The following is a 54648-nucleotide window of genomic DNA, read 5'->3' as shown; positions in this document are numbered from 1 at the left end:
GGGAGCAAAGCTTGCTCGCGATGCGGCCTTACAGCCGGCCTATTTCTCCGACCGTGCCCCGATCCAACTGTGGGAGCGAGCTTGCTCGCGATGAATGCGGCGCCGGTTCAAAGCCCGGCAATCAAGTCCCGATAATCCCCCAACGCGTCAAACTCCCCCGTGTCCTTCGGTCCTTTGCGGCTATCCGGCTCGCTCACGGCCAGCAAGTGCGCCACGCCGAAGTCCCGGGCACTGCGCAGCACGGGCAGGGTGTCGTCGATGAACAGGCTGCGGGCCGGGTCGAAATTCAAGTCGGCTTGCAGCGCGTCCCAGAATTGCGGGTTTTCCTTGGGGAAGCCGTAGTCATGGGAACTGATCAAGCGGTCGAAGTAAGGGGCCAGTTCGATGCGTTCCAGCTTCAGGGACAATGAATCGCGGTGGGCGTTGGTGATCATCACCACGCGCTTGCCGGCCCGCTGGATCGCCGCGAGGAAGGTATCGGCGTCCGGGCGCAAGGCGATCAGGTGCGCGGTTTCCAACTTCAGTTCGCGTACCGGCAGTTTCAGCTCGGTGCTCCAGAAATCCAGGCAATACCATTGCAACTGGCCGGCGTTGCGCTCGAACAGCGGCTGCAGCTCCATCTCGGCCATCGCCCGGCTCACGCCATGCAGTTCGGCGTAGCGCTGGGGCAGGTGTTCGAGCCAGAAATGGTTGTCGTAATGCAGGTCCAGCAGGGTGCCGTCCATGTCCAGCAGAACCGTATCGATCTCATGCCAGGGCAGCAAAGCCATAAAACTTCTCCATCGGTAATCGGATATCCGACACAAACAATCAGAATAGGCCGGGTATAGTAGCCCGCTATCGCCCAGGGAGCCGTTTATGCGCCAGAAACCCACCATACTCGATCGCCGGATCGTCGCTACCAGCCGCCTGTTTTGCGTGGAAGAACTGAAATTGCGGTTTTCCAACGGTGTTGAGCGCACCTATGAACGTCTGGCGAGCAAGGGGGCGGGCTACGGCGCGGTGATGATCGTGGCGATGCTCGATGCCGATCACGCGGTGTTGGTGGAAGAGTATTGCGGTGGCACCGACGCCTACGAACTGTCCCTGCCCAAGGGCTTGATCGAGCCAGGCGAAGACGTGCTGGCGGCGGCCGAACGGGAGCTCAAGGAAGAGGCCGGTTTCGGTGCGCGCCAGTTGGAACACCTGACCGAACTGTCGTTGTCCCCCGGCTACATGAGCCAGAAGATCCAGGTGGTGCTGGCGACCGATCTGTATGAAGAACGGCTGGAGGGTGACGAGCCCGAGCCGATGCGTGTGGACAAGGTCAACCTGCGTGAGCTGTCGGCCCTGGCACAGAACCCGCAGTTCACCGAGGGCCGGGCCTTGGCGGCGCTGTACCTGGCCCGTGACCTGCTGGCCCAGCGTGGAGCATTCCTGTCATGACATTTCCTCATTCGCTGATGGCCCCGGTGGTCGAGCTGGCGCTCCAGGCCGGCGAGGCAATCCTGCCGTTCTGGCGCGCCAACGTGCAGGTCAACCACAAGGCCGACGAGTCGCCGGTGACGGCCGCAGACATGGCCGCTCATGATGTGATCGTGGCCGGGCTGACGGCACTGGCCCCGGATATTCCGATCCTCTCCGAAGAAGACGCCGATATTGCCCAAAGCGTGCGCGCCGGCTGGCATCGCTGGTGGTTGGTGGACCCGTTGGATGGCACCAAGGAATTCATTTCCGGCAGCGAGGAGTTCACCGTCAACATCGCGTTGGTGGAGCAGGGCCGTGTGGTGTTCGGCGTGGTATCGATGCCCACCAATGGGCGCTTTTACGTCGGCGGCGCAGGGCTGGGTGCCTGGCGTGGCGACAAGGGCGGCGTGCCTTTGCCTATCGCGGTTCGTGACGTCCTGGCCCCGGGTGAAGCTTTTACCGTGGTCGCCAGCCGTCGGCACACCAGCCCGGAGCAGGAGCGCCTGCTGAATGGCCTGAGCGGGAGCCTGGGTGAGCTGCAACTGACCAGTATTGGCAGTTCGTTGAAGTTTTGCCTGGTGGCCGAAGGCGCGGCGGATTGCTATCCACGACTGGCGCCGACCTCCCAATGGGACACCGCCGCCGCCCAGGGTGTATTGGAAGGTGCGGGTGGCGAGGTGTTGGACTTGAGCGGCGAACCGTTCTGCTATCCACCGCGTGAGTCGCTGTTGAATACGTCGTTTCTGGCGTTGCCGGCGAAAGCGGCTTGGCGTGGAAAACTGCTGGAACTTGCTCGCTCTTAAGCCTGGTTCGATCCTTTGTGGCGAGGGGATTGTGGGAGCAAAGCTTGCTCGCGATACAGGCGCCTCGATCTCTGAAAGACCCCAGCGCATCCATCGCGGGCAAGCCTTGCTCCCACACAGCGATACCTCGCCACAGGGGCCGGCAGTGTTTCAGCGATGCAACACGTACTGCCCCTCGAACTGCACCGCCACGTCCTCGCTGCCGGTATTCATCACCCGCGTCTGCAACGCCAGCCGGGCCCGTCCGTAACGCCTGTAGGTGGCCAGGAAGCGCTTCCAGACCTTTTCCTCGGGCGCTTCGCACACGACCGTCGCATCGCGGGTCACCGGCAGTGGATAGCTGATCTGTCCTTCCTGAATCACGATATGCCCGTCTTCGATGCCTTCCTCGCGCAGGGCCAGGTGCAACCAGCCCCAGCCACCGAGCACCGCGCCGCAATACAGGCTGCCACCGAACATGGTGCTCTTGTGATTGACGTTGGCCGCAAGCGGCAAAGACAGACGCAGTTGCCGGGCCTGCCAATCGAGCACCTTGAGGCCCATGTCCCGGGTCAAGGGGATGTCGTGGTGCAGGATCGATTCCAGGTAACGACTGTCGCGGTTCATTGCGGGGCCTTTTGCTTGAACGGGAAATGACGATAACTCAATCGGACTCATCGGCCGAACCGTGGCTGCTGTCGCCGAAGTTCAGCCCATGTTTGCGTAACTTGTCGTGCAAGGTCTTGCGTGGAATGCCCAAGGCTTCGGCCAGGCTGCGCACCGAGCTGTGGGGGCGGGCCAGTTCAGCGGCGATCAGGGTTTTCTCGAAGTTTTCCACCTGCTCGCTCAAGCCGCCACTGACCACTTCCACCGGTGCGCCGGGGCTGCCGTCTGGCGCGGCGTTGTCCAGGGCCAGTTCCAGGCCCAGGGCAAAACGTTCGGCGGCGTTCTGCAACTCTCGCACATTGCCCGGCCAACTGTGGCGCAGCAGCAACGCCCGTTGCGCCGGTTGCAATTGATGGGGCGGCAGGCCGTGGCGAGCGCTGGCTTCGTCGGCGAAGTGCTGGAACAGCATCAGCGCATCCTCTCCCCGTTCGCGCAATGGCGGTATGCGCAGCGGGGCGACGTTCAGGCGGTAATACAGGTCGGCGCGAAAACGCCCCTGGTCGGCGGCCTGGCGCAGGTCTTCCTTGGTTGCGGCGATTACGCGGATATCCAGCGGGATCTGTTGATTGCCCCCCAGCCGCTCCACCATGCGCTCTTGCAGCAGACGCAGCAGTTTGACCTGGACATCCAGGCTCATGCTTTCGATTTCATCCAGAAACAGTGTGCCGCCATTGGCAAACTCGAACTTGCCGATGCGGCGTTTCTGCGCGCCGGTAAACGCGCCGGGTTCGTGGCCGAACAGCTCGCTTTCCACCACCGACTCGGCCAGGGCTCCGGCGTTGATCGCCACGAAGGGGCCGTTGCGCCGGCCCGAAAGATCGTGCAATGCACGGGCGACCACTTCCTTGCCGGCGCCGGTTTCACCAAGGATCAACACATCGGCGCGGGTGGCGGCCAGTGCACCGATCTGCTCGCGCAGGCGCAACATCGGTGTCGATTGGCCGACCAGGCGGGCGCTGAGTTCATGGCGATCGCTCAGGGCCAGGCGCAGGCTGCGGTTGTCCAGCACCAATCGACGCAAGGCCAGGGCCCGGCGTACGCTGTCGAGCAGGTGATCACTGGCGAAAGGCTTTTCCAAAAAGTCATAGGCCCCGGCGCGCATCGCCTGCACCGCCAGCGGCACGTCACCGTGGCCGGTGATCAACAGCACCGGCAGTTCTGAGTCCTGGGCGTGGAGTTCGCCCAGCAGTTCGAGGCCGTCCATGCCCGGCATGCGAATATCGCTGACCACCACGCCCGGCCAGTCACGGGGCAGTTGCGCGGCCACGCCCTTGGCTTCGGCCAGGGGCAGGATTTTCAGGCCGGCCAGGTCGAGGGTCTGGCTCAAGGCCTGACGCAAATGGGGATCGTCGTCGATCAGCACCACCTCAATCCGGTTGTCGATGGTCATACACTTCGGTCCTCGGACGGTTGCAGGCTCACCCCGGGGGCGCCAGCGCGCAGTTTCAGGGTAATCAGGGCGCCGCCTTCCTTGTGGTTGGCGAACGACAGTTCGCCGCCAAAGGCGCGCATCAGGGTGTCGCAGATCGCCAGCCCCAGGCCAAGGCCCTGGGTGCGCGTCTTGGTGGTGTAGAAGGGCTCGCCGGCGCGGCCCAGGGCTTCCATGCAAAACCCCGGGCCGTTATCGCGGATGTACAGGTTGACGCCGGTTTCGGTGGCCTGGGCACTGAGCCAGAGTTTGCGCGGCGGGCCTTTCTCGGTGAGCGCATCGAGGGCGTTGGCCAGCAGGTTGCCGAGCACCTGGCGCAAGCGGGTTTCGCCGGCCTCGACCCACAGCGTGGCGGCCGGCAAGTCGCGAATCAGTTCCACTTCCATGCTGCGCCGGCGTTTGGCGAGCAGGGCCAAGGCATCGTCCAGTGCCGGCTGCAGGGCGACGCTTTCCGGGGCATGGCGGTCGCGGCGGGCGAAGGCGCGCAGGTGGGCGATGATCGACGCCATGCGCCCCGTCAGTTCGCTGATCAGCTTGAGGTTGCCCCGGGCGTCGTCGGTGCGTTGGTGATCGAGCAGAATCTCGGCGTTTTCCGCGTAGCTGCGAATCGCGGCCAGCGGCTGGTTGAGTTCGTGGCTGATGCTCGCCGACATGGTGCCCAGGGCCGACAGCTTGCCGGCCTGCACCAGGTCATCCTGGGCGCGGACCAACTCCTGCTGGGCCTGTTCGCGCTCCAGCACTTCCTGTTTCAACCGTCGGTTCAGCCCTTCCAGGTCACTGGTGCGCTCGGCCACCCGGCCCTCCAGCTGTTGGCGGGCCTTGGCTTCGAAGGCGATCCGATCCAGGTAATGGCGCCGGCGTTGCATCATCAACCCGAGCAACAGCATCAACACCAGCAACGCCGCGCCACCGATGGCGACCACGGTGCGCACCGGACGATCAATCAGCGTGCGCGGGGCGAGAATGCTCACGCTCCAGCCGGTTTCCTCGATGGACTGGGTCTGGGTCAGCCAGGCGTTGGCGTCCAGGTTCAGCGGCTTGGGATCACGGGTCGGATACGGTTGTACCGCGCTGATGGCCTTGCGCTCATCGTCATTCAAGGGCCGGGTCGCGCGAAATCGCCATTCCTGTCGCGACGTAAGGATGACCACGCCGTTGTGGTCGGTCACCAGCAATTGTTCGGGGGTCTTGCCCCACAGGCTTTCGGTGTGGTCGAGGTCGACCTTGACCACCAGCACGCCGATGACTTTTTCGCGGTCGTGCACGGCGGCGGCAAAGAAGTAACCGCGCTTGGCCGACGTCGTGCCCAAGCCGAAGAAGCGGCCCAGGCGTCCGGCCATGGCTTCGATGAAGTAGGGCCGGAAGGCGAAATTGCGTCCGACGAAACTGTCGTGTTTGTCCCAGTTCGACGCGGCCAGGGTCTTGCCGGAAGGGTCCATCAGGTACATGACTTCGGCGCCGGTCTGGGCGCTGATGTTTTTCAACAGCCGGTTGGCGTTGCCTTGGGTCACGCCATCGTCCGGCGCCGATAAGGCGGCGCGCAAAGCCGGCAGCTCGCCGAGAATCTGTGGCAGCACCTCATAGCGGTGCAGCGTGCCCAACAGGTTGGCGACGTAGAGGTCCAGGGTCTGGCGGTTCTGCCCGGCCAGCTCGCTGCGGTAATAACGTTCGGCCAGGTGTTCCAACGGCCACAGCAAGGGCGCCAGGCACAGCGCGAGCAAGGCCAGGCTGCGCCAACGGGGTCTGCGGGGAAGGGTGGAATTCATGAGCCTCGGACGCCTGTGGTGACAGGCGTATTATGCCTAGTTGCCTTGCAAATACTATTTGTAAGGCAGTACTAGGTTTGTCCGGCGAGGCACTGCTGCAGCGCGCTTCGCCAGTCCGGTTGGCTCACCCCCCACTCCTTGAGCAGGCGCGTGCAATCCAGGCGCGAATTAAGTGGCCGCGGGGCTGGAGTCGGATAGGCGCTGGATTCAATGGGCTCCAGCAGCGCACACGCTTTGTGCCGATCGAGCAGGTTTTCGCCGATGGCCTGGGCGAAACCGAACCAGGACGTCTCACCCTGGGCCGTCAGGTGATAGGTGCCCCAGGCGCCGGGGTGGCCGGCCTGCCAGCGCTCGATCAGTTGCGCCGTACTGTCGGCAATGGTGCCGGCCCAGGTCGGTGCGCCGACCTGGTCGGCGACCACCCGCAACTGCGGTTTTTCCTGCAACAGGCGCTGCATGGTCAACAGGAAGTTGCGGCCCTCGGTGGAGTACACCCAACTGGTGCGCAGAATCAGGTGCTGGCCACCAGCCTGGCGGATGGCATTCTCGCCGGCCAGCTTGCTGCGTCCGTAGACACTCAGCGGGTTGGGCGTGTCGTCCTCGGTGTAGGGGGCGGGTTTGAGGCCATCGAAGACGTAGTCGGTGGAGTAGTGAATCAGCGGGACGCCCAGTGCAACCGCTGCCTGGGCCAGGATGCCCGGTGCCGTGGCATTGATGGCGAACGTCCGCTCCGGTTCACTTTCGGCCTGGTCGACGGCCGTGTGGGCGGCAGCGTTGATGATCAGGCCGGGCCTCAGCGCCTCGATGGGCGCTCGCAGGGCGTCCGGTTGCGCCAGGTCGAGCTGGTCGCTGCCGCGCACGATCAACTCGCCCAGGCCGCTCAGGCGCGACTGGAGCGCCCGGGAAACCTGGCCATTCTGGCCGATGATCAGGATACGCAAGGGGGCACTCATGGGAACAGGTCGGCCTCGTGCAGGGCCTTGCCGTTCTGGTCCTTGGCCGAGAGGATCGGCGCGCCTTCGAGCTCCCAGTCGATGGCCAGCTGCGGGTCGTCCCAGCGAATGCAGCGCTCGGCCGATGGCGCGTAGTAGTCGGTGGTCTTGTAGAGGAAGTCCGCTGATTCGCTCAGTACGACGAAACCGTGGGCAAACCCAGGCGGGACCCACATCTGCCGGTGGTTCTGCGCCGACAGGCGTACGCTGGCCCATTGGCCGAAGGTCGGCGAGCTGTGGCGGATGTCCACCGCGATATCCAGCACCTCCCCGGCAGTGACGCGCACGAGTTTTCCCTGGGCCTGTTCGATCTGATAGTGCAGGCCCCGCAGCACGCCCCTGGTGGAGCGTGAATGGTTGTCCTGGACGAACGGCAGGGTGCAGCCAGTCGCTTCGGCAAACGCCCGGGCATTGAAGCTTTCGTAGAAAAAACCTCGGTCGTCGCCAAAGACTTTCGGTTCGATGACCAGGACGTCTGGCAAGCGAGTGGCGATGACATTCATCGTGTTTCTCCGGCGATCTTGAACAAGTACTGGCCGTAGCCGGTCTTGCCAAAATACTGGGCGCGCTCAAGGACGTGCTCGCGGCTGACCCAACCTTGCTGGTAGGCAATTTCTTCCAGGCACGCCACTTTCAGGCCTTGGCGATGTTCGATGGTCTGCACGTATTGCGAGGCTTCCAGCAGGCTATCGTGGGTGCCGGTGTCCAGCCAGGCGAAACCACGGCCGAAGCGCTCGACGTGCAGGTCGCCGCGTTGCAGGTAGGCATTGTTGACGTCGGTGATTTCCAGTTCGCCGCGCTTGGACGGCTTGATGGCCTTGGCGATCTCGATCACGTCGTTATCGTAGAAATACAGGCCGGTTACCGCGTAGCTGGATTTGGGCGCGGTGGGTTTTTCTTCGATGGACATCGCCCGTCCTTCTGGATCGAAATCGATCACGCCAAAACGTTCAGGGTCCTTGACCCAGTAGCCGAACACTGTCGCGCCACTCTGCCGGTTGACGGCGGTCTGCAATTGTTCGCCAAAATGCTGGCCGTGGAAAATGTTGTCGCCCAGGATCAGGCACACCGAGTCGCTGCCAATGAACTGCTCGCCGATCAGGAACGCCTGGGCCAGGCCATCGGGCGTCGGCTGCTCGGCGTAGCTGAACTGCACACCAAACTGATGACCGTCGCCCAAGAGGGCGCGGTATTGCGGCAGATCCTGGGGGGTGGAAATCACCAGGATGTCTTTGATGCCGGCGAGCATCAGCACCGAGATCGGGTAATAAATCATCGGTTTGTCATAAACCGGCAAGAGTTGCTTGGAAACCCCAAGGGTGATCGGGTGCAAACGTGTGCCGGAACCGCCGGCCAGAACAATGCCCTTCATCATGCCATTGCATCCTTGTTGTCGAGCGAGCCCAGGCGCTCGCCCTGATAGCTGCCGTCCTGGACACGTTGGCACCACAGCAGGTTTTCGAGGTACCACTGCACGGTCTTGCGCAGCCCGGTCTCGAAGGTTTCCCGTGGTGTCCAGCCCAGTTCCCGTTCGATCTTGCTGGCGTCGATGGCGTAGCGCAGGTCGTGGCCGGGGCGATCCTGGACGAAGCTGATCAGGTCGGCATAATGCTCGACCCCTTCGGGCTTGCGTGGCGCCAGTTCTTCGAGCAGCGCGCAGATGCTACGCACCACGTCGATGTTTTTCTGCTCGTTGTGCCCGCCAATGTTGTAAGTCTCGCCGACCGCGCCTTCGGTGACGACCTTGAGCAGTGCACGGGCATGATCTTCGACAAACAGCCAGTCGCGCACTTGCTGGCCGTTGCCGTAGACCGGTAATGGCTTACCGGCCAGCGCGTTGAGAATCACCAGTGGAATCAGCTTCTCGGGGAAGTGAAACGGCCCGTAGTTGTTCGAGCAGTTGGTCAACAGCACGGGCAAGCCATAGGTGCGTTGCCAGGCACGGACCAGGTGGTCGGACGCCGCCTTGCTCGCCGAATACGGTGAGCTTGGGGCATAGGCGGTGGTCTCGGTGAACAGGTCATCCACACCGTGCAGGTCGCCATACACTTCGTCGGTGGAAATGTGGTGGAAGCGAAACGCGCGTTTCTGCGGCTCGGGCAGGGCCTGCCAATAGGCTCGAGTGGCTTCCAGCAGGCTGTAGGTGCCCACGATATTGGTCTGGATGAAGTCCGCCGGGCCATCAATGGAGCGGTCTACATGGGACTCGGCCGCCAGATGCATGATGGCGTCAGGCTTGAATCGCGCTAGCACCGCACTGACGGTTGGTTGATCGACGATATCGGCCTGGACGAATTCGTAGCGGCTGTCGTGATCGATGCTGCTCAGTGATTCGAGATTGCCGGCATAGGTCAGCTTATCGAGGTTCAGGACCTGGTGTCCGGTATCAAGAATCAAGTGCCGTATGAGAGCCGAGCCGATGAAACCGGCACCGCCAGTGATGAGAATGCGCATCCGGGTAAGCCTTTTTCCGTGAGACGACAGAGCCTTAGGAGCATAGCTTGTAGGCATGGCGGGGGCGGTGCAAGCGAATATCCTATGGACACCCCCTCCCCATATAGCCTCTCAGGAGAGCTGTGCATATTTTTGAACAGGGGGGGTTGCTTATCCCCCGACTCAGTGGCGTGATAGGCATCCGATCAAAACCACCTCAGGGGTCGTTGTATGCCGCTCACTACGTTGGTTCACCGTGCCAGTTTGCCAAGCCCACAGATCAGCGCCGAGCAGGCGTTGGTGCTGTTGCGCTTGAATTACGGACTCAGCGGCGACCTGCGACCCCTTGGCAGCAACCAGGACCTGAACTACCGCGTCGACAGCGAGCGCGGGCGCTTTGTGTTGAAAATTTGCCACGGCGACTACGCCGTCCAGGAGCTCCAGGCCCAACACGCTGCTCTCAAGCAGTTGGCCGGGCACGGCGCGGTGAAGGTGCCGCGGGTGATTACCGCCAGCAACGACCAGGACCTGCTGACATTGGACGTCGACGGGCAAGCGGTCCATATGCGACTGCTGGAGTACATCGACGGCCAGTCCCTCACGCAGCTCAAACACCTGCCGCCTGAGTTGGTGACCGGCCTGGGTCGCCTGTGCGCGGAAATGGACCTGGCCCTGGCGACATTCGACCACCCAGGCCTGGAGCGCACCCTGCAATGGGACGCGCGCCACGCCCCCGCCCTGATCGATCACTTGTTGCCTGTCATCGACGACGATCAGCGGCGGCAACTGATCGCCGAGGTCGCGCAACAGGCCGAGCGGCGCTTGCAGCCGCTCAAGGCCAGCCTGCCGGTGCAGGCGATCCACATGGACATCACCGATGACAACGTGGTCTGGCAGCGCGATGCCCAGCGCCAATGGCAATTGCAGGGCGTCATCGATTTCGGCGACCTGATCCGCACTTGGCGCATCACCGACTTGTCGGTGACCTGCGCCGCCCTGCTGCACCACGCCGACGGCGATCCGTTCTTTATCTTGCCGGCGATCAAGGCCTATCACGCGGTCAATCCCTTGCAACGTGAAGAACTGCTGGCGCTATGGCCACTGGTCGTGGCACGCGCCGCGGTACTGGTGCTCAGCGGTGAGCAGCAGGTTTCCATCGACCCGGACAACCAATACAGCCGCGACAACCTGGCCCATGAGTGGGAGATTTTCCGGGTCGCGCACTCGGTGCCCCTCGAACTGATGGAAGCGGCGATTCTCACCGCCGTCGGCCATAGCCTGCCGGCCATTGCCAGCGAAGGCTTTGCGCCGCTGTTGCCGACCCTGGTGGGGCGTGAATTTGCCTTGATTGACCTGGGTGTACTGAGCCCGCATTTCGAGGCCGGCAATTGGGAGCAACCGGGGATCGACCAGCGCCTGTTGAGCGAGGCCGCTGGCGTTCACGGCCTGGCGGCCAGCCGCTACGGGCAGTACCGGTTATCCCGCACCCGACCGGACAGCGCCGTCGAGCCCGATACTTATCCACTGCACGTGGAGTTGAGCGTTCCTCAGGGGACGCCGCTCGAATCCCCGTTCGCTGGGGTCGTGCACAAGACGGCCGACGGCCTGTTGCAGCTGGACAGCGCGCAGTTGAGCGTGCGGCTGTGGGGCGTGACGTCGCCGCTGCATTCCGGCGCGGCACTGGTCAAGGGGCAGGTGCTGGGCGAAGTGACGGGGCCGTTGCGGGTCCAGTTGTGTCGGGGCGCCCAGGTGGATCCACCACTGTTCTGCACACCTTCCAGGGCATTGGCCTGGCAGGCGCTTTGCCCTTCGCCGGCGGTGCTGCTGGGGCTGGCTTGTGATGCCGAGCCGGAGATCGATCCCGGCGCGCTGCTGGCCCGTCGCGATGCGAGCTTTGCCCGTTCGCAAAAGCACTACTACGTCGACCCGCCGCGTATCGAGCGCGGCTGGCGCAACCACCTGATCGACATGCAGGGCCGCTCGTACCTGGACATGCTCAATAATGTCGCGGTACTGGGCCACGGCCATCCACGCATGGCGGCGGTGGCCGCCCGGCAATGGTCGCTGCTCAATACCAACTCGCGTTTTCACTACGCGGCGATTGCCGAATTTTCCGAGCGCCTGCTGGCGCTGTCGCCCTCCAACATGGATCGGGTGTTCCTGGTCAACAGCGGCACCGAGGCCAACGACCTGGCGATCCGCCTGGCCTGGGCCTACAGCGGCGGGCGGGACATGCTCAGCGTATTGGAGGCCTATCACGGCTGGTCGGTGGCGGCCGATGCGGTCTCGACCTCCATCGCTGACAATCCCCAGGCCCTGAGCAGCCGCCCGGACTGGGTGCATCCGGTGACCGCACCGAACACCTATCGCGGCGAATTCCGTGGCCCCGACACTGCGCCGGATTACGTGCGCAGCGTCGAACACAACCTGGCGAAAATCGCCGAGAGTAAACGCCAGCTCGCCGGTTTCATCTGCGAACCGGTGTACGGCAACGCCGGTGGGATCGCGCTGCCGCCCGGTTACCTCAAACATGTCTACGCGATGGTGCGCGAGCGCGGTGGGGTCTGCATCGCCGACGAAGTACAGGTCGGTTACGGGCGCATGGGCGAGTTTTTCTGGGGTTTCGAAGAGCAAGGCGTAGTGCCGGACATCATCACCATGGCCAAGGGCATGGGCAACGGCCAGCCGCTGGGCGCGGTCATCACCCGCCGGGAAATCGCCGAGGCGCTGGAAGCCGAGGGGTATTTCTTCTCGTCGGCCGGTGGCAGCCCGGTCAGTTGCCAGATCGGCATGGCGGTGCTGGATGTCATGGAAGAAGACAATCTCTGGGAAAACGCCCGGGTAGTGGGCGGGCATTTCAAGGCGCGGCTGGAGGCCTTGATCGACCGCTATCCATTGGTCGGCGCGGTGCATGGCTCCGGGTTCTACCTGGGCGTGGAGCTGATCCGCGACCGCGACACCCTGGAGCCGGCCACTGAAGAAACCACGGCGTTGTGCAACCGCCTGCGAGCGTTGGGGATCTTCATGCAACCGACCGGCGATTACCTGAACATCCTCAAGATCAAACCGCCGATGGTCACCACGCGCCAGAGCGTGGATTTCTTCGTCGATATGCTGGTGAAGGTCTTGGACGAGGGGCTGTAATCGATCGGGAACGCCAGGCTGTAAAGCTGTGTTCCCCTGTGGGAGCGGGCTTGCTCGCGAAAGCGGTGTGTCAGTCACCGCATAGGTCGCTGACCCGACGCCTTCGCGAGCAAGCCCGCTCCCACAGATATCTCGTTATAAAATCGATTTTTGTCGGTGTTTTCAGCTATTTTTTGATTGTGTTTAGTCTTTCTGACTTTATTAGTCGATATTTATCGTTTATAAAGTTGCCACTGCCCCATCGCCCAGGAGATGACCCCATGACAACGTTGCACAGCACTCCCCGCGCGGATGGTTTCCACATGCCTGCCGAGTGGGCGACCCAGACCCAGGTCTGGATGATCTGGCCCGAGCGCCCGGACAACTGGCGCCTGGGTGGCAAGCCCGCGCAGGCCGCCCACGTAGCGGTCGCCAAGGCCATCGCCCGTTTTGAGCCGGTGACTGTGGCGGTGTCTGCGGCCCAATACGAAAATGCCCGGGCGCGTCTCGACGTGCCGAATATCCGCCTGGTGGAAATGTCCAGTGACGACGCTTGGGTCCGCGACACAGGGCCGACGTTTGTCATCAATGACAACGGTGAAGTGCGCGGTGTCGATTGGGATTTCAACGCCTGGGGCGGTTTCGACGGTGGCCTGTACACGCCGTGGAACCGTGATGCGCAAGTGGCCGGCAAGATCCTCGAGATCGAGCGCAGCCCGCGTTATTGCACCGAAGGTTTTGTGCTCGAGGGCGGTTCGATCCACGTGGACGGCGAAGGCACCCTGATCACCACCGAAGAGTGCCTGCTCAACCGCAATCGCAACCCGCACTTGAGCCGCGAAGAGATCGAGGCAGTGCTCAGCGCGCAGTTGGCGGTGGACAAGATCATCTGGCTGCCTGATGGTCTGTTCAATGACGAGACCGACGGCCATGTGGATAACTTTTGCTGCTACGTGCGGCCGGGTGAAGTCCTGCTGGCCTGGACCGACGACCCACAAGACCCTAACTACACCCGCTGCCACGCAGCGATGAACGTGCTGCAAAACAGCACTGACGCCAAGGGACGCCCGTTCACAGTGCATAAAATGCCGATTCCGGGGCCGTTGTATGCCACCGAGCAAGAGTGTGCCGGCGTGGATGCGGTGGAGGGTTCCCAGGAGCGTAACCCGTCGGTACGGCTGGCCGGTTCCTACGTGAATTTCCTGATCGTCAACGGCGGCATCATCGCGCCAAGCTTTGACGATCCGCTGGACACGCCGGCCAGGGACATCCTGCAGAACCTGTTCCCGCAGCACGAAGTGGTCATGGTACCGGGGCGCGAACTGTTACTGGGGGGTGGGAATATCCATTGCCTTACACAACAGCAACCTGCGCCGCGGGCAAAATGAGTGGCGATGTAACAGCTGGGTGATAACGACCGCGCCGGCTCTAGGCCGGCGGTTTTGGATCCATCCCGGCAAGCCCGCGGCCTGATTGGTGCGCGGGTTTTTTTGTGCCTGTTTATTGGCGTGACGGATACATTGGCATAGCTCTTGTATCTGTACTTCGGCAGTTCTGGGGAGAGAACTGAGTTGTTTTGTCATAAACCTTGGATAAATTGGCCGCTCATCAACCAGGAGAGGGCGCTGGAATGAATATGATAAGCGAGCGCACATGCCATCCCTTGGCCGTTAATGGTGAGTCGCTTCAAGCCTTGGCGCAGTGGTTGAAGTCCAACGGAACGCGTCAGATCAGAGAACCTGATCCGCGCCGGATGATCGTTGAGCGTTACCCCGTTGGCCTGTTCAGCGAGGCGGAGCTGGAAGCGTTGTGGGATGTGATGCAAGGATAGAATTCGACGGATTGATAAAAAGCGCTGGCCGGGATGGCAGCGCTTTTTTTGTGTCCGCCGGACTTGCGGGCTGATGCAACTCGTGTGGGAGCGGGCTTGCTCGCGAAAGCGGTGTGTCAGGCACCGCATATGTAGCTGACCCGACGCCTTCGCGAGCAAGCCCGCTCCCACAGGATCAGTGTTCACCATGGGTATTCGACCGATCCGCGAAACAGATTGAAAGCCATTCCAGCGTTTTTCCGCAGTGCTCCGGAGACTACCCTGCTGCCATCGAATCCTCATGGCTAGCGGAGTCCCCATGACCACTCTTCATTATATCTACGACCCGCTGTGCGGCTGGTGTTACGGCGCCAAGCCGTTGGTGCAGGCCGCCCGGACCGTTTTGCCGGTGATTGCCCATGGCGGCGGCATGATGACCGGTGCCAATCGCCAGCAGGTCTCGCCGCAGTTGCGCAATTACGTGATGCCCCACGACCGGCGCATTGCCGAGCATTCCGGGCAACCATTTGGCGAGGCCTATTTCGAAGGTCTGCTGCGCGACCACAGCGCCGTGTTCGATTCGGCGCCGCCGACCGCCGCCATCCTCGCTGCCGAACAGCTCGGCGGCCACGGCCTGGAGCTGCTCGGGCGCCTGCAAACCGCACACTACGTCGAAGGCCGGCGCATCGCTGACGAAACCGTCCTGCTGGAGCTCGCCAAAACCATCGGCCTGCCGGCCCAGGCGTTCCTGACGGCATTCAGCACGGTTGATGTGCAAGGGCATATCAAGGCCAGTCGCACCTTGCTGGCCCAGGTCGGCGGCCAGGGTTTCCCAACCTTGGCCTTGGAGCAGGATGGCCAGTTCACGCTGATCGACATCGGCCCTTGGTTCGGCAAGCCCGAGGCATTCGCCCAATGGCTGACGCAAGCCTTGCCGGTTCAGGCCTCCACGTCATCCGCGGCCTGCGGTCTTGACGGTTGTTCGCGGTGAGCAGTTCTTAGACATTTTTTGCCTAATTACAGACGTTTCACGAAATTGACACACCGTTGAGGGCGCGACTAGGATTCGCCTACGCCTGTGGCTAACAACCATGACTCTTAAATAATAAAAAGGCCCGACACGATCACTCGTGGGCGGGCCTTTTCATTATTTCCAGGAGCAAGAGTCCGAAAAAGAGCGCAAAAGCGCCATTTCGGTTGCCCGCCACAGTGCGTATCAACCCGTACAAGGAAAATAATCATGTTGAACAAGCGCATTAGTTTGATCGCACTGGGGATCTTGAGCACGACACACGCCATGGCCAACGACCAGGCGCAGTCCAAAGGGTTCGTTGAAGACAGCAGCTTGAAAGTGCTGTTGCGCAACGCTTATATCAACCGCGACTACAAAGATGGCAACGAAGACAAGGCCGAATGGGGCCAGGCGGCCATCGGTACCTTCTCGTCCGGCTTCACCCAGGGCACCGTGGGTGTCGGTGTGGATGCGTTCGGCCTGTACGCGCTGCGTCTGGACGGCGGCAAAGGCCGCAGCGGGGCGGGCGGCATCGACTTCTTCAAGCAAGGCGACAGCGGCAACGCCGCCGATGACCTGTCCAAGTTCGGGGCAGCGGTCAAGTTCCGCGTCTCCAACACCGTGCTGGCCTACGGTGACCAGATGCCGGCCCTGCCGGTGCTCAGCTATGACAACTCGCGCCTGCTGCCGGAAAGCTACACCGGCACGCTGATCACCTCCAAGGAGATCAAGGGCCTGGAACTCAATGCCGGCCGTTTCACCGCCGAATCGCGCAAGAGTGCTGAAGGCCGCGACAGCGGTGGCCTGAAGTCGATCAACGTCTTGGGCGGCAGCTATCAGTTCACCGAGCAGTTCAAGGCTTCGCTCTACGCCTCGGATGTCGAGGACGTATTGAAGAAGCAATACGTGAACGCCAACTATGTGTTCCCGCTGGCCAAGGATCAGTCCCTGACCCTGGACTTCAACGGTTATCGCACCAAGCTGGACAACAGCTACGTTCGTGAAAACAACGTCACCGGCGACGACAACAAGATCTGGAGCCTGGCTGCCACCTTCGCCACAGGGCCGCACAGTTTCACGCTTGCCCACCAGCGCAGCACTGGTGACAGCAACCTGGGTTATGCCTACGGTGGCTATCAGCGCGAGCAGAATCGTGTGGGTGATGGCGGTAACACGATCTACCTGGCCAACTCCTACTGGTCCGACTTCAACGCTGAAGACGAACGCAGCTGGCAGTTGGGCTATGGCCTGGACTTCACCACGTTCGGCGTACCGGGCCTGACCTATAACGTCGCTTATGTGCGTGGCGATAACATCACCACGTCCACCAGCGAAGGCGGTACCGAGCGCGAGATCTTCAACCAGTTCAAGTACGTGGTCCAGAGCGGCCCGGCCAAGGACTTGAGCGTAAGGTTGCGCAGTTCCGTGCTGCGGGTGTCGCAGAAGTCCAGCGAGTACAACGTCAGCGGCAATGAGCTGCGGGTGTTCGTGGATTACCCGATCAACGTCTTCTGATGCCTGAACAGGTTACAAGCGTATAAAACCGTGGCGAGGGAGCTTGCTCCCGCTGGCCGTAGGAGCTGCCGAAGGCTGCGATCTTTTGATCTTTTGATCTTTCGCTTGAGACTCAAGCGTCTGGGGAAAGATCGCAGCCTCGTTGCACTCGACAGCTCCTACGAGCCCAGCGAGGGCAAGCTCCCTTGCCACAACTGATTCGTGCCTGCCTGAAGTGAATAGCGTTGCGACCTCAAACTCGGGTCTTTTTGGCTTTTAGTGCAATAAATACCGCTGTAACCGCCTGTTTCCCCGAGAAAAAGTCGTACTAATGCATCTTTGCCCGCCGTTTCAAGCATCGCTTGAAATGCCTCAAATACTTTCTCATGGACGTAAATCCTGCACCTACTAGATTAGGCCGCTCAACGCAGCGGAGACCTATGAAAAATGATCGTTCTGAACAGGGAAGTGGGCGAAGCGCTAAGACGTGACAAATACGTCAACGTTCGCGGTGGGGACTTCAACCTCTACGGTCATTTCGGCGATTTTGTCCGGCTGACCAAAAGCTGGGAAAACATGGAGCCCGACAGCTACTACGGCCAGGCCGAGTCAGGCATGCGTTTTCGCCGCTACAGCGACTTCGAATACAACCCTACGACCCGTGAGCTTGCGCAGCTCGAACACCGGGCCTACGTTCAGTCCAAGGCCAACAACAGCTATGTCGGCGGACTGGAGCGGCACTTCGAGGACTTTTCCAACGAAGTGATCAATTCGCCGGTGATGCGCAGCCTGATCGACACGGACTTCGAGGTTTACAAGAACGTTCTGCCGCAGGAATTGCACGATGAAATCTGGCAGTGCCAGATCCATCAGATCCGCATCGAGATCAAGCCGGGCAAACAACTGGAAATCACCCCCGAAGGGATTCACTGCGACGGCTATCCGTTCAGCGGCGTGCACTTCTGGGGCCGTCAGAATGTGGCAGGTGCGGAAAGTCGCTTGTACACCGCCCAGGAAGAGCAGCTGGCGGCGACGACCTACGAGGACATCCTCGACACGACGTTTTTCCTGGATCGCGACATGCGCCATTACGTGACCCCGGCGCGCAACACCCATAGCCATGACATGGCGTACCGGCAGATCCTGGCCATTTCCTTCTCGCGGCCCGGGACCGCTTTCGACATTGTTCGCTGAACGGCTCGAACCCATGGACGACCCGGCGCAGCAGGTCCTGTTGCGCCGGACCATGATCCGGGACGCCGAGCGACTGGAGCGGTTCTTTCGCGGTTTCGACGAAGTGTCGTTCTGCGAATGGCAGGACGCCCGATTCTTGCGCGGTGTGTTGTTGCAGGAAACCACCACCGCGTACCTGGCCATCGATGCGAGCGGTGAAGTCGTGGGCGCGGTGATCGGCGGCATGCTCGGTACCCGTGGCACGATCAATCACTTGGCGGTCAGCCCGCAGCATCGCACCAAAGGCCTGGGCCAGCGCCTGGTGGAAGCCGCATCGGCTGACATGAAGCGGGTCGGAGTGCTGCGCATGTTCCTTTTCGTCGATGATGCTAATCTGGCCGGCAAGCGTTTCTGGGCCGCCCAGGGGTTCTGTGAGCCCCGGGGTGAAATCACCTTCGAGAGGGATTTATGAACAAGACTTCCAGCCAACCGCTGGCGGTCGAACCACAAGCCTCGCGTACCTTTGCTGAAGCCAGTCCGGTGGTAGCGGGTTATTTCACGGTTTCGTTTGTGTTCGGTCTGATGGCGGTCAACGCCGGGCTGCCCCTGTGGCTGCCGGTGGCGATGTGCCTGTTCGTTTATGCGGGCGCTGCGCAATTCGCCGCGCTGGCGTTGATTTCCAGCGGCGCGTCGCTGACCACCATCGTGCTCACCACGTTCCTGATCAATGCCCGGCACATGCTGATGTCGGTCTACATGGCCAAAGCCCTGCGTGCGCTGGGGCTCAGCCGTTTCGAGCGCTGGTGCTACGCGGCGGGGCTGACGGACGAGTCGTTCGCGTTCCACAGCGTCAAGCTCGGCAGCGGGGCACCGGTGAGCGTGCGCTACCTGATCGGCTTCAACCTGTTCTGCCACACATCCTGGGTGCTCGGTGGCTTGCTCGGCGCCGTGTGCGCGCAATACGCGGCGCACCTCATCAAATACCAGCTCGACTATGCCCTGACCGCGATGATGCTCTATGTGCTGGTTTCGTTGTGCAACACCCGCAACAAACTGATCGCGGCCCTGGCGGCTGTCGTCTGCATGGGCGGGCTGAGCCTGCTGGGCAGCTCGCCATTCAATGTCTTCATTGCCACGTTCGTTGGCTGCGGGGTGGGCGTATGCCTGACCAAACGTTCCTGATCCTGGTCGTGGCCCTGATGATGGCCGTGACCTTCCTGCCGCGCGCCCTGCCGTTGCAGATCAATACCGAACACTGGCCGCCCTTCGTCGCCCGTGCCTTGGAATACCTGCCAGTGGCGATCGTCGCTGCCATCAGCCTGACCCCCTTGCTGATCAAGGACCAGCAGATACAACTTGATCGCCCTGAATTCTATGCCGCGATACCGACGCTGTTATGTGCGTATTTCAGCCGCAACCTGTTTCTCAGTGTGGCGGTGGGCACGGCGGCGTACATCGCGCTCGGTTCGTTCCTGTAGCGTCAGGTCCACTACATCGTGCAGCGCCTGGCCGGACAGCTCCGAATTGTTCACCGCCAGGCGGACCTCAAGGAAGTCTTCGAAGTCCGGGAAAATCGCCAGGCCGTTGCGCAACGCCGCCTCCCGGGATACCAGCCCCAGGCCATCGAGTTGCGTGATCAACGACAACGTCAGCGTTTCACTGCAGGAATACACCATTCGCTGGCTCGACCCATATTCGCCCAGGCCTGCATCGAGAAAACGCAGGAAACTCTGGGAATACGGACATTCTTCTGCCGGACGCACCTGAAACTTGTCACCGAGCAAGCCAAGGGAATCGTCTGCGTCGCCACAATGGGCGCCGACCACCCGCACCTGTACATCCGGCATGGTGATGCTGGTAAAACCGCCCTGCGGCTGCCCGATCAGGATCGCCAGGTCAAAATCTTCGTTCCTGAGCTTGCTCAGGTTCTCCATCGACTCGGCGTAGCTGAATTCCAGCTGATACTGGGGGAACACGGCGATCAAACGGTCGATCATCCGCCGGTTGAACTCCGCCGGCAGGGTGGTATTGAGTGCCACTCTGAGGGTGCGCTGTCGCGGCGTCTTGAGCGCCGCGACTTTCTCCTCCAACTGCCGGGTGGCAACCAACACCTGATCCATGAAGGGGGTCAGTTCCGAGCCTTGGCTCGTCAACGTCAGGCCCTTGTTCGAGCGTCGGAACAACCGGAAACCGAACTGTTCCTCAACCTTGTTCAACTGCGCCGCCAACGCCTGCACCGTGAGGCACGAATGCTCGGCCGCTGCCGACAACGAGCCGGTCTGCACGATACGCATGAGGTTGCGTAGGGTTCTGCTATCCATGAGGTAATGCCCTCTGCTTAAGTGGGCTCGCTATTGTTGTGCACCTGGTCCGGGCCAGGCAGTGCATGCGGGCTATCATCATGCACCTTGCCACGATTGTCGCGATTTTGTGCCGAAAAACGCTCGGAGGCGATGGTTGGAGCTTATGCGGAATTTGGGGATTTTGCCCAGTCGGTGCTGGTCGGGATCAGTTAGCAGGGTCATAGGTGGACTGTCTTGCGACAAATCCTGCGTGAGTCTTACGCCCGCCCCTGGTTACGTTTGTTGACTTGGGAAGTCATGCCGAATTGTTCAAATAGGGGATCTGTGGAGTCCACTTGCGAATAAAAACTTAAAAATAATCCATATCTGTACTATCCTCTAAGCACCACCCCGCGACAAAGGAGCCCAAACCCATGGCGACTTCCTCCATCACGCTCAACGCACAGCAACAATTGGACTCCCCGGACGCGGGTCGAGTCGCGTTGAAGTTTTTCTTCAACCTCATGGCGCTCTGGGGCTGCAGCGTCGAACAGCAGCGCACATTGCTGGGCAAGGTGGGAAACACGACCTTCTACAAATACAAACAGTTGCCGGAAAACGTGAAGTTGCCTCGCGATACGCTGGAGCGCATTTCCTACCTCATGGGTATCCACAAGGCGCTGAGCATTATCTTCAGCAATAGCCGGGACCGTGCTTATCAATGGGTCAGCAGTCCGAACACCGCGGCACCGTTCAACGGCCAGTCGGCGCTGTCCTACATGCTGACCGGACGAGTGGTGGACATCGCCGATGTGCGGCGATACCTCGACGGAGTGCGCGGTTAATGGTGCCACCACTGGCGGACCCGCAATGGAAACGGGCCTATCGGATCGTCAACAGCAGCTTCCCGCCGATTTCGCTGTTTGAAGACGTACTCGACCCCGAAGACCTGCCCACGGCCTACGCCCTGGAAGCGTTGACCAACGATCGGCTGATGGAACAAGCCGGCGTGCTGTCCCGGGTCCGCCCCGAGGACCGCATTTCCGGGCCCGGCTCCTCGCCGGTGATGGCGGCGTTTACCCACATCGGCAAAAGCAGCCGCTTCAGCGACGGCACCTTCGGTGTCTACTACGCGGCCAGCAGTCAGGAAGCTGCCATCGCCGAGACCTGCTACCACCAGGCGCGATTCCTTGGCGCGACCAACGAGCCGGACCTGGAATTGACCATGCGCACCTACGTCAACAAGGTCGTCAAACCCCTGCACGACATCCGCCACGACCACCCCCACCTCCACAACCCGGACCCCACCGCCTACGGCCCGTCCCAAGTGTTTGCCCGGCAGCTGCGTGAAACCTTGTCGTGGGGGCTGCTGTACAACAGCGTCCGCCTGCCCGGCCACGAATGCGTGGCCGCGTTTCGCCCGCCGGCGGTTTCGATTCCGACGCAGGGCAAGCACATTCGGTATGTCTGGAGTGCCCAGAAGCGGGAGATTTCGTTTGTGTTTGAGGTGACTCAGGTGTGAATCAGGCTTTTAGGGTGTTTTATGGCTGGGCAATAATTATTGCCCAGCCATAATTTTCAATAATTCGTGAGTATTGAAAGTAGAGGCTGCTGTGCAGCCCAGCGGGAGCAAGCGCCCTCGCCACAAAAGCGCCGATTGATCAAATCTTGAACTGCTGCACCGAAGCCTGCATCGACCCCGCCGCATTGTTTAATTGATCCGCCGTTTGCGTCAGGGTGTGAATCGAGCGGGTGTTCTCACGGGACTGTTCGGCAATCGACTCCACCCGCTGGGCCATCTCATCACTGGCCTTGGATTGCTCGGCAATGGTCTGGGAAATTTCCTCCACCACTTCGGCCGCATGCCGGGCACCGGTGCGGATTTCGCTGATGGACACCCCGGCCTGCTGGGCCAGGTCGACGCCTTCGTCCACGCGGCTGACGCAAGCCTGCATGTTCGCCACCGCGTCCCGTGCGCTGGATTGGATGCGCTCGATCATCGCGGTGATTTCCTGAGTGGACTGGGTGGTGCGCGCCGCCAGGTTGCGCACCTCATCGGCCACCACCGCAAAACCACGCCCCGCCTCACCGGCACGGGCGGCTTCGATGGCGGCGTTGAGCGCCAGCAAGTTGGTCTGCTCGGCGATGCTCTTGATCACCTGGATGATGGAATGAATGTCCTCGGACGACGCGTCCAGCGCCGTGATCTTGCTGGACGACTGGTTGACCACCTCGGCGATCCGGTTCATGCCTTCCACCACGCCGAGAATCACCTGGCCACCGCTGCTCGCCAAATGCTCGGACTGTGCCGAAATCGTCCGGGCGCTGTCGGCGTGCTGATGGATCTGGCTGATATTCGCCATCATCTGCTCCATGCTCGCTGCCATGCTGGTCGCGCTCTGGGCCTGCTGGTCGGCGCTGGACACAATCTGCCGCGCCGTATCGCCCAAATCCCGGGACGTGCCGTGCAACTCATCGCTCTGGCCGCGGATCGTAGCGATCATCTGCCGCAGATTGGTCTGCATCTGCTCGATCACACCTTGCAACTGACCCAGCTCATCCTTGCTCTGGGCCCCCATCGAGCGCTGCAGATCCCCTTGGGAAATCGCCTGGGTATTGAGGATGATCTTGTTCAGCGGCGTAAGCACCGCCTTGAGCAGGCTCCACGACAACAGCGCCAGCGCCACGCAGGTGGCCAGCAACGTCACGATCAGCCAGCGCTCCGAGGTGTGAATGCTTCGGTCCTGATGCTCGCGCGATGACTGCGCCTGGTTCTCGATCAGTTCGCTCACCGCCTCGTTGCGCTCCTCCAACGCCGAGAACGCCCCGTCGAACTCCGCCCGCAACGCCAGGCCATCCTGGGCGCCGTTCAGGGCCTTGCCGATGACTTGCTTGGCTTTATCGATGTAGGTTTCGACCTGTGGCTTGAGCTCGACAATCGCCTTGGCGACATCCCCCGGCAACTTCGCCTCGGCGTTTTCGGCGATGACCTTGCGCATCCGCTGCGTATGTTCATCGAATGCCTCCAGCACCTCCTTCGCCCCCTGGGCATCCCCCGGCTTCACCAGCAGAGCGGCGAGCACATCGGCACGAATGGCGTCGTGCATCATGTCCGCCTCCATGTGCTTGCGCATGGCCGAAATACTGGTCTCGTTCTGCACCAGGGCCTCGGTCATGGAGTGATAACCCCACAACCCGATACCGCCGAGCAACAGCGCAAAAGAAAGACTGACCAACCCCGAGCCTATGACCTTGGTGCGGATCTTCATTGCTTACTGCTCCTTGGAGCGGGGGGAATTCTGGGAAAGTGTAGTCGAGCGCCAACCGAGCCTTGGGACAGGCCAAGCTCTTATCTGAGGCTATCGGCGGGGGAGTTGATTAGATGAATACGCCGCAAATTGTTTGGGCCAGGGACAGGGTGAACCTGTGGCGAGGGAGCTTGCTCCCGCTGGGCGTGAAGCAGTCCTTCTTTAACTGCCCCAGCAGACTAAAGCCGCCGGACGCTAATCGCACTTTGGGAGAACCATCACCGTGTGGCGTAGCCTTAAAGGTTCTGCTACCTGGGTTGCTGTCAACGACAGCGCTTTGCCAGATCTTTTCTACGCCTGTCTGATCACTCAACCCCGCAGTTTCAGTTCCCTCACCCGTTTGATCACAAACTGTTCAAACAGAGGGTGCTCAGTCACCACATCGAACATCTCATATCTTGTGAATGCTCGAATGACGGCTCCGCAGATTTCTGCCTCGTCGAGCGCTTTGTTTTTTCCGTAAGCAGCAGCAAGAATGCCGTTCATGTTCTGCAAATATCCCTGAGTGCCAGTGTCATGCAGGATTTGGTTGAAGACTTCCCGCCACGGCCTTTTGTCGATTTCCCGTATGTCGCGGCCGATGAAAGTCCAGCTCATGTAAAACTGGCCGTCTATTTCAAAGCTTTCGAAACGACAGTCTGTCTGAAAGGTTTCGCTGCTGACTTCGGCGTTTCGTTCTGGAGGATACGGCGCCGTTTGGGATCTTCGCCTGCTGAGAACTCTGGAAGTGCTGTCCACTTGCACGCAAATCACAGGCTGCGGGAGCGGGCGTAATATTTTATTGAATGTTGCTTCTTTGGATGCCCCGGCCTGGGTAAGGACCGAGCGGAAATATTGCTCCACACTGGATGCGGCTTTGAATGCCTCACGCAACCAGTCAGATGGCATCAACAGCTCTGCCGCGAAGCGATTGGCTTCGGTCTCCATTTGGCTGTAGGCAGCATCAACTTCCCGGTTCTCCAGATGAGAGACAATTGTGCCTGTGTGCCATGGGATAACTACGTGCCCGATTTCATGGGCCAGTGTAAATTTTCGACGGGTAGCAGGTGCGCTTGAGTTGATCAGGATGCGAGGCTTGGTAGCAGCACCAATACCAATAGTGATTCCGTCCACGCCGAACGGTAGTTCAAGGTATTCAAGCTCTCCATAGGCAGAGGCTAGCTGTTCCAGATCGTAAGGTGGTGTCAGCTTGCGGATAGCCAGGACGCGACTGGCCATTTTTTCTTCTGGGGTCACTAGATCTTGCCCACGCTGCGTAGCCAGGCTTCGACTTTGGTCGCTTCAGCGACCGATCGTGCGCGTGCAGCAATCGCAAATTTGTCTTGATCGAGTTGGTCCTTAAGAGAAGTGCCGTACTTGTGGGCAGTCAATACAAAGGGTAAGACAGACGGGGTGGTTGACCACAGTTGGTACTCTTCCCACTTCATGCCCAGGTATTCATGCAGTTGCATGTCGGCACCTTGACGGCCCTCGTGCCAGTCCTCGACGAATCGATCGATCTCTTCTTCCAGCACATCGCCTTTAAGGCAAAGCTCTACAAAATTCATATGAACCTCTCAGTTCGGTTTGATCCTTCGTCCGCGGACGGCAGGTTTCAAAGCAAGCCCGGTTTCAGGGCAGACCGAACCCAGGTGAAAGCCACGTCGGTCGAAGACTTCAAACTCGCCGTGAAGCGAATCCCATGAGTAGTATCGTTGCTCTACGGCATCAAAGTAATACTTACGGCCACCCTCTACATACGCGACTCTGAAACCGCTGACAATAGAAGGATCAGGCCTCGGTTTACCGCCCATCCAAGGTTCCCTTAATCCTGAAAACTGGTCTTGGCATATTCGCCAAGGATGGGCGGGACTATACCGTAGCTGGATTGGCATGGGCGGCAGGCTGGAGCCCGGATTCGTTTCAAGAAATCGCAAACTGCATGTGAGGGAGCCAGGGGATCTCCAAAACGAAAAAACCCGCCAGAAGGCGGGTTTTTCGGGGGTTCCAGAGATTTTGAAAGCCTTCTCTGGAACCTTGTATGGTGCCGGCACCAGGAGTCGAACCCGGGACCTACTGATTACAAGTCAGTTGCTCTACCAACTGAGCTATACCGGCGTGTGGGCGACGATTATAGCGATTGGGTGCGTTCTGTAAACCCCTGAATTCTGACTATTTTTGCGCAGGTCCGGCTCAGGCGCGGTGCAGCAGGTTGCGCAGTTTATTCAGGGCTCGCCAGATGTGGCTATTTTGCATGGCGTGGAGTTCGGCTTAGGCCTGTTCAGGCCGTTGCTGGGCGGCGCTGAGTTGGCGGTCGGTTTCGTCGACGGGGTGGCTGAATTTGTGGCCTTTGCAGAGTTGGAAGCCGTCGAGGTTGCACGGGGGGATGTCGAAGGCGGGTTTGAGGGCCAGGTGTTCTTCGGCGAGGTAGTAGGTGTTGATGCCGTCGAACAGGATGGCTTGGTAGCCGGCACCGGTCACCAGGGTTTCCCAGGTTTGGTCGCGGGCCCATAGAGTTTCGATGAGGATGATCCAGGGGCGCCAGCGGCTGAAGTCCATGCCGCGCAGGACGATCTCTTCGTGGCGTTCGACGTCGACTTTCAGGAAGTGGATGGGGCGGTCTTGGGCGCATTGTTCGCCGATGGCGGCCAGGGTGCGGACCGTCTGGGTGCGCACGGTCCATGCCGGCATCACGATGCTGTTGGGCGACGCTAGTTTCTAGCATGGACTGGCCCGTGTCGACGATGGTGTAGAAGCTCAGGCTGTCGGCGTTTTCACCGGCCACGCATTGCAGGTTGATGTCGTCGGGGCGTTGCACAGTGCGTCGTAGTAGGCCTGCACCGGTGACGCGATTACTGGCGCGGAGCAGCACTGAATTCGGCGGTTATGTCGTTTTGCTTAGACGCTTATGCACAACGGGCAGGATGAGGCGCTGGGCATCTTGCGATTTTGTGACCGCTTTCGCGTTTCGTCGCAAATGCCTGTTTTCATGGTTTTTTATCCATATGAACAAAAAATGACCAATGCTGATTCGGTCAGGAAATCACGGATTTCTTGGATCCAGGTTTATTTCATCAACAGAGTTATCCACAGGCTGTTTCGTCTCAGTAACGCTCTGCCAACAACAACAGATTGCGCGGCGTCAGCGGGGTTTCGCAGAAGGTGCCAAGGCGAACGTCATAGCCCTTTTGCGTGAGGAAAAGTGCTCGGTCCAGCACCAGCCAAAGCTCCAGTGGCCGTCGGAAAAGGCCTCGCAGCAACTCCAGGTTACGCACCTCGGCCAGGCGCTTATGGCCCGCTGCTTCCAGGGCGAGCCAATCCGGCGTGCCGACTGTGGATAAGTCTTTCAGAGCCGCCAGATCGGTGCAGTACTGGGCGAAGGATTTTTCCAGCCAGGCGCTGGGCAATGAGGGAGTGGGCAGGTAATCGTCGCACCCTCTGATTTGCCGTTGCAGCAGGTCGAAACCCAGGCGCCAGGCCATGGATTGGTCCCGTTGTCTTCTTACGCGCGCGCCAGCGGTGATGGTTTCGGTCTGCGGCAGGCCGAGATCGTCGAGTGATAGCTGTAGGGCTGAGCCTTTGGCCGCATCGGACAACGCTTGATAACGCTCGCTGCTGATGCGGTTGTAACAGCATGGCGCGATAGCCAGTTGTGCACAGCCAGCTGCGCTGGCCAGGTGCATCAGGCGCACGTGCAGGTCGCCGCAGGCGTGCAGGGCCACGGGGGTGTGTCCTGGATGCAGCGCCAGGGCCGCGTCTGCCGCTAGTACGTCTTGTTGCAGGTGCGTGGCGGGCAGGTGATGGCGCTGGCTCAGTTGTTGGCCGCTGGCGACCAGTGCGGGGTCGTACTCCAGGCAGGTCAGTTGTTGCTCACCGTGCAGCAGGCGTCGACCGAGGTGGCCTTTGCCGGCGCACCAATCGAGCCAGTGAGTCGGCTGGGTGGTGAAGTGCAGGCGACTGGCGAAGGCTTCGATCTGCTGCCATTTGCGCCCGGGCACATCGACGTTGAGGCGATGGCGTGGCGCTTCGAGCGTGCTGGCGGGCAATGCTGCGACAGCGCTCAATGCGCGAGAGGTAGCGGCCAATTCCGGGAATGGCGCTGGTGCGTCTTCCATCAACCACGGCTGGTGATGATCGTTTTCCGCCGCTTCCAGTGAACGCCGGCGTAACCATTGGGCCAATTCCGGGTGAGACGTTTCCCAAGGCAACTGCAGATGGGTGAACGGACGCGGTTTCCACAGTGCCTGTTGCGCTGTAAGAAAAACGTCCAACGCCGTGAAGCGGGCGAGCAGTGCCTCGCCCGTCAGGACGTCGCTGTCAGCGTCCTTGGCAGGCATCGACGCGCAACCAGCGTTCCAGTTGCTTGAAACCTTGTACCAGGACGAAGGACATCAGCAGGTAGAACATGCCGGCCGCGAAGAAAATCTCCACCGGCATATAGGTCCGGGCAATGATGGTGCGGGCCATGCCGGTGAGTTCCAGCAAGGTCACGGTACTCGCCAGGGCGCTGGCCTTGAGCATCAGGATCACTTCGTTGCTGTAGGCCGGCAGGCCGATGCGCGCGGCGCGGGGCAGCATGATGTAGAACAGCGCCTTGGGCCGCGACATGCCCAGGGCCCGCGCGGCTTCGATCTCGCCCTTTGGGATGGCCTGGATCGCGCCGCGCAAGATCTCGGCGATGTAGGCGGCGGTGTGCAGGGTCATGGTGGCCGTGGCGCACCAGAACGGATCCCGCAGGTACGGCCACAGCGCGCTGCTGCGCACGGCATCGAATTGCGCCAGGCCGTAGTAGACCAAGAACAGCTGGACCAGCAGCGGCGTGCCACGGAAAAAGAAGATGTAGGCGTAGGGCAATGCCCGCACCTGCCACAGGCGCGAAGAGCGGGCGATACCCAGCGGAATCGCCAGCAGCAGCCCGGCGATCACGGCGATGGCCACCAGCTCCAGGGTCAGTGTGGCGCCTTGGGCCAGCTTCGGCAGCCACTTGATGATGACGTCCCAGTTCATTGGGTGCTCCTGGTAAATCCACGGGCGGCGCGTCGTTCCAGCAAGTGCATGCCGATCATGGCGAGCACCGTCAGCCCCAGGTACATGAAGGCTGCGACCATATAGAAGGTGAACGGTTGCTTGGACACGGTCACGCCGATTTGCGCATGGCGCATGATTTCTTCCAGGCCGATCACCGAGACCAGCGCGGTGTCCTTCATCAGGATCATGAACAGATTGCCCAGGCCGGGCAGGGCGATGCGCCACATCTGCGGCATGATCAATCGGGTGAAGATCCGCCATTTCGACAGGCCCAGGGCGACGCCGGCCTCGCGATGGCCCTTGGGAATCGCCAGGATCGCGCCGCGAAACACTTCCGTGGCGTAGGCGCCAAAGCACAGGCCCAAGGCAATGACCCCGGCGGCGAAGGCGTTGAGGGCAAGGTCGGGGTTGCCGAAGTATTCACCCAAGGCGCGCATCAGGTTGACGGTGCCGAAATAGATCAATAGCACCCAGAGCAATTCCGGGATGCCGCGAACCAGTGTCGAATAGGTGCCGCCCAGCCATTGCAGCGACTTGTATGGCGAGGTCTTGGCCAGGGCACCGAGCAGGCCGAGTACCAGCCCCAGGCCTAAGGCAGAAAGGGCCAACTTGACGGTCATCAGCGCGCCGGCGGCGAGCGCTGGGCCGAATCCGTAGAGATCGATCATCATGGGTGTGTGTTCATATCGCGGCAGGCTTTGCTAAGGGTGGGCGCCGCGCAATAGCGGGCGCCAGCCAGGCACGTCAGGATCAATAGATGCTGAACGGGAAGTACTTGTCGTTGATTTTTTTATAGGTGCCGTCGGCAACAATTTCTTTCAGCGCTGCGTTCAGTCGGTCACGCAGTGGATCGGCCTTGCGCACGGCGATGGCGATCTTGTCGCCCTCTACCACCGGGTCACCTTTGAATTCGTAAGCACGGCCAGCGTCGGTTTTCAGCCAGTCGTAATTCACGTATTTGTCCGCCAGGATTGCGTCAACGCGGCCGGAGATGAGGTCCAGGTAGGCGTTTTCCTGAGTGTCGTAGAGTTTCAGTTCGACGCCTTCCATGTTGTCTTCCATCCAGGTGCCGGCGAGCGTGGAGCGTTGTGCACCGATGACCTTGCCCTGGAGAGACGCTTTATCGATTTTGAAATCGACGTTTTTCGGTGCGATGAATTGCAGTTTGTTGGAGTAGTACGGGTCGGTGAAGTCTACGGCTTGTTTGCGTTCTTCGTTGATCGACAGCGAAGAAATCAGGAAGTCGAACTTCTTGGCCATCAGGGCGGGAATGATGCCGTCCCAGTCGGAAGTGACCACTTCGCACTCGACTTTCATCTTGGCGCACAGGGCGTCGCCGATGTCTTTATCGAACCCCACGACCTGGCCGCTGGCGTCCTTGTTGTTGAACGGCGGATAGGCCGCTTCGATGCCCATCTTCAGCTTTTCCGCCGCCATGGCATTGGCCGAAAAGACCAGGCCGGCAACTGCGGCCAGGAGGAATTTCTTGTAGGTCTGCATCTGTACTGCTCCGTTAGCGGTTGCTGGACATGAATTGTTTGCAGCGCGCCGAAAGCGGGTTCTCGAAGACCTGCTGTGGCGATCCTTGCTCCTCGACCAGGCCTTGATGGAGGAACACGACTTCGCTGGAAACCTGACGGGCGAAGCCCATTTCATGGGTGACCAGCAGCATGGTGCGTCCTTCTTCGGCCAGGGCGCGGATCACACTAAGTACTTCCTGAACCATTTCCGGGTCAAGGGCGGAGGTGGGTTCGTCGAACAGAATCACCTTGGGCTGCATCGCCAGTGTGCGGGCGATGGCCGCGCGTTGTTGCTGGCCGCCAGACAGTTCGGCCGGGTAGGCGTGGCGTTTGTCGGCGATACCGACCTTGGCCAGCAGCGCTTCGGCCACTTCGACGGCTTCGGCCTTGCTCTGGCCCAGCACCCGGCGCGGCGCTTCGATGATGTTATCGAGCACGCTCATGTGCGGCCAAAGGTTGAAGTTCTGGAAGACAAAACCGATCTCGCTGCGCAGGCGGTTGATCTGTTTGCCGTCGGCGGCCACGAGTTCACCGTTCTTTGCGGCCTTGAGCTTGAGCGCTTCGCCGGCCACCAGGATCTGGCCCTGGTTAGGGTTTTCCAGCAGGTTGATGCAGCGCAGGAACGTGGACTTGCCGGACCCGGAGGATCCGAGGATCGAGATCACATCGCCGTCGCGGGCGGTCAGCGAGACGCCTTTGAGCACCTCCAGCTGTCCGTAGCGTTTGTGCAGGTTGCGGATTTCAAGCGCGGGCGTGGCCTGGGCCATGTGCGGTCCTCATGGTATGTGCTCCCTTGCTGTTGGCTGCCTTCCTTGGCGAGGCGGCCAAGCTAGCATGCGTCCGAATGGCAGCCAACAGCGCTACGGGCGGTAAACCGGTGATGTGCGGCAGGTTGTCGCATCGGCGCAGCAGACTGTCGCGCCATCAACAACCGAACGGCCGTTTGAACCTGGTTACCGATAAAAAGTCCGGGGAGTCGCGTAAAAAAAGGCGCGATGGTGCCAGCTTTGGGCGGGGGTTGGAAGGGTTAACCGGATGAGCGTTCGTGTTGTGCCTGTTTATTGTCCTGGGAGGGGATTATCTGAATTCCTCTATTCCAATCCGCAGTGTGGGCGAGTTCCAATCGGTCTAAACCCATGTGGACGATTAATAATCACACAAGAAGCCTCAATTGGTTTTTTCCAGAGAGCGGGAGTTTCCATCATGAAATCCCTCCACCATTTGTTGTTGCCTTTCGTTGCCATCAGCATCCTGCTGTTCCCCATCGCCCTCAACGCCACCAACCTCGCGCCCATCGACAACACCGGCGTGCAGGTCCAACCCATGCAGCAGAACGGCATCACTTACCTGTCGGGCGGTATCGGTGAGGATGAAGCCCGGGCCATCGGGCAGGCCCAGGGTTACAACTTGCACATGACATTCGCGGTTGGCCCGGAAAACAAATACATCCCGGATGTGGAGGTCACCGTCCAGAACGCGTCGGGGCAAACGCTGCTGACGCTGGATGAGGCCGGGCCGCTGGTTTATGTGCAACTGCCGCCGGGCAAGTACAACGTGGTGGCGACGCGCAACGGTGAGGCGCGGCGCGACACTGCTGAGGTAGGCAGTGGGGCCGCGCGCAACCTGGTGTTCCATTGGAACAGTGACGAATAGCCGGCCGGCTTATTCGCTGGCGGGTTCTTCCAGGGTCTGGCGGTAGCGGTCCAGCGCCTCGCTGAAGTCCTTGATGAACTCCGGTGTGCTGAGCCAGCGCTGGGCGGTCTCGCGGTCCATTTCATCGACCCACATGCGGTAGTCCACCAGCATGTCGGCGGCCAGGTTGGTCGCCGCCATGCTTTCATTTTCGGCGTTTTTCAGGTCGAGCAGGCCTGGGCGCTCATTGATCATCACGCTCAGGGATGCGAGCAGCGTATCGAGCATTTCACTGCGGCTGATGGCCTCGGCTTCGCGCAGTTTGGCGAACAGTTCCAGCACGTAGACCGGCGGCTGGGCGGTGGCGTGGGCCGGGTCGCCATACATCGGGATCGATTTGCGCCCGGTCATGCGGATCTGTTTGGCTTTGTCTTTGGCGCGCTTGGCGCGTTTTTGCTGTTTGTTCAGTGAGGCCATTGGGCTTCGGTTTCCAATTCGTTAGGGGAGGTCCGCAACACCTGGATTGGGGAGGAATGGGCTGCGGCCGGTGACGTGCAGGATAGCGTTCTTGGGGTAGGCGCTGCTGAAAAAACACACTAAAGGCGGTTATCGGGTGTCGGCTGTCACGTCTTCAAGGCGCGCCCGTTCGCGATCCAGCTCGTTGCGCAGCTCTTCTTCCGTGGGCAGCACCAATTGGTATTGGCTGGCGAACAACTGTTCATGGCCTTGCAACACGGAATAACGCACCACCGAGTCGTCTTTGCGCGCACAGAGAATGACGCCCACGGTAGGTTTGTCGTCAGGGCCGCGCTTGAGATCATCGTAGAGACGTACATACATATCCATCTGGCCGATGTCCTGGTGGCTGAGCTCACCACGTTTGAGATCGACGATCACAAAGCACTTGAGCAGGTAGTTGTAGAAGACCAGGTCGATGTAGAAGTCTTTGCTTTCGGTGCTGATGCGTTGTTGGCGGGCAATGAAGGCGAAGCCCTTCCCCAGCTCAAGCAGGAAACCCTGTAGCTGGTCGATCAAGGCCTGCTCCAGGTCCGTTTCCAGTAGCGTGCCGGCGTTGGGCAGGCCGAGGAATTCCAGAACCACCGGATCCCTGACGATGTCCCGGGGGCCGAGGTTCATCTCCTTGATATGGGTGCCGGCTTCCTGCTCCACCGCAGGCCTGTCGCGGCTGGCCAGCAAGCGTTCGTAATAGAAACTGCCGATCTGGCGCTCCAAGGCGCGGGTGGACCAGTTTTGAATGGCCACTTCGTTCATGTACCAATGACGGGCGACGTCGTGTTCTACGCGCAAAAGCGTGCGGTAGTGGGTCCAGCTCAATTCGGTACGCACTGCGTTCCAAATTGGGAACTTCTGATAAAAGTCTCGCATGTGCCGTAGGTTGCGTTCATCAAATCCCTTCCCGAACCGCGCCGTCAGCACTTTCGCCAGTGACGGCAGCAGCCGTGTCCCATAGGCCGCCCGTTCGGCGCCGCCCTGTTCGAATTCAATGATGTGCCGGCCGATCTGCCAGCAGGTTTGTACCTGGAGCGTATCGACGGCACGCAGGACCTTCTGGCGTGCCTGGCGAATCAGCTCGCCGAGTTCGTTGATCAAGGGGGCGAGCTGTGGGTCATCTTGAGGCAGCAGTGGCGTCATCGCAGTATCCAGCCATTGAGAGGGGGCGGACCGCAAGGATGCTCCAGGCGTCGTTTCGATGATGCCGGACGGGGCTGATTGCTTGGGAGGAAAAATAGCTGATTGACGCAGGACGGGTATGACGCCGTCCCATGTTGGTTGACCTTGGCTTGTAGGAACTATTCCCGCAGCCTGTCAGCCACTGCGAACCCCTTCGCCACAAAGCGCTTGGCGGGTGACAGTCAGACCTTACCTTGCGCCAGTGCCTGGGATGCAGCCACATAATCGGCCTGGAATTGCTTGCTTTCCACCCAATCCAGCGCGGTCTGCTCATCCACACCGGTGGTCAAGCGGCGGTATTCGATCAATGCGGTAAAGATGAAGTCGGTCGCTTCTTCCTCTCCTTCCTGCTCCAGCACCAACTCCAGCAGTGGATGCCCCAGGAAGGCGATGCACATGGCCTGCTGGCTGATCTTTTCGGCAGCGCCCATGAGTCGGAACATGTCCGATAGGTCCACGGTTTCCAGGTCGATGCGCTCGTCGTTCGGGTCGAGGAAATCGTTCGGCGCAGCAGCACGCTTAGTACGGTTCTGCTTGGCTTTCGCCTTGGCGCGCTGGCTGCGCTTCTGCTGTTTGTTCGCCGATGACATGGTCGGATTCCTGATGGATAAGGCCATCTATCCTACAGCTTCAACGCGCACGCTTCGAATCTCAATCCACGATGAAGAGCGTAGCCCCCGATGAAGTGGAGGAACGATGGGGTTCGGCCTGGTCGGCGACCTGGTAGCTCATGCCGGGCTTGAGCAAAAATTGCCGACCGTCTTCGAGTTCAGTATTGAGCTCGCCCTTGAGGCAAAACAGGATGTGGCCCTTGGTGCACCAATGGTCGGCCAGGTACCCCGGCGTATATTCCACCATCCGCACGCGAATGTTCCCGAACTGCTGGGTGCGCCAATACGCGGTTCCAGTGACACCTTTGTGTTCGGTGGGCTCGATGGTTGACCAATCGGTGGTGCCAAAGAGGATGCCGGTGATGTCCATGTCGACTCGTCTGTTTGTGGGAGGGGGAGTGAGGGGCGAATGTAGCTGAGTCTGTGTGGAAGAGGAAGAAGTCGCCGGCAACAGATACTTTGGCAGATGTCCTCCTGATGCTGATGACGTCTACATACGGTCTTGGAGTTTGGCTTGATGAGCCATCCAGCGATGGATATAGCTCAATACCTGCTGGGCTCCCTTCTCGGTTTCTACCAACTCGATAGGACTGTGGCCGTCCAAGTGGACGTTGGGTTGCTCCATCCATTTGAACGCTTTACCGCGATTACCTCGGATGGGAATAACCAATTCGAGGACCTGTTGTAATAAATCGGGACGTGCATACCAGGATTCTGGTTTTACCGTTGCCTTTCGTCCGGGGATTACTCGAGGTAGCTGACAGGCGGCAAGCTCCGCGTGGGTGATATGAGTACGCACCCAGTGAGCCGTGTCGGCTAGCTCGGTGTTAGGGATTCGTTCGTGGTTGGACGTAGGGATAACGACACCCACCCTGACCGTCGTGTGTTTGCGAATCATCTGGAGAGCCGGGGCGATATCGGTGTCGTTCGTGACAAACACTGCATGATCAATCGCCCCGGTAATCGCATCGTGATATGCGTGCAGAGACAGGTTCACATCGCTCTGCTTCTCCTCAACTTTCCAGGCCTGGATTTCCTCACATTTACGAGGGGCGCGATTTGGATGACGGGCATCGATAACTTTCACCTTCATCCTGTTGACCGCGTAGTAGCCCTCCACCAAGTCGATACGCTCGTCGTATAGCTTACGCAAGGCGGTGTGATAGCGGGCTTGAGACGAGACGGAGTCCTGTGCTCGTGCCACGGTCTCGATGATTTTGGCTGTAAAGAATTTTATCGAGGGGGAGGCAAGCAGGGCTGATTGTTTGACGAGGCCGTCATTGTCCTTGACCAGCACAGATGGCAGGACGTGTTTTTCAAAAAGTGACAGCGGATCGAGCCATTTGTACGCGGTTCCCTTCAGGCAACCGTAGTAGAAGTTGTAGCCATCGATGTAGACACGGGTGCGCAGAGGTTCGAGCTCGAGCGATCCCTGCATATCTGATGCTCCAGAAACGAAAAAACCGGCTTGCGCCGGCTTTTTCCCCCTCCAACCAGATGGTCAGGCCACACCGGTCACGAGGGTTAGTTGTTGGGGGCAGTATTACGCAGATTCTGCGTATGACGCAAATCTTCACTGCGTGTGGCGCAAATTCGACCCCGAATGGGAGAGCCCATCAGATCGGCGTGAGGAAAGAGGTTAATCGCTCGCGATGCGGTGATCAAAGAAGGAAACGCGCCGCAACACTTATGCTGACTGGTCCATCGGGGCTGGGGCTGCCCAAAAGAGATCCGGCGGGTAGCGCAAGGAAGCGCAGACAATAAAAAACCCCGATCAATTGCTTGATCGGGGTTTTCGGTATTTGGTGCCCAGAGACGGAATCGAACCGCCGACACGGGGATTTTCAATCCCCTGCTCTACCGACTGAGCTATCTGGGCAACGGGGCGCATTAAACGGGTTTTTCAGGGGGGCGTCAAGCAAGTTTTCAAAAAATATTTAACTATTACCGTCGCTTACGATCCGCCCCCGTGTTGAACAGCTTATTCGGATGGCGGTACGTAGCCTTCGGCCTTGGCGTAATCTTCGCCGGAAAAGTACTTGTCCATCTCGCCCTGAAGGTATTTGCGATCTTCGGCGTTCATCATGTTCAGGCGTTTTTCGTTGATCAGCAGGGTCTGGTGCTTCTGCCAGTCGGCCCAGGCCTTGGCCGAGACGTGGTCGTAGATGTCCTGGCCCTTGGCACCCGGGAACGGCGCACGTTCCAGGCCTTCGAGTTCTTCTTTGTACTTGCGGCACATGATGGTGCGGGTCATTGCAACTCTCCTGCGTTCATTACGGCGGCCGCGCGTTCGAGCAAGGTTTTGACCGGGGCGGCAAGGCCCAGGCGCGGCGGGGTGGCGAGGTTATACCAGAGCCAGTCGGCCTCGGCCACGTGATGGCCGGTTTCCCGGACCCGGACCAGCCAGGGTTCGATCGCCAACTGGAAGTGGCTGAAGGTGTGTACCAGGCTTGGCATCTCCTGTTGGCTGCCCAACTCCAGCGAGTGTTGCAGGGCCAGGTGCTGCAGGTCGTCGAGGTCGTCGAGCTCCGGCAGGCTCCACAGACCGCCCCACAGCCCCGTGGAAGGGCGACGGTAAAGCAGGATCGCGCCTTCGTGGTTCGCCAGCATCGGCATCAAAGTACGCTTCTTGGGCACTTCCTTGCGAGGCTTGGGAATCGGGTAGCGGGTTTCCAGGCCCAGCATGTGGGCCTCGCAGCCTTGCTTCAGCGGGCAGAGCAGGCAACTGGGCTTGCTGCGGGTACAGAGCGTGGCGCCCAGGTCCATCATCGCCTGGGTGTAGGCGTTGACGCGGTCCTGTGGCGTGAAGCGCTCGGCGGTGGCCCACAGCTGTTTCGCAACCTTGGGTTCGCCTGGGTAGCCTTCCTGGGCGGTGAAGCGCGCCAGCACCCGCTTGACGTTGCCATCGAGGATCGGCGCCCGCAGGCCCATGCTGATGCTGGCAATGGCGCCAGCGGTGGAGAGACCGATCCCCGGCAACTCAGTGAGTTTCTCCACGTCCCGGGGAAATTCGCCGCCGTACTGTTCGACGACGATTTTCGCGGTTTTCTGCAAGTTGCGCGCACGGGTGTAATAACCCAGCCCGGTCCACAGGTGCAGCACTTCGTCCTCTGGCGCAGCGGCCAGGGCTTGGACGGTGGGCAGCGAGGCCATGAACCGGTCGAAGTAGTTGAGTACGGTACTGACCTGGGTCTGCTGCAACATGATTTCCGAGACCCACACCCGATAGGGCGAGATGGCTTGTTGCCAGGGCAAATCGTGGCGCCCGTGGCGGTCGAACCAGTCCAGTACGGCGGTGGAAAACTGCTCGGCTCTCATCGCTTGAACAGCCCCTTGAGCGCATCTTTGAGTTCGGGGCTGACCTTGTCGCCCAGCTTCTCATCGATCTTGTCGCCGAGACGGTCGCCGGCCAGTTTCGCCGCGACCTTGCCCAGCCCGTCGTTGTCCAGGCGGCAGGCCTTGGCGCCCAGTTCCAGCGGGCCGCGGCAGCGCAACGGCCATTCGACGTCGACGTAGCGTTCGTTGACCTGACAGGCCGGGTCGGGCATATCGCTCTTGTCGCCTTCGACGATGACGCCGATGCGATAATCCATGCCCAATACCCGCAGGTCGATGTCGCCGTTGCCGTTGACGGTCATGCCGGGGATGCGGACTTTCAGGTCCGGGTTGTGGGCAACGCCATTGTTGAAGGTGAGATTGCCGTTGAGTTGCTGGAACGGCGTGTCCTTGCCCCGGGGTTCACCGCTGAGGGTCTGGCGATTGAGGGTGGCGATGCCTTTGCACAATTGCTGTTCGAGGTTGGCATTGAGCAGCACGCCATCGTTGATGACGAACCCGGCGGTGCCGTTGAGGCTGTCGATCAGGGCTTTCTGGCTATTACCGCTGGCGGTGATCGCGCTGTTGACGGTGACCAGGCCTTTGACCGGTGGATTCTTGCCTTGGCTTTCGATGATCTTCTCGGCAGGGACCCGGTTGATGCGCGTTTGCAGGCTCAACTGTGGTGTAGGCTGGCGCACGTCCAGGGTGCCCTTGGTTTCGAAGTTGCCGCTGTACAGGTCGCCTCGCAGGTTCTCCAGGGTCAGCAGGCCGCCCCGGCCGGAGGCCTTGAGCGCAGCGTTCTGGATCGGCAGTTTATCGAGGGTCAGTTGCCCGAAGGTCAGGTCGGCATCGAGGTCCAGCTTGCTCAGGCGTTCCACCGGAAACAATCGATCGTTACTCCAGGCACCCTGGGTCGGGGCGCTTGGCAGCGGTGTACTGCCGGCACCGGCCATGGCGCTGGCTTCGGTGTTGCTGACTTCGGCTTCGCGGGCGGCCTTGGAGCTGTCGGCTTCGGCGGACTTTGGCGCCAGGTAGCGGTCGACGTTGAACGTGTCGGCCTTGAGTTGCGCGCGCAGGGACTGCTTGGCGAAGTCCTCCACGGCGATGCGACCGCTGAAGTTGCTGTCGTCCACTTTCAGGTTGATGTCGTTGAGCTCGACACTGGTTGGCGTACCGGCAATGCGGCTGGACAGCTCGACCTTGCTCAGGCTGCCTTCGGCCATGTCCGGGAGTTTCTGCCCGACGCTGTCGACGAACTTCGCCAAGTCGAACTGGGCGATCGATATTCCGCCATTCAATTGCGGGGTCTTGTCGAGGTCGTTGACCTTCAGTTCACCCAGGGCGCGCAGTTGATTGAGCGACAGTTTGATGCCGGTCCACTCGGCGACGTTGGCCGCCTTGTCCAGGAACAGTTGGCCTTGGGCGGCGAAATTCAGGGTCTTGCCCTGCAAGGGGTCGCCGGTGGCTTCGCCGGACAGTTTCAGGTCTTCGAACTTGTAGCGCTGCAGGGCACGCTCGAAGCGCAGTTCACCTGTCACTTCGGTGCGTACGCGCACGGCCGGCTGGTTGCTGGACAGGAAGGCGGTCAGGGTCACCGGGATGTTGGTGGAGTCGTGGACCGGGCCGGTGCTCAGTTGGATGCTCTCGGCGGTGTACAGCTTGCCGGTCTGCTCGTCGGTGTATTCGACCCGGGCGTTGTTCACGGTCAGGCTGTCGATGTCCAGGCGGGTCGGTTGGGCAGGTTTTTCTGCCGGGGGGCCGGTGGGCGGGGCCGGTTGCTCGGCCGGTGCCGGGGTGTTCGCCGTCGTCGCGGAGGCTGGCGCCTTGCCGATGTCTTCCCAGTTGCCGTGCCCGTTCTTGTCACGGTTGAGTCGCAGGTTCAGGCCTTCGACCCGCACATCGCTCATTTGTACTTCCCGGCGCAGCAGCGGTATCACCCGTACCGAAAGACCGAGCATCTGCAGCTCGGCGAAAGGCTGCGTTGGGCTGGCCAGGGTTGCGACGCTGGCGTCGTGCAACTCAAGGCCCAGCCATGGAAACAGGCTCCAGCCGATGTCGCCATTGAGGGTCAGCTCGATGTGGGCCTTGTCGCGGGCTATCTGGCGGATCTCTTCTTTGTAGTCGTTGGGATCGAACAGGTGGCTCAGGGCAAAGCCCAGGGCCACAATGATCAGCAACAGCCCGAGAAGTACCAGACCCAGGATTTTGCCGAACGCTTTCATGGGCGAATCCTTGTAGGTTGAGTTCAAAATTTAGCCGGGAGTATAACGTCCTGAGTTGGCGGCGCGTTGGGGGATCGTTTCTCGATTCGCCGCCGCGCTGTCCCCCGTGGCGAGGGAGCTTGCACTCGCAGGGCCGTAAATGCTGTGTAGCAGCCGTGTAGGAGCTGTCGAGTGCAACGAGGCTGCGATCTTTCCTCCAACGCTTGAGTCTCAAGCGAAAGATCAAAAGATCGCAGCCTTCGGCAGCTCCTACAGTGCAAGCCCCCTCACCATCGGATTTGTCTCCAACCATCGATTAGCTTTCATTAAGCGGCATCTTCAGCTTGGTCGCCAGCGCCTGGGCTTGCAGATGCCCGGTCGGCGCCAACAAATGCAGCTCGGCACCGTTTAACGCGGCCATTCGCCGGGCTTCGCTCACCAGCCGTTCAGCCACGCCACGGCGACGGGTAACGTTTCGTACGCACAGGTGGGACAAGCGCCAGGCGTTCTGGTGCCGTTGCAGGCGTGCGGCACCGAGCAGGCGGTCATTGAACCGTGCTGCTACCAACGAGCCTTCCTCAAGGCATTGCGCGATCAGTTGCGTGGCATCGCCAAAGGGTTCAAACAGCCAGGCCGGGGCATCCCGGTAGATTTTCTGCAGGTCCTGTTGGTCCTGACAATTGGCGTCAGTAATGAGCTCGACAACGATGGGCATGAAAATTCCTGAAAAAATAAATCGTTAGCCCCCTACAGAAAGCGAGCAAGCGTGCGATAAGACAGATGGCACGAAAAAGGTGATATCACTTTGGTTTTTCTGCCGCGAGCAAATGGTAACCTTTGCCCGTTCGTCCGTCCTTCTGCGACTTGATGTCGCACACTATGGAGCTTCACCAGAAAATACAGCCATGCCTGCGTGCAATGAAGGCTGAGGGTGAGGCGTGGCTGACGGATCATTCCAATAATTGGGGGATACACAATGAGCACGAGCATCACGGCAGACGGCATCGCCGACCAGCCAGCGTTCCTCTCCAAGGAACGTATCATCGCCAAGCCCGGTTTCAACCGGTGGCTGGTTCCACCGGCCGCACTGGCCATTCACCTCTGCATCGGCATGGCCTATGGCTTCTCGGTGTTCTGGTTGCCACTGTCCAAAGCCTTGGGTGTCACCAAGCCTGTGGCCTGTGCACCGGATATGAGTTTCATCTCGCAAGTCTTTTCGTCCCAATGCGACTGGCCGATCTCGATGCTCGGCTGGATCTACACCCTGTTCTTCATCTTCCTGGGTTGCTCGGCAGCCATCTGGGGCGGCTGGCTGGAACACGCCGGGCCACGCAAGGCCGGCGTTGTATCGGCATTGTGCTGGTGCGGTGGCCTGCTGATTTCCGCGTTGGGTATCTATACCCACCAGATCTGGCTGATGTGGGTCGGTTCCGGGGTGATCGGTGGTATCGGCCTGGGCCTGGGCTACATCTCCCCGGTGTCGACCCTGATCAAGTGGTTCCCGGACAAGCGCGGCATGGCGACCGGCATGGCGATCATGGGCTTCGGCGGTGGTGCGATGGTCGGTGCTCCGCTGGCCGCGGCGCTGATGAACCATTTCGCTTCGCCAACCGGCGTGGGCGTATGGCAGAGCTTCCTGGTCATGGCCGCGATCTACTTCGTGTTCATGATCGGTGGCGCCTTGTCGTACCGCGTTCCGCCGACCGGCTGGAAGCCTGAAGGCTGGACCCCGGCACCGAAGAAAGCCGCGAACGCGATGATCACCCATCGCCACGTTCACGTGAACGTTGCCTGGAAAACCCCGCAGTTCCGTCTGGTATGGCTGGTGCTGTGCCTGAACGTATCCGCCGGTATCGGCATCCTCGGCATGGCTTCGCCACTGTTGCAGGAGGTGTTCGGCGGCAAGTTGCTCGGCAATGACCTGCCTTTCGGTCAGCTGGACGCCGTGCAACTGGGCCAGATCGCGGCCATCGCGGCTGGTTTCACCGGTCTGTTGAGCCTGTTCAACATCGGTGGCCGGTTCTTCTGGGCCTCCTTCTCGGATTACCTGGGTCGTAAAAACACCTATTTCGTGTTCTTCGCCCTGGGCTTTGCCCTGTACGCGCTGATCCCGAACCTGGGTCACCTGGGCAGCGTCGCGCTGTTCGTGGCGGCGTTCTGCATCATCCTGTCGATGTACGGCGGCGGTTTCGCCACGGTGCCGGCCTACCTGGCGGACCTGTTCGGTACGCAAATGGTCGGTGCAATCCACGGTCGTCTGCTGACTGCCTGGGCGGCGGCAGGCGTGCTGGGTCCGGTACTGGTGAACTACCTGCGTGAATATCAACTGAGCATCGGTGTTGAGCGTGCCGCGGCCTATGACATCACCTTGTACATCCTCGCCGGCCTGCTGGTGCTGGGCTTCCTCTGCAACCTGATGGTCCGTCCGGTCGCCGACAAGTACTTCATGACCGATGCCGAACTGGCCGCCGAACAGGCGCTGGGCCATGACAAAGGCGCCGACAGCAGCACTTCGCTGGAGTGGAAAGCCGCACCGGGCACCAAGTCCCTGGCGATCGCCGCCTGGCTGGTGGTGGGCATTCCGTTGGCGTGGGGTGTGTGGGTGACCCTGCAGAAGACGGCGGTGTTGTTCCGCTAAGACCGTTGCCCTGACCGTCAGGCCAGGGCAACCCTAAATGTGGGAGCGGGCTTGCTCGCGAATGCGGTGTGTCAGTTAACGATGATGTCGACTGATACGCCGCCTTCGCGAGCAAGCCCGCTCCCACATTTGCTTTTGGGTGACCTTGAAAGCTTGTATGGACATGTCTATCACCGACAGCCCGGGATTCAGCCCGTCAGTGATGTCACCTCTTGTGTTTCTGTTTGCCGCTCGCGCCCCTATAATGGCTGCCTTTTTCGCCCAATGATTTTGCGGAGCTGGTGATGGCCGAACGTAAGGCGTCTGTCGAGCGCGACACTCTGGAAACCCAGATCAAAGCCTCGATCAACCTGGATGGCACCGGAAAGGCCCGGTTTGATATCGGTGTACCTTTTCTTGAGCACATGCTGGACCAGATCGCCCGTCACGGGCTGATCGACCTGGACATCGTCAGCAAGGGCGACCTGCATATCGACGACCACCACACGGTGGAAGACGTCGGTATCACCTTGGGCCAGGCCTTTACCAAAGCCATCGGCGACAAGAAGGGCATCCGTCGCTACGGCCATGCCTACGTGCCGCTCGATGAAGCGCTGTCGCGCGTGGTCATCGACTTCTCCGGTCGTCCGGGCCTGCAGATGCACGTGCCGTACACCCGTGCCACCGTCGGCGGCTTCGACGTTGACCTGTTCCAGGAATTCTTCCAGGGCTTCGTCAACCACGCCAACGTGACCCTGCACATCGACAACCTGCGCGGGCACAACACCCACCACCAGATCGAAACCGTGTTCAAGGCTTTCGGCCGCGCCCTGCGCATGGCCGTCGAGCTCGATGACCGCATGGCCGGCCAGATGCCTTCCACCAAGGGCGTCCTGTAATGCAGACGGTCGCGGTAATCGACTACGGCATGGGCAACCTGCACTCGGTGGCCAAGGCCCTCGAGCACGTGGGCGCTGGCAAGGTGCTGATCACCAGCGATGCCGACGTGATTCGCGAAGCCGACCGGGTGGTGTTCCCCGGCGTCGGTGCGATTCGCGATTGCATGGCCGAGATTCGTCGCCTGGGCTTCGACAAGCTGGTGCACGAAGTCAGCCAGGACCGTCCGTTCCTTGGCATCTGCGTGGGCATGCAAGCCTTGCTCGAGCGCAGCGAAGAGAACGACGGCGTCGATTGCATCTCCATGTTTCCAGGCCAGGTGAAGTTTTTCGGCAAGGGCCTGCATGAAGACGGCGAGCACCTGAAAGTCCCGCACATGGGCTGGAACGAAGTGAAGCAGACGGTGGATCACCCGCTGTGGCACAACATCCCGGACCTGGCGCGCTTCTACTTCGTGCACAGCTACTACATCGCCGCCGGCAATGCGCGGCAGGTGGTGGGCAGCGGTCACTATGGCGTTGATTTCGCCGCGGCCCTGGCCGATGGTTCGCGCTTCGCCGTGCAGTTCCACCCCGAGAAGAGCCATACCCATGGCCTGCAGCTGTTGCAGAACTTCGCCGCGTGGGACGGGCGCTGGTAATGGCCCGCAAGAAACCGCCGATCCTCACCCTCACGCCCGAGCAGGAGAGTGAAGCGAACCGCAAGATCCAGCGGTTCATGGAGGACCGTTTCGAGCTGGACCTGGGCTCGTTCGAAGCGGCGGAAATTCTTGACCTGTTTACCCGCGAAATTGCTCCGCACTATTACAACAGGGCGATTTTCGATGTGCAGACGCACCTTAAAGAAAGGTTCGAAAGCATTGAAAGCGACTTGTGGGCGCTCGAGAAAAACTGATTTTCGAGCCAAGCTGAATATTCGTATTTGAAGGTTTGCCAGATGCTGATTATCCCCGCTATCGATCTCAAGGACGGCGCTTGCGTACGTCTGCGTCAGGGCCGCATGGAAGACTCCACGGTGTTTTCCGATGACCCGGTGAGCATGGCCGCCAAGTGGGTGGAGGGCGGCTGCCGTCGCCTGCATCTGGTCGATCTGAACGGTGCCTTCGAAGGGCAACCGGTCAATGGCGAAGTGGTCACGGCCATTGCCAAGCGCTACCCGAACCTGCCGATCCAGATCGGCGGCGGCATTCGCTCGCTGGAAACCATCGAACATTACGTCAAGGCTGGCGTGAGCTACGTGATCATCGGCACCAAGGCCGTGAAAGAGCCCGAGTTCGTTGCTGAAGCGTGCCGCGCCTTCCCGGGCAAGGTCATCGTTGGCCTGGACGCAAAAGACGGTTTTGTCGCCACCGACGGCTGGGCTGAAGTCAGCACCGTGCAGGTGATCGACCTGGCCAAGCGTTTCGAAGCCGACGGCGTGTCTGCCATCGTCTACACCGACATCGCCAAAGACGGCATGATGCAGGGCTGCAATGTCCCGTTCACCGCCGCCCTGGCTGCCGCGACGAAGATCCCGGTCATCGCTTCCGGTGGCATCCACAACCTGGGTGACATCAAGGCGCTGCTCGACGCCAAGGCGCCGGGCATCATCGGTGCGATCACCGGTCGCGCGATCTACGAAGGCACCCTGGACGTCGCCGAGGCCCAGGCCTTCTGCGATACCTATAAAGGCTGAGGACTCACCATGGCGCTGGCCAAACGCATCATCCCTTGCCTGGACGTGGACAACGGCCGGGTGGTCAAGGGTGTCAAGTTCGAGAACATCCGTGATGCCGGCGACCCGGTGGAAATCGCCCGTCGCTACGACGAACAGGGTGCGGACGAGATTACCTTCCTCGACATCACGGCCAGCGTCGATGGCCGCGATACCACATTGCATACCGTCGAGCGCATGGCCAGCCAGGTGTTCATCCCGCTGACCGTGGGCGGTGGCGTACGCACCGTGCAAGACATCCGCAACCTGCTCAATGCCGGGGCCGACAAGGTGTCGATCAACACCGCGGCGGTGTTCAACCCGGAATTCGTCGGCGAAGCGGCCCAGCACTTTGGCTCGCAGTGCATCGTCGTGGCCATCGATGCGAAGAAGGTCTCCGGCCCGGGCGAAACCCCGCGCTGGGAAATCTTCACCCACGGCGGGCGCAAACCCACTGGTCTGGACGCCGTCGAGTGGGCGAAGAAGATGGAAGGCCTGGGCGCCGGTGAAATCCTGCTGACCAGCATGGACCAGGACGGCATGAAAAACGGCTTCGACCTCGGCGTCACTCGCGCCATCAGCGATGCCCTGGGCATTCCGGTGATCGCTTCCGGCGGCGTCGGCAACCTGCAACACCTGGCCGACGGCATCCTCGAAGGCCACGCCAGCGCGGTGCTGGCGGCGAGCATTTTCCACTTTGGCGAATACACCGTGCCGGAAGCCAAGGCCTACATGGCGCATCGCGGTATCTGCATTCGCTGACTGCTGGACACCATGGCGGGCCCAAGGCACTCTTGGGCACACCATGGATTGCGGTAGCCCGACATGCTCAAACGCCTCGTTCTTGCCTTTGCCGGTGCCACGCTGCTGCTCGCCGGTACCGTCCGCGCCGCTGAAACATCGCTGGTGTTACTGACGGAAAACTTCCCGCCGTACAACATGGCCAAGAACGGCAAGAACTTCGCCCAGGACGAAAACATCCATGGCATTGCCGCGGACATCGTCCGCGAAATATTCAAGCGTGCCGATATCTCCTACAGCCTGACGCTGCGTTTCCCCTGGGAGCGGATCTACAAACTCGCCTTGGAAAACCCGGGCTACGGTGTGTTTGTCATGGCGCGGTTGCCGGAGCGTGAAAAGCTGTTCAAATGGGTTGGCCCGATCGGCCCGGATGATTGGATCATGCTCGCCAAGGCCGACAGCAAGATCGCCCTAGGCTCGCTGGAGCAGGCGCGCCAATACAAGGTCGGTGCCTACAAGGGCGACGCGATTGCCGAGACATTGGCCAAGCAAGGGCTGAACCCGATTGTCGTGTTGCGCGATCAGGACAACGCCCGGAAACTGGTCAACGGCCAGATCGACCTGTGGGCCACCGGCGACCCTGCCGGGCGGTACCTGGCGCGTCAGGAAGGGGTGAACGATCTCAAGACCGTGCTGCGATTCAACAGTGCCGAGCTGTACCTGGCCTTGAACAAGGACGTGCCTGACGACGTGGTTGCCCGGCTTCAAAAGGCCCTGGATGAATTGCGCAAGGAAGGTGAAGTGGACGCGATCATGGCGCGGTATCTCTGAGCGCTGTGCAGGACTGTGCCGCCGCCATCGTCGGATCGCCGCCCGGAGCAAGCTCGCTCCCACAGGTATCCGGGTGTTCATAAATACTGCCTTCACCACAGATCAAAATGTGGGAGCGAGCCTGCTCGCGAATGCGGTGGATCAGCTTGCAGAGATGTTGAATGTGCAGCCTTCATCGCGAGCAGGCTCGCTCCCACAAGGGATCTGCTGTGAATACAAATTTTGTGCCCGATTCAGAACTACTGTGGGAGCGAGCTTGCTCCGGGCGGCGATCCGACGATGAAGGCAACGCGGTCGCCGCTACCGATAAACCCCATCCTTCCCATGCCCGACCATTGCCCGATTGCTGCGCAGGCTGATCATCGACTTGATGTCGATCCATTCGATGCCCTGGGCCTTGAGCTTGGGTAGCTCGCGTTCGAGCACGGCCAGGGTCTGCGGGTAGGGGTGGCCGATCATCACGGCCGAGCCCTGCCGGCGGGCCAGGTCGATGGCGCTCTGGAGTTGCTGGGCGATGGCGGCTTCGGTGCGCTCGTCGTCCAGGAACACATCCCGCGACACGCTGGCGAGGCCGATCTTCTGCGCCTCGGCGGCGGCGACTGTCTGGGCGCTGGTGCGGCTGTCGACGAAAAACTTGTGGCGCTGCTGCAAATTCGCCATCAGCCACGCCATGGCCTGGGGCTGGGCGGTCATGCGGCTGCCCATGTGGTTGTTGATCCCGCTGGTGTAGGGCACTGCCGCGAAGGCGGCGTCGAGGCGCTTGCCCAGTTCTTCGACGGGCAGCTCAGGATGCCAGGCGAACGGCCCGGTGGCCGGGTCCATGGGCATGTGCAGCATGACCAGTTTGCCGGCGCGATGGGCCTCGCGGGCGAATTCGGCGGCGTGGGGTGTGTCCGGCATGATCGCGGCGGTGACCGGGCCGGGGAGGGCCAGGACCCGGCGATCCCGGGGCAGGTTTTGCCCCAGGTCATCGATGATCAGGCTCAGGTACGCCTTGTGCGGCGAAGAGGGTGTGGCGGGCGCCGCGTTAACGGCCCCCGCCAGCAGGCACAGCAGGACGGAGGTAAAACGCAGGCCCATCTCAGCGGCCGGACGTGATGTTCAACCCTTTGAGCAGGCTCAGGGCCTGGGCCAACTGATAGTCGTCATCCTGCGGCATTGGCTTGGCCTTGGCGCCTGAGCCGGTCGGCTTGTCGGCACCGCCGTTGCCATTGCCCAGGTGACCTTGCAGGTCGGCTTCCTTGAAGTATTCGCTGTCCTGCTCGTTGGTGATCTTGGCCTTGCGCACCTCGATGTCCGGGACGATGCCCTGGGCCTGGATCGAGCGGCCGTTGGGCGTGAAGTACAGCGCGGTGGTGATCTTCAGGGCGCGGTCGTTGTTCAGTGGCAAGACGGTCTGTACCGAGCCCTTGCCGAAACTGGTGGTGCCCATGACCACGCCACGCTTCTGGTCTTGCAGGGCGCCGGCGACGATTTCCGATGCCGAGGCGCTGCCGCCGTTGATCAGCACTACCAATGGCACGGCTTCGCTCAGGTCGTTGCCGGTGGCCGAGAAGCGCAGCTCGGAATTGGCGATGCGCCCCTTGGTGTAGACGATCAGGCCCTTGGTGATGAAGTGATCCACCACTTCCACTGCCGATTGCAGCACGCCACCGGGGTTGTTGCGCAGGTCCAGGACCAGGCCGTTGAGCTTCTTGCCGTTGTCCTTGCGCATCTTGGCCAGGGCCTTGGCGACTTCTTCGCCGGTCTTGACCTGGAACTGAGTGATGCGGATGTAGCCGTAGCCCGATTCCAGCAACTGGCTCTTCACGCTCTTGACCTGGATGACCGCTCGCGTGAGGGTCACGTCGAACGGCGTGCCGCCGTCGCGCACCAGGGTCAGGGTGATCTTCTGGCCGATCTTGCCGCGCATCTTGTCCACGGCTTCGGTCATGCTTTGGCCGCGGGTCGGCTGGCCGTTGATCTTGACGATGAAGTCACCGGCCTGGATGCCGGCCTTGGAAGCGGGTGTGTCGTCGATCGGCGAAACCACTTTGACAAAACCGTCTTCGCTGCCGACCTCGATGCCCAGGCCGCCGAATTCGCCGCTGGTGCTTTCCTGCAGCTCGGCAAAATCCTCCGGCCCCAGGTAGGCCGAATGCGGGTCAAGGTTGCTGAGCATGCCTTTGATGGCGTTCTCCAGCAGTACTTTGTCGTCCACCGGTTCGACATAGGCGGCCTTGATCCGGTCCATGACCTCGGCAAAGGTGCGCAGTTCGTCCAGCGGCAGCGGGGCCTTGGTGGTCGCGGCTGTGGCGGCGGGTGCCGACGGGGCCGGTTCGGCGGCGAAAGCCAGGGGCGCAGCGATCACGAGGGCGATCGTCAGGGCCAGCGAGGTAAGGCGGGACAAATGCAGCATGTCGAACGAACTCCTTAATAGGATGGGCGCGCTTATCCTTGCGCACGACACCATTGGGTCGGGTCACTGGGGCGACCCTGCTGACGAATAGCGAAATACAGTGCTGGCGTATCCTGCCCGCCACTGTTACCGACCGTGGAGATGGACTCACCGGCCTTGACCACATCCCCCGCGGACTTGAGCAGCGTCTGGTTGTGGCCGTACAGGCTCAAATAACCGTTGCCGTGATCCAGGATCACCAGCAGGCCGGCGCCGCGCAGCCAGTCGGCGAAGACCACGCGCCCGCCATGCACGGCATGCACCTGGCTACCGGCGGAGGCGCTGATCATCACGCCGTCCCACTTGGTGCGGGTGTCGTCGCCGCGGGTTTCACCAAAGCGCGCAAGCAGTCGACCATTGACCGGCCATGGAAGTTTGCCTCGTGCCGAACCAAAAGCGCCGCCGAAGGTTTCTCCATCACTGGAAACCAGTGCGCCGGGGCTGGATTTTGCCGGTTTGCGCGGTGCGTCGCCGGCGTCTGCGTCGGCCTGGGCTTCACGCAAACGCTTTTTTTCGGCTTCCTGCTGGGCGATCAGCGCTTTCTGGCGCGCTTCTTCCGCCTCTCGGGCCTGGCGGGCCAGGGTTTCTTCGATGGTTTTCAACACATTGGCCAGTTCGGCCTGGTCCTGCTCGCGGGCCTTGAGCTTGCTGTCGCGAGCCTTCACATCGTCATTGAGCTTGGCCAGGGCCACCTGGCGTTCCTTGCGGACCTTCTCGAGCTCTTCGCGCTGGGTGTCGAGGCTGCTTTTCTGCACCAGCAACTGGGCTTGCTGCAGTTCGATGTCTTTTTCGACATTGGCCAGTTGGCGCAGGGTTTCGTTGAAGCTCTTGAGCTGTTCCAGGCGTGCCTGGCTCAGGTAATCGTAATAAGTGAGGGTGCGGGCGAATTTCTCGGGGTTCTGCTGGTTGAGCAGCAGCTTGAGGTATTCCTGGCGACCGTTCTGGTAGGCGGCCCGGGCCTGGATGGCGATCAGCTTTTGCTGTTCAGTGCGCGCGCTCTGGAGTTTTTTTTTCTCTCCATCGAGTCGTTGCAGCTCGGATTCGCTTTTCTTCAGCTCTTTTTGCAGGGCTTCGACCTGCTTCTCCAGATTGCCCATCTCGGTCTCGGTGCCGCGCAGGTCTTTCTGCACGCCGGATTTCTCTTCCTGCAACTTGCCCAGCAGCTTTTTCAGCTCGGCAATGTCCTGGCGCGTGGCTTCCAACTGTTGTTGGGTTTGCGCGCGCTCGTCGGCAAAGGCCGGTTGGAGCAGGCAGGTCAGAGCGAGGGCTATCAGGACGCGAAGCATAGAGGCGGGCGACACCAGGGAAAGGGACGGCCTAGTATGCCCGCCCCACGCTGCAAAAAAAACGCCCATTTGGGGCTGTGTGATAACTGGAGTGGTGCAGGGCACTTATTTCCCGCCAAACCCCTGTGGGAGCAAAGCTTGCTCGCGATGACGTCGGCACATCCAACGAAAATGTAGATTGTCAGATTGCTATCGCGAGCAAGCTTTGCTCCCACAGGGTTTGCGGTGATTGATGGATCAATCAGACCAGGATCGAAGTCCCGGTCATCTCCGCCGGCTGCTCCATGCCCAGCAGCATCAGCATGGTCGGTGCCACGTCGGCCAGCACGCCGCCGTCGCGGACCTTGAAATCACGCTTGCCGACATAGATAAACGGCACCGGCTCGGTGGTGTGGGCGGTGTGGGCCTGGCCGGTGGATTCATCGGACATCTGCTCGACGTTGCCGTGGTCGGCCGTGATCAGTGCTTCGCCGCCGACCTTTTCCAGGGCTTCGACGATGCGGCCAACGCAGGTGTCCAGGCATTCCACGGCCTTGACCGCCGCGGCGAACACGCCGCTGTGGCCCACCATGTCGCCGTTGGCGTAGTTGACCACGATCACGTCGTAACGCTGGTTTTCAATGGCCTCGACGATGCGGTCGGTCACTTCCGGCGCGCTCATCTCCGGTTGCAGGTCGTAGGTGGCGACTTTTGGCGAGGGGATCAGGATGCGCTCTTCGCCCGGGAAGGGTTCTTCACGGCCGCCGGAGAAAAAGAACGTCACGTGGGCGTATTTTTCGGTCTCGGCGATGCGCAGTTGGGTCTTGCCGTTCTTCGCCAGGTAGTCGCCCAGCACGTTTTCCAGGCTGCCGGCGGCGAAGGCCGATGGCGCGGGGATGCTGGCGGCGTATTGGGTCAGCATCACGAAACCGGCCAGTTTCGGCTGGCGAGCGCGTTCGAACTCCTTGAAGTCGTCCTCGACAAACACGCGGGTCAGTTCGCGAGCGCGGTCGGCGCGGAAGTTCATGAACACCACGGCGTCGCCGTCTTCAACCTTGACCGGCTCACCGATGGTGGTGGCCTTGACGAATTCGTCGCTTTCGCCGCGCTCGTAGGCGGCTTGCAGGCCTTCCTGGGCGGTGGCGGCGTTGAAATCGGCGCTGCCGTCGACGATCAGGTTGTAGGCCTGGGACACGCGGTCCCAACGGTTGTCACGGTCCATGGCGTAGTAGCGGCCAATGAGGCTGGCGATGCGCCCCTTGCCGAGTGCCTGGAACGCTGCGTCCAGCAGTTCGATCGACGACGTGGCGCTTTTCGGCGGGGTGTCGCGGCCATCGAGGAACGCGTGCAGGTAGATCTGCTCGGCGCCGCGCTTGAAGGCCAGTTCGGCCATGGCAATCAGGTGGTCCTGGTGGCTGTGCACACCACCGTCGGACAGCAGGCCCATGAAGTGCACGGCCTTGCCAGCGGCCACGGCTTTATCCACGGCGGCGCAGATGGTCGGGTTTTCGAAGAATTCACCGTCGCGGATCGATTTGGTCACGCGGGTGAAGTCCTGATACACCACGCGGCCTGCGCCGAGGTTCATGTGGCCGACTTCGGAGTTGCCCATCTGCCCGTCCGGCAGGCCGACGTCCATGCCGCTGCCGGAGATCAGGCCGTTGGGCACGGTGGCCCACAAACGGTCCAGCACAGGCTTGTTGGCCGAATACACGGCGTTGGATTCGTGGCTGTCACTGTGACCGAAGCCGTCGAGAATCATCAGGACCAAAGGTTTAGGCGTGGTAGTCATGGAATCCACTCGTGGCGGGTTAAAAGAAGACGATGGAAAAGGGACGGGCAGTTTAAAGGTAAGTTCCGACGGCGTCACCGCCGGGCGGGGTTTGGCCGGCCTTGTGTGCTGTGTATACTGGCCGACATTTTAACGCCCTGGAACCTCCTTCGATGGTTGCTCACCTGATTGAATTTGCCACTAACCACTACATTCTCGTCGGTATCTTCGTCGTACTGCTGGCGTTGCTGGTAGCCCATACGATGCAGGGCGGCGGCCGCAGCCTCAGTACCGCCGAGCTGACGGCGCTGGTCAACAAGGATGCCGGCGTGGTGGTGGACATCCGCCCGAGCAAGGACTACGCCGCCGGCCACATTGTCGGGGCGGTGAATATTCCCCAGGACAAACTGATCGCCCGTATCGGCGAGCTGGAAAAACACAAGGCCAAGACGCTGATCCTGGTAGATGCCCAAGGCCAGCACGCCGGCACCCACGCCCGCGAGCTGATGAAATCTGGTTTCACCGCCGCCAAGCTGTCCGGTGGTGTGGCGAGCTGGAAAGCCGACAATCTGCCCCTGGTGAAGTGAAATGCCCCACGTTGTTGTCTATTCCAGCGATTACTGCCCCTATTGCTCCAGAGCCAAGTTCCTGCTCCAGAACAAAGGCGTGGCCTTCGAAGAGATCAAGGTCGACGGCAAGCCGCAACTGCGCGCCGAAATGACCCAGAAGGCCGGGCGCACGTCCGTGCCGCAGATCTGGATCGGCAGCACCCACGTGGGCGGTTGCGATGATCTGTTCGCCCTGGAGCGTGCCGGTAAGCTCGACGCACTGCTCAAGGCCTGAATTTCCCACTGAAAGAACCTGAAAGTAAGAAGGATCTGCGATGACTGACCAACAGAACACAGCTGCCAGCGAAGAAGAAGCCGCACCGCAATTCTCCTTGCAGCGCATTTATGTACGTGACCTGTCCTTCGAAGCCCCGAAAAGCCCGGCGATCTTTCGCCAGCAGTGGGAGCCGAGTGTAGGCCTGGACCTGAACACTCGCCAGAAAGCCCTGGAAGATGACTTCCACGAAGTGGTGCTGACCCTGTCGGTCACCGTGAAAAACGGTGACGAAGTGGCGTTCATCGCCGAAGTGCAGCAGGCCGGGATCTTCCTGATCAAGAACCTGGATGCGGCCTCGATGAGCCACACCCTCGGTGCGTTCTGCCCGAACATCCTGTTCCCGTACGCCCGCGAAACCCTGGACAGCCTGGTGACCCGCGGCTCGTTCCCGGCCCTGATGCTGGCCCCGGTGAACTTCGATGCCCTGTATGCGCAAGAACTGCAGCGCATGCAGCAAGAAGGCGGCGTGACCGTTCAGTAAACGGCGCTGCCAGCCCGGCACAAACCCTGTGGGAGCGAGCTCTGTGGGAGCAAAGCTTGCTCGCGATGAACGATGACGCGGTTTTGCAGTTGAACCGTGTCGACCTCATCGCGAGCAAGCTTTGCTCCCACAGGCTTGCTCCCACAGGTGTTTTTGGCTGACAGGAAGGGCTCAGGCGAAGCCGTTCTGCCGCCACGCTTCATAAACCGCCACTGCCACGGTATTGGACAGGTTCAGGCTGCGGCAGCCTTCGCGCATCGGCAGGCGCAGGCGCTGGTCGGCGGGCAGGGCGTCCAGCACCTCGGCCGGCAGGCCACGGCTTTCCGGGCCGAACAGGAACGCATCACCGGCGACGAAGCTGGCGTCATGGAACGGCCGCGAACCCTTGGTGGTAAAGGCGAACAGGCGCGGATGCCCCAGGCTCTCCAGACAACTGGCAAGGTCGGCGTGACGCTGCAAGGTGGCATACTCGTGGTAGTCGAGACCGGCACGGCGCAGGCGCTTGTCGTCCATGTCGAAGCCCAGCGGTTCGATCAAATGCAGGTGGCAGCCGCTGTTGGCGCACAACCTGATGACGTTGCCGGTATTCGGCGGAATTTCCGGTTGAAAAAGGATGACGTGAAACATGCACGGCTCCGCAGATAAAGATGAGCGGCATTCTACGCCGCAAACCGATAAACGTTCGAAGCTAATGCCTCGGGTGATGGGCTCGTTGGCGATCGTCGGCGTGATGGTCGGGCTGATGATCGGACGCCTGACCACACCCGAACCGAGCGTGCTGCAGCAGGTCGAGGTGACCGACGGTGGCGTGGTGGCCTGGTTCAATAACGAACCCAAGTTGCACGGGGAAGTCATCGACGGCTCGGTGGCGTTGTTGTTCGAAGCAGAAGGTCGATCGCAGAACGGCCAGTTGAAGCTCAACGGCAAGGACGTGAACTGGCGGGTGCGTTTGAGTGACAAGGGGTTGTTGCTGACGCTGGTGGCTGCGCGTCCGCTGCGCGGGGCGTGGACCGCCAGCGAGGTCGATGACCGCTGGCGGCTGGAGGTCCGTCTCCAGGAGCAATAAAAGAGGGAATCCCCGGCCTGCCTGTACCAAGGTCCCCGAAACTGGGTAGTGATTGAGTTATTGCAGGGGGCGTGCCAGTTTTAAATGGCTTGTCACAAAAAGACCGCTGGTGATGCGAAAAGCCCCGTATTCCGGGGCTTTTGTTTTTATTTGTGCGGTTTTTTTCGAACGGGGTCGATGGTTTTGGCTCGTTGTGCATGCGCAATTGCGGTTCGCAGTGCATTGATGCGGTGCACAAAGATCCAATGTGGGAGCGGGCTTGCTCGCG

At 60.8% G+C, this 54648-nt stretch carries 58 protein-coding genes, 2 tRNA genes and 1 pseudogene; 25 read left to right on the top strand and 36 right to left on the bottom strand.

All coding sequences use genetic code 11. The features are described 5' to 3' along the window. Positions 1 to 107 precede the first annotated feature (107 nt). The gene (gene yrfG, locus CFII68_RS15045) at positions 108 to 770 is read right to left on the bottom strand and encodes a GMP/IMP nucleotidase (protein ID WP_014336052.1); all 663 of its coding nucleotides are present in this window, start codon (positions 768 to 770) and stop codon (positions 108 to 110) included. An 88-nt stretch (positions 771 to 858) separates the two neighbouring features. On the opposite strand from yrfG, the gene nudE reads away from it, so the two are divergent. Continuing rightward, positions 859 to 1425 (top strand): ADP compounds hydrolase NudE, encoded by a 567-nt coding sequence (gene nudE, locus CFII68_RS15050; protein ID WP_018606403.1) that lies wholly within the window; start codon positions 859 to 861, stop codon positions 1423 to 1425. After that, positions 1422 to 2249, top strand: coding sequence for a 3'(2'),5'-bisphosphate nucleotidase CysQ (gene cysQ / locus CFII68_RS15055; protein WP_018606402.1), 828 nt, complete (start codon positions 1422 to 1424; stop codon positions 2247 to 2249). Before nudE ends, cysQ begins: the two co-directional genes overlap by 4 nt. 150 nt (positions 2250 to 2399) lie before the next feature. Here the strand turns inward: cysQ and CFII68_RS15060 are convergent, their stop codons facing one another. The 7 genes from CFII68_RS15060 to rfbB all read right to left on the bottom strand — a co-directional run bounded on the left by CFII68_RS15060 (position 2400) and on the right by rfbB (position 9535). Then, positions 2400 to 2855: a YiiD C-terminal domain-containing protein gene (locus CFII68_RS15060; protein WP_003196733.1), complete on the bottom strand. Its 456-nt coding sequence runs from the start codon at positions 2853 to 2855 to the stop codon at positions 2400 to 2402. Positions 2856 to 2892: 37 nt separating this feature from the next. Then, entirely contained in the window at positions 2893 to 4284 is a 1392-nt protein-coding gene (locus CFII68_RS15065; RefSeq protein WP_018606399.1) for a sigma-54 dependent transcriptional regulator, read from the bottom strand. After that, positions 4281 to 6089, bottom strand: coding sequence for an ATP-binding protein (locus CFII68_RS15070; protein WP_018606396.1), 1809 nt, complete (start codon positions 6087 to 6089; stop codon positions 4281 to 4283). Before CFII68_RS15070 ends, CFII68_RS15065 begins: the two co-directional genes overlap by 4 nt. Before the next feature lie 71 nt (positions 6090 to 6160). Continuing rightward, positions 6161 to 7042 carry a dTDP-4-dehydrorhamnose reductase gene (rfbD, locus tag CFII68_RS15075; protein WP_018606394.1) on the bottom strand — a complete coding sequence of 294 codons (882 nt, stop codon included), beginning with the start codon at positions 7040 to 7042 and terminating at the stop codon, positions 6161 to 6163. Then, positions 7039 to 7584 carry a dTDP-4-dehydrorhamnose 3,5-epimerase gene (gene rfbC / locus CFII68_RS15080; protein ID WP_018606392.1) on the bottom strand — a complete coding sequence of 182 codons (546 nt, stop codon included), beginning with the start codon at positions 7582 to 7584 and terminating at the stop codon, positions 7039 to 7041. The genes rfbD and rfbC overlap by 4 nt, the downstream gene beginning before the upstream one ends. Beyond that, positions 7581 to 8456, bottom strand: coding sequence for a glucose-1-phosphate thymidylyltransferase RfbA (gene rfbA, locus CFII68_RS15085; RefSeq protein ID WP_018606390.1), 876 nt, complete (start codon positions 8454 to 8456; stop codon positions 7581 to 7583). The genes rfbC and rfbA overlap by 4 nt, the downstream gene beginning before the upstream one ends. Next, a complete protein-coding gene (rfbB, locus tag CFII68_RS15090; protein ID WP_018606388.1) occupies positions 8453 to 9535 on the bottom strand; it encodes a dTDP-glucose 4,6-dehydratase in 1083 nt (360 codons plus the stop codon). The genes rfbA and rfbB overlap by 4 nt, the downstream gene beginning before the upstream one ends. A 210-nt stretch (positions 9536 to 9745) precedes the next feature. Here rfbB and CFII68_RS15095 point away from each other — a divergent pair, with 210 nt between their 5' ends. From CFII68_RS15095 to CFII68_RS15135, 9 genes are all read left to right on the top strand, one after another. Continuing rightward, a complete protein-coding gene (locus CFII68_RS15095) occupies positions 9746 to 12658 on the top strand; it encodes an aminotransferase (protein ID WP_018606386.1) in 2913 nt (970 codons plus the stop codon). A 260-nt stretch (positions 12659 to 12918) separates the two neighbouring features. Then, positions 12919 to 14025: an agmatine deiminase gene (gene aguA, locus CFII68_RS15100; RefSeq protein ID WP_018606384.1), complete on the top strand. Its 1107-nt coding sequence runs from the start codon at positions 12919 to 12921 to the stop codon at positions 14023 to 14025. A 242-nt stretch (positions 14026 to 14267) separates the two neighbouring features. Further along, positions 14268 to 14468: a hypothetical protein gene (locus CFII68_RS15105; protein WP_018606381.1), complete on the top strand. Its 201-nt coding sequence runs from the start codon at positions 14268 to 14270 to the stop codon at positions 14466 to 14468. A 298-nt stretch (positions 14469 to 14766) separates the two neighbouring features. Further along, the gene (locus tag CFII68_RS15110) at positions 14767 to 15438 is read left to right on the top strand and encodes a DsbA family protein (RefSeq protein ID WP_018606379.1); all 672 of its coding nucleotides are present in this window, start codon (positions 14767 to 14769) and stop codon (positions 15436 to 15438) included. A gap of 249 nt (positions 15439 to 15687) precedes the next feature. Further along, complete coding sequence (locus CFII68_RS15115; protein WP_018606378.1) at positions 15688 to 16974, top strand: OprD family porin; 1287 nt, start codon at positions 15688 to 15690, stop codon at positions 16972 to 16974. Positions 16975 to 17400: 426 nt separating this feature from the next. Beyond that, the gene (locus CFII68_RS15120) at positions 17401 to 18147 is read left to right on the top strand and encodes a 2OG-Fe dioxygenase family protein (RefSeq protein ID WP_018606376.1); all 747 of its coding nucleotides are present in this window, start codon (positions 17401 to 17403) and stop codon (positions 18145 to 18147) included. Between the two features lie 13 nt (positions 18148 to 18160). After that, positions 18161 to 18598: a GNAT family N-acetyltransferase gene (locus tag CFII68_RS15125; RefSeq protein ID WP_018606374.1), complete on the top strand. Its 438-nt coding sequence runs from the start codon at positions 18161 to 18163 to the stop codon at positions 18596 to 18598. Further along, entirely contained in the window at positions 18595 to 19308 is a 714-nt protein-coding gene (locus CFII68_RS15130) for an AzlC family ABC transporter permease (protein ID WP_018606372.1), read from the top strand. The genes CFII68_RS15125 and CFII68_RS15130 overlap by 4 nt, the downstream gene beginning before the upstream one ends. Beyond that, positions 19287 to 19604: an AzlD domain-containing protein gene (locus tag CFII68_RS15135; protein ID WP_018606370.1), complete on the top strand. Its 318-nt coding sequence runs from the start codon at positions 19287 to 19289 to the stop codon at positions 19602 to 19604. Before CFII68_RS15130 ends, CFII68_RS15135 begins: the two co-directional genes overlap by 22 nt. On the opposite strand, the gene CFII68_RS15140 is transcribed toward CFII68_RS15135, so the two are convergent. Beyond that, entirely contained in the window at positions 19521 to 20447 is a 927-nt protein-coding gene (locus CFII68_RS15140; protein WP_033062614.1) for a LysR family transcriptional regulator, read from the bottom strand. The genes CFII68_RS15135 and CFII68_RS15140 overlap by 84 nt on opposite strands. A 395-nt stretch (positions 20448 to 20842) precedes the next feature. On the opposite strand from CFII68_RS15140, the gene CFII68_RS15145 reads away from it, so the two are divergent. Beyond that, positions 20843 to 21253, top strand: coding sequence for an MbcA/ParS/Xre antitoxin family protein (locus CFII68_RS15145; protein WP_003196771.1), 411 nt, complete (start codon positions 20843 to 20845; stop codon positions 21251 to 21253). Beyond that, complete coding sequence (locus tag CFII68_RS15150) at positions 21253 to 21930, top strand: RES family NAD+ phosphorylase (RefSeq protein ID WP_018606363.1); 678 nt, start codon at positions 21253 to 21255, stop codon at positions 21928 to 21930. The genes CFII68_RS15145 and CFII68_RS15150 overlap by 1 nt, the downstream gene beginning before the upstream one ends. A gap of 139 nt (positions 21931 to 22069) precedes the next feature. Here CFII68_RS15150 and CFII68_RS15155 read toward each other — a convergent pair whose 3' ends face one another. From CFII68_RS15155 to CFII68_RS15195, 11 genes and pseudogenes are all read right to left on the bottom strand, one after another. Beyond that, complete coding sequence (locus CFII68_RS15155; protein WP_018606362.1) at positions 22070 to 23677, bottom strand: methyl-accepting chemotaxis protein; 1608 nt, start codon at positions 23675 to 23677, stop codon at positions 22070 to 22072. Positions 23678 to 24025: 348 nt separating this feature from the next. Continuing rightward, on the bottom strand, positions 24026 to 24934 hold the full coding sequence (locus tag CFII68_RS15160) for an ImmA/IrrE family metallo-endopeptidase (RefSeq protein ID WP_018606360.1): 909 nt from the start codon (positions 24932 to 24934) through the stop codon (positions 24026 to 24028). Positions 24935 to 24951: 17 nt separating this feature from the next. After that, the gene (locus CFII68_RS15165) at positions 24952 to 25263 is read right to left on the bottom strand and encodes a hypothetical protein (RefSeq protein ID WP_018606359.1); all 312 of its coding nucleotides are present in this window, start codon (positions 25261 to 25263) and stop codon (positions 24952 to 24954) included. 9 nt (positions 25264 to 25272) lie between these two features. Beyond that, on the bottom strand, positions 25273 to 25509 hold the full coding sequence (locus CFII68_RS26730) for a colicin E3/pyocin S6 family cytotoxin (RefSeq protein ID WP_018606357.1): 237 nt from the start codon (positions 25507 to 25509) through the stop codon (positions 25273 to 25275). Between the two features lie 228 nt (positions 25510 to 25737). Next, a tRNA-Thr gene (locus CFII68_RS15170) sits at positions 25738 to 25813 on the bottom strand. Positions 25814 to 25888: 75 nt separating this feature from the next. After that, positions 25889 to 26539 (bottom strand): annotated as a pseudogene (locus CFII68_RS0125960) (FkbM family methyltransferase); the annotation flags it as partial. Between the two features lie 260 nt (positions 26540 to 26799). Next, positions 26800 to 28032 carry a methyltransferase gene (locus CFII68_RS15175; RefSeq protein WP_018606353.1) on the bottom strand — a complete coding sequence of 411 codons (1233 nt, stop codon included), beginning with the start codon at positions 28030 to 28032 and terminating at the stop codon, positions 26800 to 26802. After that, positions 28013 to 28702: an ABC transporter permease gene (locus CFII68_RS15180; RefSeq protein WP_018606351.1), complete on the bottom strand. Its 690-nt coding sequence runs from the start codon at positions 28700 to 28702 to the stop codon at positions 28013 to 28015. Before CFII68_RS15180 ends, CFII68_RS15175 begins: the two co-directional genes overlap by 20 nt. Then, the gene (locus tag CFII68_RS15185) at positions 28699 to 29394 is read right to left on the bottom strand and encodes an ABC transporter permease (RefSeq protein WP_018606349.1); all 696 of its coding nucleotides are present in this window, start codon (positions 29392 to 29394) and stop codon (positions 28699 to 28701) included. The genes CFII68_RS15180 and CFII68_RS15185 overlap by 4 nt, the downstream gene beginning before the upstream one ends. Positions 29395 to 29473: 79 nt before the next feature. Next, entirely contained in the window at positions 29474 to 30223 is a 750-nt protein-coding gene (locus CFII68_RS15190) for an ABC transporter substrate-binding protein (protein WP_018606347.1), read from the bottom strand. Between the two features lie 13 nt (positions 30224 to 30236). Beyond that, positions 30237 to 31010 (bottom strand): ABC transporter ATP-binding protein, encoded by a 774-nt coding sequence (locus tag CFII68_RS15195; RefSeq protein ID WP_018606345.1) that lies wholly within the window; start codon positions 31008 to 31010, stop codon positions 30237 to 30239. A gap of 436 nt (positions 31011 to 31446) precedes the next feature. On the opposite strand from CFII68_RS15195, the gene CFII68_RS15200 reads away from it, so the two are divergent. Beyond that, positions 31447 to 31896: a carboxypeptidase-like regulatory domain-containing protein gene (locus CFII68_RS15200; RefSeq protein ID WP_018606344.1), complete on the top strand. Its 450-nt coding sequence runs from the start codon at positions 31447 to 31449 to the stop codon at positions 31894 to 31896. A 9-nt stretch (positions 31897 to 31905) separates the two neighbouring features. Here the strand turns inward: CFII68_RS15200 and CFII68_RS15205 are convergent, their stop codons facing one another. The 10 genes from CFII68_RS15205 to panM form a co-directional block, all read right to left on the bottom strand. After that, positions 31906 to 32352 carry a hypothetical protein gene (locus tag CFII68_RS15205; protein WP_018606342.1) on the bottom strand — a complete coding sequence of 149 codons (447 nt, stop codon included), beginning with the start codon at positions 32350 to 32352 and terminating at the stop codon, positions 31906 to 31908. Positions 32353 to 32481: 129 nt separating this feature from the next. Further along, positions 32482 to 33528, bottom strand: a complete 1047-nt coding sequence (locus CFII68_RS15210) for a YhcG family protein (RefSeq protein ID WP_018606340.1) — start codon at positions 33526 to 33528, stop codon at positions 32482 to 32484. 221 nt (positions 33529 to 33749) lie between these two features. Further along, the gene (locus CFII68_RS15215; protein ID WP_014336090.1) at positions 33750 to 34157 is read right to left on the bottom strand and encodes a hypothetical protein; all 408 of its coding nucleotides are present in this window, start codon (positions 34155 to 34157) and stop codon (positions 33750 to 33752) included. 61 nt (positions 34158 to 34218) lie between these two features. Beyond that, complete coding sequence (locus CFII68_RS15220; protein ID WP_018606336.1) at positions 34219 to 34548, bottom strand: DHCW motif cupin fold protein; 330 nt, start codon at positions 34546 to 34548, stop codon at positions 34219 to 34221. A 120-nt stretch (positions 34549 to 34668) separates the two neighbouring features. Beyond that, complete coding sequence (locus CFII68_RS15225; protein WP_018606334.1) at positions 34669 to 35616, bottom strand: antitoxin Xre/MbcA/ParS toxin-binding domain-containing protein; 948 nt, start codon at positions 35614 to 35616, stop codon at positions 34669 to 34671. A gap of 365 nt (positions 35617 to 35981) precedes the next feature. Then, positions 35982 to 36057, bottom strand: a tRNA-Phe gene (locus tag CFII68_RS15230). Between the two features lie 102 nt (positions 36058 to 36159). Beyond that, positions 36160 to 36432: an oxidative damage protection protein gene (locus CFII68_RS15235; RefSeq protein ID WP_003196814.1), complete on the bottom strand. Its 273-nt coding sequence runs from the start codon at positions 36430 to 36432 to the stop codon at positions 36160 to 36162. After that, positions 36429 to 37496: an A/G-specific adenine glycosylase gene (gene mutY / locus CFII68_RS15240; protein ID WP_003196816.1), complete on the bottom strand. Its 1068-nt coding sequence runs from the start codon at positions 37494 to 37496 to the stop codon at positions 36429 to 36431. The genes CFII68_RS15235 and mutY overlap by 4 nt, the downstream gene beginning before the upstream one ends. Beyond that, on the bottom strand, positions 37493 to 39718 hold the full coding sequence (locus tag CFII68_RS15245) for an AsmA family protein (protein ID WP_018606328.1): 2226 nt from the start codon (positions 39716 to 39718) through the stop codon (positions 37493 to 37495). Before CFII68_RS15245 ends, mutY begins: the two co-directional genes overlap by 4 nt. A 295-nt stretch (positions 39719 to 40013) precedes the next feature. Further along, the gene (gene panM, locus CFII68_RS15250; protein WP_018606326.1) at positions 40014 to 40412 is read right to left on the bottom strand and encodes an aspartate 1-decarboxylase autocleavage activator PanM; all 399 of its coding nucleotides are present in this window, start codon (positions 40410 to 40412) and stop codon (positions 40014 to 40016) included. Between the two features lie 261 nt (positions 40413 to 40673). On the opposite strand from panM, the gene CFII68_RS15255 reads away from it, so the two are divergent. From CFII68_RS15255 to CFII68_RS15285, 7 genes are all read left to right on the top strand, one after another. After that, the gene (locus CFII68_RS15255) at positions 40674 to 42335 is read left to right on the top strand and encodes an OFA family MFS transporter (protein WP_018606324.1); all 1662 of its coding nucleotides are present in this window, start codon (positions 40674 to 40676) and stop codon (positions 42333 to 42335) included. A 284-nt stretch (positions 42336 to 42619) separates the two neighbouring features. After that, positions 42620 to 43213: an imidazoleglycerol-phosphate dehydratase HisB gene (gene hisB, locus CFII68_RS15260; protein ID WP_003186751.1), complete on the top strand. Its 594-nt coding sequence runs from the start codon at positions 42620 to 42622 to the stop codon at positions 43211 to 43213. Further along, positions 43213 to 43851 (top strand): imidazole glycerol phosphate synthase subunit HisH, encoded by a 639-nt coding sequence (hisH, locus tag CFII68_RS15265; RefSeq protein WP_018606318.1) that lies wholly within the window; start codon positions 43213 to 43215, stop codon positions 43849 to 43851. Before hisB ends, hisH begins: the two co-directional genes overlap by 1 nt. Then, positions 43851 to 44105, top strand: coding sequence for a DUF2164 domain-containing protein (locus CFII68_RS15270; protein WP_018606317.1), 255 nt, complete (start codon positions 43851 to 43853; stop codon positions 44103 to 44105). The genes hisH and CFII68_RS15270 overlap by 1 nt, the downstream gene beginning before the upstream one ends. Before the next feature lie 42 nt (positions 44106 to 44147). Continuing rightward, the gene (gene hisA, locus CFII68_RS15275) at positions 44148 to 44885 is read left to right on the top strand and encodes a 1-(5-phosphoribosyl)-5-[(5-phosphoribosylamino)methylideneamino]imidazole-4-carboxamide isomerase (RefSeq protein ID WP_003196828.1); all 738 of its coding nucleotides are present in this window, start codon (positions 44148 to 44150) and stop codon (positions 44883 to 44885) included. Between the two features lie 9 nt (positions 44886 to 44894). After that, positions 44895 to 45665: an imidazole glycerol phosphate synthase subunit HisF gene (gene hisF, locus CFII68_RS15280; protein WP_003196830.1), complete on the top strand. Its 771-nt coding sequence runs from the start codon at positions 44895 to 44897 to the stop codon at positions 45663 to 45665. 63 nt (positions 45666 to 45728) lie between these two features. Continuing rightward, positions 45729 to 46475: an ABC transporter substrate-binding protein gene (locus CFII68_RS15285; protein WP_018606316.1), complete on the top strand. Its 747-nt coding sequence runs from the start codon at positions 45729 to 45731 to the stop codon at positions 46473 to 46475. A 300-nt stretch (positions 46476 to 46775) separates the two neighbouring features. Here CFII68_RS15285 and CFII68_RS15290 read toward each other — a convergent pair whose 3' ends face one another. The 4 genes from CFII68_RS15290 to gpmI all read right to left on the bottom strand — a co-directional run bounded on the left by CFII68_RS15290 (position 46776) and on the right by gpmI (position 51969). Further along, positions 46776 to 47555 (bottom strand): divergent polysaccharide deacetylase family protein, encoded by a 780-nt coding sequence (locus tag CFII68_RS15290; RefSeq protein ID WP_018606314.1) that lies wholly within the window; start codon positions 47553 to 47555, stop codon positions 46776 to 46778. Between the two features lies 1 nt (position 47556). Beyond that, on the bottom strand, positions 47557 to 48873 hold the full coding sequence (locus tag CFII68_RS15295) for a S41 family peptidase (RefSeq protein ID WP_018606312.1): 1317 nt from the start codon (positions 48871 to 48873) through the stop codon (positions 47557 to 47559). Between the two features lie 32 nt (positions 48874 to 48905). Beyond that, positions 48906 to 50198 carry a murein hydrolase activator EnvC gene (locus CFII68_RS15300; protein ID WP_018606310.1) on the bottom strand — a complete coding sequence of 431 codons (1293 nt, stop codon included), beginning with the start codon at positions 50196 to 50198 and terminating at the stop codon, positions 48906 to 48908. 241 nt (positions 50199 to 50439) lie between these two features. Beyond that, positions 50440 to 51969, bottom strand: coding sequence for a 2,3-bisphosphoglycerate-independent phosphoglycerate mutase (gene gpmI, locus CFII68_RS15305; RefSeq protein WP_018606308.1), 1530 nt, complete (start codon positions 51967 to 51969; stop codon positions 50440 to 50442). 152 nt (positions 51970 to 52121) lie between these two features. Here gpmI and CFII68_RS15310 point away from each other — a divergent pair, with 152 nt between their 5' ends. The 3 genes from CFII68_RS15310 to secB are packed head-to-tail and all read left to right on the top strand — an operon-like array spanning position 52122 to position 53314. Continuing rightward, entirely contained in the window at positions 52122 to 52535 is a 414-nt protein-coding gene (locus CFII68_RS15310) for a rhodanese-like domain-containing protein (protein WP_003196840.1), read from the top strand. Position 52536: 1 nt separating this feature from the next. Then, positions 52537 to 52791: a glutaredoxin 3 gene (gene grxC / locus CFII68_RS15315; RefSeq protein ID WP_014336106.1), complete on the top strand. Its 255-nt coding sequence runs from the start codon at positions 52537 to 52539 to the stop codon at positions 52789 to 52791. 40 nt (positions 52792 to 52831) lie between these two features. Continuing rightward, positions 52832 to 53314 carry a protein-export chaperone SecB gene (gene secB, locus CFII68_RS15320; protein ID WP_018606305.1) on the top strand — a complete coding sequence of 161 codons (483 nt, stop codon included), beginning with the start codon at positions 52832 to 52834 and terminating at the stop codon, positions 53312 to 53314. Positions 53315 to 53485: 171 nt separating this feature from the next. Here the strand turns inward: secB and trmL are convergent, their stop codons facing one another. Then, positions 53486 to 53941: a tRNA (uridine(34)/cytosine(34)/5-carboxymethylaminomethyluridine(34)-2'-O)-methyltransferase TrmL gene (gene trmL / locus CFII68_RS15325; protein WP_003196848.1), complete on the bottom strand. Its 456-nt coding sequence runs from the start codon at positions 53939 to 53941 to the stop codon at positions 53486 to 53488. Here trmL and CFII68_RS15330 point away from each other — a divergent pair. Next, a complete protein-coding gene (locus tag CFII68_RS15330) occupies positions 53940 to 54380 on the top strand; it encodes a hypothetical protein (protein WP_018606302.1) in 441 nt (146 codons plus the stop codon). The two genes, trmL and CFII68_RS15330, sit on opposite strands and share 2 nt — an antisense overlap. 57 nt (positions 54381 to 54437) lie before the next feature. On the opposite strand, the gene CFII68_RS27795 is transcribed toward CFII68_RS15330, so the two are convergent. Then, positions 54438 to 54648: hypothetical protein (locus CFII68_RS27795; protein WP_218187450.1), on the bottom strand; the 211-nt coding region annotated here is incomplete at its 5' end.

Source organism: Pseudomonas sp. CFII68 (genome assembly GCF_000416195.1).
Taxonomy (GTDB): domain Bacteria; phylum Pseudomonadota; class Gammaproteobacteria; order Pseudomonadales; family Pseudomonadaceae; genus Aquipseudomonas; species Aquipseudomonas kilonensis.
Note: the sequence above shows the minus strand (reverse complement) of the source record. Positions and strands in the feature narration are given on the sequence as shown.

Coding starts and splice junctions, on each gene's coding strand:
- yrfG (WP_014336052.1), bottom strand. CDS start 770: ATGGCTTTGCTGCCCTGGCATGAGATCGATACGGTTCTGCTGGACATG.
- nudE (WP_018606403.1), top strand. CDS start 859: ATGCGCCAGAAACCCACCATACTCGATCGCCGGATCGTCGCTACCAGC.
- cysQ (WP_018606402.1), top strand. CDS start 1,422: ATGACATTTCCTCATTCGCTGATGGCCCCGGTGGTCGAGCTGGCGCTC.
- CFII68_RS15060 (WP_003196733.1), bottom strand. CDS start 2,855: ATGAACCGCGACAGTCGTTACCTGGAATCGATCCTGCACCACGACATC.
- CFII68_RS15065 (WP_018606399.1), bottom strand. CDS start 4,284: ATGACCATCGACAACCGGATTGAGGTGGTGCTGATCGACGACGATCCC.
- CFII68_RS15070 (WP_018606396.1), bottom strand. CDS start 6,089: ATGAATTCCACCCTTCCCCGCAGACCCCGTTGGCGCAGCCTGGCCTTG.
- rfbD (WP_018606394.1), bottom strand. CDS start 7,042: ATGAGTGCCCCCTTGCGTATCCTGATCATCGGCCAGAATGGCCAGGTT.
- rfbC (WP_018606392.1), bottom strand. CDS start 7,584: ATGAATGTCATCGCCACTCGCTTGCCAGACGTCCTGGTCATCGAACCG.
- rfbA (WP_018606390.1), bottom strand. CDS start 8,456: ATGATGAAGGGCATTGTTCTGGCCGGCGGTTCCGGCACACGTTTGCAC.
- rfbB (WP_018606388.1), bottom strand. CDS start 9,535: ATGCGCATTCTCATCACTGGCGGTGCCGGTTTCATCGGCTCGGCTCTC.
- CFII68_RS15095 (WP_018606386.1), top strand. CDS start 9,746: ATGCCGCTCACTACGTTGGTTCACCGTGCCAGTTTGCCAAGCCCACAG.
- aguA (WP_018606384.1), top strand. CDS start 12,919: ATGACAACGTTGCACAGCACTCCCCGCGCGGATGGTTTCCACATGCCT.
- CFII68_RS15105 (WP_018606381.1), top strand. CDS start 14,268: ATGAATATGATAAGCGAGCGCACATGCCATCCCTTGGCCGTTAATGGT.
- CFII68_RS15110 (WP_018606379.1), top strand. CDS start 14,767: ATGACCACTCTTCATTATATCTACGACCCGCTGTGCGGCTGGTGTTAC.
- CFII68_RS15115 (WP_018606378.1), top strand. CDS start 15,688: ATGTTGAACAAGCGCATTAGTTTGATCGCACTGGGGATCTTGAGCACG.
- CFII68_RS15120 (WP_018606376.1), top strand. CDS start 17,401: ATGATCGTTCTGAACAGGGAAGTGGGCGAAGCGCTAAGACGTGACAAA.
- CFII68_RS15125 (WP_018606374.1), top strand. CDS start 18,161: ATGGACGACCCGGCGCAGCAGGTCCTGTTGCGCCGGACCATGATCCGG.
- CFII68_RS15130 (WP_018606372.1), top strand. CDS start 18,595: ATGAACAAGACTTCCAGCCAACCGCTGGCGGTCGAACCACAAGCCTCG.
- CFII68_RS15135 (WP_018606370.1), top strand. CDS start 19,287: ATGCCTGACCAAACGTTCCTGATCCTGGTCGTGGCCCTGATGATGGCC.
- CFII68_RS15140 (WP_033062614.1), bottom strand. CDS start 20,447: ATGGATAGCAGAACCCTACGCAACCTCATGCGTATCGTGCAGACCGGC.
- CFII68_RS15145 (WP_003196771.1), top strand. CDS start 20,843: ATGGCGACTTCCTCCATCACGCTCAACGCACAGCAACAATTGGACTCC.
- CFII68_RS15150 (WP_018606363.1), top strand. CDS start 21,253: ATGGTGCCACCACTGGCGGACCCGCAATGGAAACGGGCCTATCGGATC.
- CFII68_RS15155 (WP_018606362.1), bottom strand. CDS start 23,677: ATGAAGATCCGCACCAAGGTCATAGGCTCGGGGTTGGTCAGTCTTTCT.
- CFII68_RS15160 (WP_018606360.1), bottom strand. CDS start 24,934: ATGGCCAGTCGCGTCCTGGCTATCCGCAAGCTGACACCACCTTACGAT.
- CFII68_RS15165 (WP_018606359.1), bottom strand. CDS start 25,263: ATGAATTTTGTAGAGCTTTGCCTTAAAGGCGATGTGCTGGAAGAAGAG.
- CFII68_RS26730 (WP_018606357.1), bottom strand. CDS start 25,509: ATGGGCGGTAAACCGAGGCCTGATCCTTCTATTGTCAGCGGTTTCAGA.
- CFII68_RS15175 (WP_018606353.1), bottom strand. CDS start 28,032: ATGCCTGCCAAGGACGCTGACAGCGACGTCCTGACGGGCGAGGCACTG.
- CFII68_RS15180 (WP_018606351.1), bottom strand. CDS start 28,702: ATGAACTGGGACGTCATCATCAAGTGGCTGCCGAAGCTGGCCCAAGGC.
- CFII68_RS15185 (WP_018606349.1), bottom strand. CDS start 29,394: ATGATGATCGATCTCTACGGATTCGGCCCAGCGCTCGCCGCCGGCGCG.
- CFII68_RS15190 (WP_018606347.1), bottom strand. CDS start 30,223: ATGCAGACCTACAAGAAATTCCTCCTGGCCGCAGTTGCCGGCCTGGTC.
- CFII68_RS15195 (WP_018606345.1), bottom strand. CDS start 31,010: ATGGCCCAGGCCACGCCCGCGCTTGAAATCCGCAACCTGCACAAACGC.
- CFII68_RS15200 (WP_018606344.1), top strand. CDS start 31,447: ATGAAATCCCTCCACCATTTGTTGTTGCCTTTCGTTGCCATCAGCATC.
- CFII68_RS15205 (WP_018606342.1), bottom strand. CDS start 32,352: ATGGCCTCACTGAACAAACAGCAAAAACGCGCCAAGCGCGCCAAAGAC.
- CFII68_RS15210 (WP_018606340.1), bottom strand. CDS start 33,528: ATGACGCCACTGCTGCCTCAAGATGACCCACAGCTCGCCCCCTTGATC.
- CFII68_RS15215 (WP_014336090.1), bottom strand. CDS start 34,157: ATGTCATCGGCGAACAAACAGCAGAAGCGCAGCCAGCGCGCCAAGGCG.
- CFII68_RS15220 (WP_018606336.1), bottom strand. CDS start 34,548: ATGGACATCACCGGCATCCTCTTTGGCACCACCGATTGGTCAACCATC.
- CFII68_RS15225 (WP_018606334.1), bottom strand. CDS start 35,616: ATGCAGGGATCGCTCGAGCTCGAACCTCTGCGCACCCGTGTCTACATC.
- CFII68_RS15235 (WP_003196814.1), bottom strand. CDS start 36,432: ATGACCCGCACCATCATGTGCCGCAAGTACAAAGAAGAACTCGAAGGC.
- mutY (WP_003196816.1), bottom strand. CDS start 37,496: ATGAGAGCCGAGCAGTTTTCCACCGCCGTACTGGACTGGTTCGACCGC.
- CFII68_RS15245 (WP_018606328.1), bottom strand. CDS start 39,718: ATGAAAGCGTTCGGCAAAATCCTGGGTCTGGTACTTCTCGGGCTGTTG.
- panM (WP_018606326.1), bottom strand. CDS start 40,412: ATGCCCATCGTTGTCGAGCTCATTACTGACGCCAATTGTCAGGACCAA.
- CFII68_RS15255 (WP_018606324.1), top strand. CDS start 40,674: ATGAGCACGAGCATCACGGCAGACGGCATCGCCGACCAGCCAGCGTTC.
- hisB (WP_003186751.1), top strand. CDS start 42,620: ATGGCCGAACGTAAGGCGTCTGTCGAGCGCGACACTCTGGAAACCCAG.
- hisH (WP_018606318.1), top strand. CDS start 43,213: ATGCAGACGGTCGCGGTAATCGACTACGGCATGGGCAACCTGCACTCG.
- CFII68_RS15270 (WP_018606317.1), top strand. CDS start 43,851: ATGGCCCGCAAGAAACCGCCGATCCTCACCCTCACGCCCGAGCAGGAG.
- hisA (WP_003196828.1), top strand. CDS start 44,148: ATGCTGATTATCCCCGCTATCGATCTCAAGGACGGCGCTTGCGTACGT.
- hisF (WP_003196830.1), top strand. CDS start 44,895: ATGGCGCTGGCCAAACGCATCATCCCTTGCCTGGACGTGGACAACGGC.
- CFII68_RS15285 (WP_018606316.1), top strand. CDS start 45,729: ATGCTCAAACGCCTCGTTCTTGCCTTTGCCGGTGCCACGCTGCTGCTC.
- CFII68_RS15290 (WP_018606314.1), bottom strand. CDS start 47,555: ATGGGCCTGCGTTTTACCTCCGTCCTGCTGTGCCTGCTGGCGGGGGCC.
- CFII68_RS15295 (WP_018606312.1), bottom strand. CDS start 48,873: ATGCTGCATTTGTCCCGCCTTACCTCGCTGGCCCTGACGATCGCCCTC.
- CFII68_RS15300 (WP_018606310.1), bottom strand. CDS start 50,198: ATGCTTCGCGTCCTGATAGCCCTCGCTCTGACCTGCCTGCTCCAACCG.
- gpmI (WP_018606308.1), bottom strand. CDS start 51,969: ATGACTACCACGCCTAAACCTTTGGTCCTGATGATTCTCGACGGCTTC.
- CFII68_RS15310 (WP_003196840.1), top strand. CDS start 52,122: ATGGTTGCTCACCTGATTGAATTTGCCACTAACCACTACATTCTCGTC.
- grxC (WP_014336106.1), top strand. CDS start 52,537: ATGCCCCACGTTGTTGTCTATTCCAGCGATTACTGCCCCTATTGCTCC.
- secB (WP_018606305.1), top strand. CDS start 52,832: ATGACTGACCAACAGAACACAGCTGCCAGCGAAGAAGAAGCCGCACCG.
- CFII68_RS15330 (WP_018606302.1), top strand. CDS start 53,940: ATGCACGGCTCCGCAGATAAAGATGAGCGGCATTCTACGCCGCAAACC.
- trmL (WP_003196848.1), bottom strand. CDS start 53,941: ATGTTTCACGTCATCCTTTTTCAACCGGAAATTCCGCCGAATACCGGC.